Raw genomic sequence first — 57671 nt, 5'->3', positions numbered from 1 at the left:
CGGCCATCTTCTCGAAGCTGTCGGTGTCGAAACCATTGCCGATGCGGTTGAGAGAAGCCTGCGAGGCGCCGACCATGCCGTTGAGGAAATGCAAGTCGGCGTGGGGTTCGGCTGCTGCCGGTTCCTTGTTGTCGCGCGTGCGTCCTTCCGGCCAGGAGCCTTTCAAATGGTCCTTGAACAGGCCCTGGAAGTCGGAAAAGCCGGCATAGCCGAAGATCTGCGCGAAGCGTACCAGCGTCGAGGGCTGCACGCCTGCCTGCGCCGCCACCTGAGCGATGGTGCCGAGCGCAACGTCGCTCGGATGCTGCCATAGGAAGATGGCGACCTGGCGCATCCTTTTCGGGAAATGCACGGTGCCGGAAGAGAGCACCGCGCGCAGCTCCTCATAGGTTTGTGGTTTCGTGTAGCCAAGTGCCGCCAGCGAACGGCCGCGTTTACGGGGAACGCTCTCGCCGGGTGAGGTTCGTGCGCCGCTCATAAGATGGGCCGGATTTGAGCTGTTGTACGTGAGGCGACCCGAACTTGCGGTGAAGATCGCGAGTCGCCGACGGTTGGAAAAAGGGGAGAATTCAAAACCTGAAGCGATTGTCTTGCTTCCATGGCCTCGACAAGCCGGCAGGTAGCCATGCGACGCTTCACCATTCGAACTCTCCTCCACCAGTCTCGCATAAGGCTAGTGCGGCACGATCGTTTTACAAAACAAAATTTGGAAAGGCTGTTCGAAATTGGCGAGGCGCCTCCTATAGTCCCTGTGCTGGACGGCATTCGGGAGGACCCGAACCATGGTCTACGCGCAACCGCTGACGGAACCTTCCGCAGGCGCCTGACGGTCGGCATGGTCGGCCGCGGTCGCAACGCCTTCATCGGCGCGGTTCATCGGTTGGCCATGCGGCTCGACGACCAGATCGCGCTGGTGGCGGGTGCGCTGTCCTCGGATGCCGAGAACGCCGCGGCATCGGCCGCTGAGATCGGCATCGCGCCGGAGCGCAGCTATGACGACTACCATGCGATGGCAAAGGCCGAAGCGGCGCGGACGGACGGCATCGAGGCGGTGGTCATCGTCACGCCCAACCATCTGCATGCGCCGATCGCCACTGCTTTCCTAGAAGCCGGCATCGACGTCATCTGCGACAAGCCGCTGTCGACAACGCTTGCCGAGGCTGAGGCGTTGGTGGCGCTGACGAAAGCCAAGAAGCGCCGCTTCCTCGTCACATTGAACAACACCGGTTACGCCATGGCGCGGCAGGCGCGCGAAATGGTGGCAGCGGGCGAACTCGGCCGCATCCTGTCCGTGCACGGTGCCTACATCCAGGACTGGCTGACGCAGCCGATCGACGCGCAAGGCCAGAAGCAGGCCGAATGGCGCACCGACCCTGCGCGCGCCGGGCAATCGGCGGTGCTTGCCGACATCGGCGTGCACGCCTTCAACCTGGCGAGCTTCATCTCCGGCTTCGAGGCTGACGCCGTATCGGCGGACCTTTTCACCGCCGTGCCAGGTCGTCGCCTCGACGACAACGCGCATGTCCTCGTGCGCTGGACCGGCGGGGCGCGCGGCACCATCCTCGCCAGCCAGACTTCGCCCGGCCACTACAACGATCTCTCGGTGCGCATCTATGGCGACCGGGCCGGGCTCGAATGGTCGGGCACGCGGCCGGAGGAACTGCGCTTCGCGCCGTATGGCGAGGAGGCACGCACGCTGGTGCGCGGCGGCCACGGCTCGACGACGGAAGCCCGGCGCGTCTCGCGCATGCCGGCGGCGCATCCCGAGGGCTATATCGAGGCCTTCGCCAATTTCTACCGCGATGCCGCCGACATCATCCGCGCGCATCGAGCGGGCGCTGCGGTCGATGTTGCGCGCGCGGCGCAGGTGCCGGACGTCGTCGACGGCGCTCGTGGTGTGAAGTTCCTGGCGGCGGCAGTGGAGTCGAACGCGGCCGGAGGAGCCTGGACGCCGGCGCGGTTTGAATAGACGCCGGCTTGGTGCTTTGAATCGTTCAATCCGCTTTACAATGCGGGGCGGCGCGACCGGCCGACGTGTGGCCAATCAGCCGAGCGGCCGAGGTCGGCCTCATCGATGATGTCCCGCACCGATATGGCCTCGTGGCCCTGCACCGAGCGCACCCGAGTGCTTGGGAGGCACGTCGTTCTCATCCGGATTGGGAACGGGTTCCTCGTCCGGCAGCCTCTCCGGATCTGGTTCGCGCATCGGTTTTGGGTCGGGAAACGGCGGCGGCGTGGGGACCGGCGTTGGCGTGGGGTCGGGAGTGGGGAGAATAGCCATAAGGTGGTCCCTCGTTGCGCTGGCAGAGCAGTCCGCGAGATGCGGTTTGGGCAACCGGTATCTGCCCGACCAGAACATGATGGGTAGAGCCGCCTCATCCGACGCTTCATCGACACCTGATCACCGGCGGCTGACGCATGGCAGAACGGCCTCGACCGGGGATGGTTCCACAGCGATCCCGCCGCGCTTCGGCGGGGTCGGACACGAATGACGATCAAATGATTTCCCGTCGCCCATTTCGCCCTTGCCGGCGCCATGCAGCGCCTTAGTTCCGTTTGCGGGGCGGGTGATCATCTGCCGACATAGGAGGCGGCCTTGAAGCACCAAACCGTAGACCAACTCAATGCCGTTGCCGACGTTCATGCTGAAGCAGCGGTTCTCATCGCCAGTCGTGGCCAACGCCTCGAACGCTGGGCGCAACTTCTCGAGCAGGATCCCGGCCGGCGCCTTATGGCGCTTGCGGGCACCGAATACGCCACACCCGACGTGCGCGAAAAGATGCGTTCCACCGGATCGCCGATTACTGTCGCCTTCGAAGACCCGATCTTTCGTGCTCAGGGCCTGAAGGACGACACCTACGGCGAAGCAAAGCGCTTCTTCGAACTCAGCGACTGGCAACTGCACGAGGTCGTCTGCCATTGCCATGTCGGCGCCAATCTGCCGGCACGCTGGGCGGCGTCCCGCGTTCGCGCGGCCATCTCTCCAGGCTCGGGCATTCTTGCCTGGCTGAGATCGGTGTTCATGCACTAAGACGACTGCCGCGGTTCGAAGAACCGCGGCAAGTTCAATCCTTATCGGAGACGGAGGGGAGTTGTCCCCAGCCGTCGGTAGCTAGAGCGATTCACCGTTTTGCGAGAACGTCGAACCGCTCTATCTTTTTGCTTTCGCTCATTCTGCTGTTGATGCAATTCCCCGCGGGAAGTTTGGGACTGTGTCTGGAATTTGCTCTTAGGGCTGCCCGCGCCGCACCTCCACTCAGCGATCGATCTCTCCGAACACGATATCCAGCGATCCGATGATGGCCGCGACATCGGCGATCATGTGCCCGCGCGACAGGAAGTCCATCGCCTGAAGGTGGGCGAAAGACGGCGCACGTATCTTGCAGCGGTACGGAACATTGCTGCCGTCAGAGACAAGATAGACGCCGAATTCGCCTTTGGGCGCCTCCACCGCGGCGTAGACCTCGCCCTGCGGCACATGATGGCCTTCGGTGTAGAGCTTGAAATGGTGGATCGTCGCCTCCATGGAACGCTTCATGGTGGCGCGCGGCGGCGGCGTGATCTTCTGGTTCGGTACGGCGACCGGGCCGTGCCCGTCGGGCAAGCGCAGCTTCTCCAGACATTGCCTCATGATCCTAACCGACTGCCGCATCTCCTCCATGCGCACGAGATAGCGGTCGTAGCAGTCGCCGTGCTTGCCGACCGGAATGTCGAAATCCATTTCGGGATAGCATTCATAGGGTTGCGCCTTGCGCAAATCCCAGGCCGCGCCCGAGCCGCGCACCATCGGGCCGGAGAAACCCCAGGCCCAGGCATCGTCCTGTCCGATCACGCCGACGTCGACATTGCGCTGCTTGAAGATACGGTTTTCGGTCAGGAGTTCATCGAGATTGCTCAAAGTTCCCAGGAACGGATCACAGAAATTCCAGATGTCGTCGAGCAACTCTCCCGGCAGATCCTGATGCACGCCGCCGACCCTGAAATAGTTGGCATGCATGCGCGCGCCCGACGCGCGCTCATAAAAGACCATCAGCTTCTCCCGCTCGGCGAAGCCCCAGAGCGGCGGCGTCAGCGCGCCAATATCCATCGCCTGCGTGGTGACGTTGAGCAGGTGCGACAACAGCCGGCCGATCTCGCAAAACAGGACGCGGATAAGCTGTCCGCGCCGGGGAACCGATATTTCGAGCAGCTTCTCGGCGGCGAGGCAGAAGGCATGCTCCTGGTTCATCGGCGCCACATAGTCGAGCCGGTCGAAATAGGGCAGGGCCTGCAGATAGTTCTTGTATTCGATCAGCTTCTCGGTGCCGCGGTGGAGCAGGCCGATATGCGGATCGGCGCGGTCGACGATCTCGCCGTCGAGTTCCAGCACCAGCCTGAGCACACCATGCGCCGACGGGTGCTGCGGTCCGAAGTTGAGCGTGAAGTTGCGAATTGCGGTTTCGGCCATGGCGGCCTCTTCGCGGACTCTCATTTTGTTTGGCCGCTGCAGTCGGGTCAACCGCCCGCGGCGCCGCTGATCATGTCGTGGTCTGGATGATCAGCGTCAGCGTGCCGTCGCCGTCGATGTTGGCCGCGACGACCTGCGAGGAATTCAGCCCGTTCGCATGCAGCACCGATACCGCCTCGGGCGAGGCATCGATCGATTTCTGCAGCTTGGCCAGGTCCGTGGCGGTTGTCCTGGTGACCACGGCTTCGGCCTGGACCTTGATCTCCGCGGGCAGGTCCTCCATCGCCACCACCACGACGTTGGTAACGGTCTGGCCGGAACTTGGCGGATCGGGTTGCACCTGGTCGAGCCGAGGTTGTTCAGCCGGGGGCAGAACCTGGGGCGATTGCGGATCGGCGTGTTGAGCCGAGACCGACTGCGCCAGGGCAAGGGTCGAAAGAGCGAGCATCATCGTCAATGTCCGCATCGTCTTTCCTTCCATGTATCGAAGTCTGACGACACAACCCCTCCGCCCGGCGATGGTTCCGGCCCAAGAGGGCAAGTGACGGTGAATGTTGGCGGGCGACGGCTGGATATCTCACACAGCCAAAACTGACAGCGCAGCAGCCTGCAGGCGTTCGAACGCGGCAAAGCGCCCGTCGTGGCAGGCAGCGAGCGCGGCGTTCGGCGAATAGACCTCGCCCACCTCGGACATCGCCGCCATGGCCGCGCGAAGGCCGGAGTGGCGCCCGGCGGCCACGGCGCCGAGCATCGCTGAGCCGAGCAGCACCGGCTCGGGGGACGTTGGCGCGTAGACCACCTTGCCGGTGGAGTCGGCGATGAGCTGCCGCACGAGCGGGCTCTGCCCTGCGCCGCCGCTGATGGCGATCGCGTCGATCTTGATGCCGCGGCCATGCATGGCCGCCAGGATCTGGCGGGCGCCATAGCCGAGGCCGCAGAGGCCGGCGACATAGAGCGCGACGAGACTGTCGGCCCCGGTCGCCATGTCCAAGCCGGCGATCAGTCCGCGCGCGTCGGGATTGGCCAAGGGGGCACGATTGCCTAGAAATTCGGGAACGACATGCAGGCCGCCGACCAGTCTGTCCGCCTTCGCCGCACCGCCATGCCGCTCCGCCTCCTGCGCCAGCCACTGGCTGAGGTTCTGGCCGCCTCGCGCCGCGATCCCGGCCAGCTCGACGGCGGCGGGGTGCATGCCGACCAGGCGATCGATGGCGGCGCCTGCGGCCGACTGGCCGCCTTCGTTCAGCCACAGCCCCGGCACCATGGCAGAGAAATAGGGCCCCCACACGCCCGGCACGAAAGCCGCCTGCTCGGTCGTCGTCATGGTGCAGGCCGAAGTGCCGAAGACATAGGCCATACGCGTGGTCACATCGCCGGCGCCGCCGCGCGCGCCGACCGAGCCGATGCCGCCGGCATGCGCATCGATCATGCCGGCGGCGACCGGCGTTCCGGGCAAAAGGCCAAGCTCGGCCGCCGCCTCGCTCGTCAAGCCGTTGGGGAGCGCGCTCCCCGGCGCCACGACCTCGGTGCCGATCCGGGCAAATTCCTCATCCGCGAGCGCGCCGAGCCCGACCTTGCGAAAATAGCCATCATCCCAGCGTGCCTCATGCGCGAGATAGGTCCATTTGCAAGTCACCGTGCAGGTCGAGCGCGCCAGGCTGCCGGTGGCGCGCCAGGTGAGGAAATCGGCGAGATCCATGAACTGCCATGCCGCGGCGAAGGTCCGCGGCATGTTCTCGGCGAGCCATAAGAGCTTCGGGGTTTCCATCTCGGGCGAGATGGTGCCGCCGACATAGCGCAGCACGTCCTCGCCGGTGCCGTTGATCCTGCGCGCCTGCTCGGTGGCGCGGTGGTCCATCCAGACGATGATGTTGCGCTCGGGATCCCCTGACGGGCTGACCGTCAGCGGCTCGCCACCCGGCCCTAGAACGACAAGCGAGCAGGTGGCGTCGAAGCCGATGCCATGCACCGACTGCGCCGAGATGCCGGCAAGCGACACCGCCTCGCGGACGGTCGTAGCAACGGCGCGCCAGATGTCTTTACTCGATTGCTCGACGATATGGCCTTCGGCATGCCAGGTGGCGATGTCGGCCTTGGCTGACGCAAGCATGGCGCCCGCTTCGTCGAAGACGCCCGCGCGGGCACTGCCGGTGCCGATGTCGATGCCGATGAAATGACTGCTCATGACTTCAGATCCTTCGCCCGATCCGTTCGGTTGCTATAGGTCATTGCTTTGCGGCAGGATGACAAGGTCGCGGACGGTGATGTCACCTTCGTTCCCTATCGGTGTTGCCGTTTCGGCTAGCGGCGCAGGCAAAGCTTTGCCTTGCCGCGCACGTTTGCCCATGCCAATTCGACGCCGCTGCTTGTCGTGCCGGCTGGCTAGGCCGCTTTCGCAAGGTTGATGTTGTGCAGTGTCAGCCGCCGGAAATGCGAGGGCGTCATGCCCTTTTCGGCGAGAAACTGCCGGTTGAAGTTGGAAAGGGTGTTGTAGCCGACCTCGAAGCAGATGCTGGTGATCGAAGCCTGCTCGTCGCTCATCAGCATCTGGCAGGCCAGGTTGATGCGCAGCCGCTTCACATACTGAACCAGCGTCATACCGGTGTGCTGGCGGAAGGAGCGGGAGAACACACTGGGCGACTGGCCGGCGATGGCGGCTAGGTCCGTCTCGCTGAAGGGCTGGGTCAGGTTCTCGCGCAGATAGGCAAGCGCCTTGTTGATGCCGGCCGACATATACCCCGACGGATCGGGCAGGTAGCTCGCGCTGGCCAGCATGCGCGCGCCTTCGGCGCGGCTGAGCAGACCCATTATCATCAGGAACAGCTCGATGCGGCGCACGCCTTGCGAATTCATGATCTCTTCCATCAGCGGGCCAAGCTGCTTGCTGGTCTGGCGGCTGAACAGCACGCCGCGGCGCGAGGCTTCGAGCACCGGCGTCAGCGCCGCGAGCTCGGGGAAGGTATTGATGGCGCCGTCGATAAAGCCTTCATTGAACTGGATGATGCGGCAGCGCAGCGGCACCGTCGCGTCCTTCGGCACATCGCTCACCCAGTTGTGCGGCAGGTTGGGGCCGGTCAGCACCAGATTGCCCGGCTCGAACTCGCCGATGAAGTCGCCGACGAAATAGCGGCCGCGGGTGGCGACGATGAGATGCAGTTCGTATTCCGGATGGAAATGCCAGCGCACCGTGCGGAACGGGTAACCGTGCGACCAGGCAGTGAAAGACTCGCCCGGCCTGATCTGCACAACTTCAAGATCGGGTTTCATCGCTGCTCCTCCCGTATTGAAGCCAAGGCGCGTCCCCTCTACGACGCGCCGTCCGGTTTCGGCCTCATGTCAGCCAAGCTACCGAGCCGACAAGATCTTCGCCACCATGTTCGCGTCACTCCGTTGGTACTTTTTTGACTATTCTGAGCCTCCACGCCGCTGAGCGGCGCCTCAAACGACGCCGCGTTCCTCGCTCCTTATGCGGAAGGCATCGACGGCGATCGCAAGCAGGATCATCGCGCCGCCGATCATCTGAATGTAATAGGCCGAGACGTTGATGAGCTGCAGGCCGGTCTGGATGACGGTGATGAGCAGCGTGCCGCCGAGCATGCCGATGACGCGGCCGCGGCCGCCGAACAGCGAAACGCCGCCGATGACGGGTGCTGCCACGGCATAGAGCAGCGTCGTGCTGCCGACGGTCACGCTGACGCCGCCGAGATAGGAGGTGTAGAGGAAGCCGGCCACTCCAGCGAGGAAGCCGGAAGCGCTGAAGGCGCCAAGCCTCGCGCGCTTGACGTTGATGCCTGCGGCATTCGCCGCCCGGCGGTTGCCGCCGGTGGCATAGAGGTTGCGACCCCAGGCCGAATAAGCAAGCACGACATGCGCCAGGAGATAGGCGACGAAAAGGGCGATCGGCATTACCGGCCAGCTGCCGATGGTGGCGCTGCCTATGTAGCTGTAGCCTTCATCGGTCACCACCATGGTGCGGGCCTGGGTGGCGCCGAGCACCGCGCCTTGCAGAAAAAGCCCCATGGCCAGCGTCACGATCAGCGAATTCATGCGCAAATAGGCGACGAAGTAGCCGTTGAGCAGACCGACGAGCACCCCGGCAACGATGGTGATGAGCACGGCCAGCGTCCAGTGGACGCCGAACTGCTGCATGGCATAGGCGCCGACCATGCTCGAGAAGACCAGATTGCCGACCACCGAGAGATCGATCTCGCCGATCAGAAGCGTGAAGGAGACCGCCAGCACCAGCACGCCCAGCGTGGTCGCCTGCACCAGCACGTTCTGCAGATTGCCTTCCGAAAGGAAGTAGGGATTGAGCAAGCCGGCGAGGATGCTGAACACGATGATCAGGATCCAGACCACATTGTCGAGAAGGAATTTCTTGCTGGTCATGTCTGATACTACCCCTGTCATCGCGCCGCTCTCGCTTCGGCGATCGCATCGATGGTGATCTCGGCGCCGCGCAGCATTCGCGCGATTCGACCCTTGGAGAAGATCACCACGCGGTCGACGAGGCGCTGCATCTCTTCCGGGTCCTGCGCGAGCAGAAGCACGCTAACGCCCTCCTTCGTCGCATCGTCGATCAGGCGGTGGATCTGCTCCTTGGCGGCGACATCGACGCCGACGGTCGGTTCGTCGAGCAGAAGCAATCTCGGCTTGCGTTCCAGCAGCCGGCCAAGCAGCACCTTCTGCTGGTTGCCGCCAGACAACTCGCCGATCTCCTGGGCGCTGCTGCCCATGACGATCTCCATGGCGCCGCGCGCCTCGCGCATGCGGCGGTTCATGCCGGCGCCGCTCACCAGCCAGCCGAGCGATAGCGGCCAATTGCCGAGGTTGAGGTTCTCGGTCACCGACATCGAGCCGACCAGGCCTTCGCCGATGCGGTCATGGGTGAGGTAGGCAATGCCCGAGCCGAGGCTCTGCCCCGGCGAGCCGAGACGCGCTTCCCGGCCATCGATCAGGACGGCACCGGCCTCGATGGGCAGCAGGCCGCCCAGCGCCCGCATCAATTCCTGCGGCCCTTCGCCGAGCAGGCCGACGAGGCCGACGATCTCGCCGTGGCCGATCGCAAGATCGACCGGGCCGCCGCCGGAAAAGGATAGCCCGCTGAGCTCGATGGCCGCGCCATGATCCTTGCGGGCGCGGTGGAATTCGGCGACGTCGGCGCCGGTGATGACGCGCGCCATGGCCTCGGCCGAAAGCTCCGCCGCTTTGCCGCTGGCGGTCACCTTGCCGTCGCGCAGCACCGTGTATTCCGAACAGAGCTGGCGCACCTCGTCGTTGTGGTGCGAGATGTAGATGAAAGACGTGCCGCGTTGGGTGAGGCTCTCGACCCATTCCAGCAGATGCAGCCGCTCGGCCGCCGCAAGGCCTGCGGTCGGCTCGTCGAGGATGATCAGCGAGGCTTCGGCCGCGACCGCCTTGATGATGGCGAGCCTGCGCCTGTCGCTGGCGCCGAGGTCGCCGGCGCGCCGCCTCGGATCGACCGGCATGCCGTGGCTTTCGAGCTGGCGCACCGCCAGGCGGCGGAGCGCGGACCAGTCGGTCAAGCCGTAGCGTCTCGGCAGATCCGGCAGCAGAAGATTTTCGCCGATCGAGAGGTCTTCGAAGATCTCCGAATGCTGCGACAGAAGGTGGAGCCCGCGCTTCCTGCGCGCCGTCAACGGCAGAGCCGACACGTCCTCCCCATTCAACAGGATGGTGCCACTGTCGAGACGCAACAGCCCGGCGATGATGTTGGACAGCGTCGATTTGCCAGCGCCGTTCTTGCCGAGCAGGCCATGGATCGCGCCCCGCGACACGCTCAGCGAGACGCCGTCCAACACCGCAAGCGGGCCGAAGCGCTTGAAGACATTGTCGACGGTCAGAACAGCGTTGGCACCGCCCTGCGCAAGGCTATCGGGCACGATTGTGCCGTCGGCGTTGACCATTGGGATAACCGGCAATCTCGAAATGAGGTGAGAACGCGATGGGCGCGTTCTCACCCGCCTCGTCGGCTGCGATCTCAGCCGGCGTTCTGCTGCATCTTCCACACCTGGGTCACGACATTGGCCCAGTGGCGCGGGTCGTCGGCATTTTCCTTGGTGAGGAAGTAGGGCGGGATGGTGAGCAGCGGGCCGGACGGGCTGTCGGCGATCGTGCCCTTCTCCCAAAAATACTTCTTGTTTTCGTAAGGTCCGGTCGGAACCGGCTTGCCCTTCAGCGTGTACTCTTCCAACAGGTCGACGACGATCTCGACATAGGCGATCGGGTCCTGTGCGATGTCGGCGTCGATCTCGCCGGCCTTCACCCATTCCAGCGCATTCGGCGAGGCATCGATGCTGGTCAGGATGATGTGCTTCTCATGGCCGACCGGAAACAGCCGTTTCTGCGTTTCGAGTGCCTTGCGGGCATCAACGACGAAGATGTCGGTCGGCATGTGGATGGCGTCGAGGTCCGGCCGCTCGCGCAGCGTCGCCGAGACCACGGCGAGCGCCTGCTCATGCTGGTTGTTCTGCGGCCGCGAGATGATCTCGATGTCGGGATATTTGCTCTTAAGCGTGTCCTCGAAACCGTCTTTGCGATCGCGCAGCGCCACGGCGGTCAGCGAGCCGTAATTGTTGAGCACGCTGCCCTTCGGCGAGCCGTGCTTCTTGGTGAGCAGCTCGGCGGTCTTCTCCGCCGCCATGACGCCCGACTGCTTGTTGTCGAAGGTCACCGAAGCGGCTACTTCTCCGCCGGTAAGCACGGTGTCGACCATGCCGAGCGGCACGCCGAGCGACTTCGCCTTCTTGCTCAGTGGGATGAGCAGCTCCGAATCCAGCGCGTCGGAAATGAGGTAGCGCGGCTTCTGCAAGAGCAGGCTGTTCCAGTCGTTGACCTGCGCGTTGGCATCGCCATTGGCGTCCTTGCCGACGAATTCCAGGCCGAGGCCTTCGACCTTGCGCTTCAGCGCCTCCTGCAGCACGACGAAGAAGAAGAAGCCGAGATAGCCGGTCTCCCAAGCCACAACCTTGGAGGTCGTGCCTTGCGCCGCGGCGCGCTCGCCGCCCGCCAGCAACAGGCCGCCGGCAGTGGCTGCCGCGCCCTGCAAAAGCGCGCGGCGGTTCAATGTTAAGCTCTTGGTCTCGCAACCCATGTCTCGCTCCCTGAAATGGTTGGAATCTTTGCCGGTAGAGCTTTCCACCAAGCCCGCCCGGCGGGGCACTCAGCCCCAAACATCCCCCGGAACGTTTCCTCCCCCGGACGATCTGATCAGGCTAGGCGCGCGCTATCCGGCCAGCCACCACGTTCCGGGTCGGGTGTTAGTACTTTTTTGATTCCGCTAGTGAAAGCCGAGGCCGCGATTACGAATGCGCTACAACATGCTCGACCTCCGGCGCGTTGCATTCGGAGTCAAAAATCTATGTGTCGCGGAAAGCGCAACCGGTAGCTCGGGCCGCAAGCCGCGGTTATCTGTGTTGGCGAGGGCCGCGCGGCGAAACCGAAGGGATGGAGAGAATGAAGCACTGGATCGGAACCTGGAGCGCAAGCCCGATGAACGTCTGGCCGGGAGACGCCGTGCTCTATGGCTTCCACCGGCAGACGGTACGCCAAGTCGTGCGCGTCAGCACCGGCGGTGAGAGGTTGCGATTGAGGCTGTCCAACGAATATGGCGGCTCGCCGATTCGGATCGGCGCCGCGACCGTCGCGCTTGCCGCGAAAGACGGCGCGATCGAGGCCGGCAGCATCCGGCAGGTGACGTTCGGCGGCGAACGGCAGACCCATCTGGCGCCCGGCGCGCCGCTGCTCGGCGATGTTGTGGACCTATCGGTTGCCGATCTCGGGCAGATCGCGATCGCCTCTATTTCCCCGATTTCGCGCCGATCGAGACCTATCACTACGAGGCGCAGCAGACCGCCTACATCTCCGAAATCGGCGACTTCGCCGACGCAGCCGAACTGCCGGTGCAGCAGACCTCGACCAGCCGCTATTTCCTCAGCGCCGTGCTGGTCGAGAGCGGGCCTGACAGTGGCTCTCTGGTTTGTCTCGGCGATTCCATCACCGACGGCTTCGGCTCGACCGTCGACGGCAATGCGCGCTGGCCGGACCGGCTGGCGGAGCGGTTTGCGAAAAGCGGCCGGCTGTCAGGCATCGGCGTCCTCAACCAGGGGATCGGCGGCAACCGCGTGCTTGCCAGCCGCGCCCGCGGCGCCAACGCGCTCGCCCGCTTCGACCGCGACGTTCTGGGTTTTCCCAACGTCCGGTGGGTCTCGGTGCTGGAAGGCATCAACGACATCGGCTGGCCGGAAACCATGCTCGCCGGCCGTCAGGAGGCCGTCGCCGTCGAAAGCCTGATCGCGGCTTACCGGCAATTGATCGCACGCGCCCTCCTCAACGGCATCAAGGTGCTGCTTGGCACGCTGCCGCCCTTCGGTGGCGCCTTCGAAGGCCAGCCGCTCAGAACTTTCTACTCTCCGACCAAGGAGCGCGACCGCGAGGCGGTGAACGCCTGGATCAGGACATCGGGCGAAGCCGATGCCGTCGTCGATTTCGAGCGCGCGCTGGCCGATCCCGCCAACCCGTCGAGGCTGCTCGCCGCCTTCGATTGCGGCGACGGCCTGCATCCGTCCGACGACGGCTATGCCGAGATGGCCAGGCTGTTCGAGGAAGCTTTCGAGAGCTTGCTTCGCGGCCAATAGGATTACCTGGTTCTGCGAGTGGCGGCTGCTGCCCGCGCCGGCGCCTTCTGGATGTTGGCGGCGCCGCCCATGTCACCATTCTTGGTGCGACCCGCCCCGGTCGTGCTCCAATATCGGCGCCCGTCGTCGGGTGCAATTCGGCGAAAACACGGATGGCCAACCTCAGAACAGGACGACGAGCACTTAGCATAATGGAGCCGGCAGAAGAGCTCAGCTGTCCAGGAACAAACTGCAAGTCTTGCCGGTTTGGTGACCGAACCGATTGCGGTCACGAAAATGGTTGGACATGGAAGACATAATAATGAGCAGGTTGCGCAGCTACTGAGGCGCCAGTTTTCCAGTGAGATAATGAGGCGCCATCTGCGTGCACTTCCGCTGTTTCGGACCGAGAGGTGGCTCCCTGACCGGCTTGCCGGGTTGATGGAGGTTTTAAAGCGAAGTGAGGGTCGAGGACGACGGCGGTGATTCTTGCCTCTGGCCTGAAGCGTCGACGTCAGGCTGGACGCAAAGGTCGTCTTTCGATCCCAATGGAGAAGAGACGGTGAGCAATGCGGCCGCTCGATAAGGCGTTGCTTGGGGCTGTGGCAGGCGTCGCGGCGACCATGGCGATGACAGCAACGATGAGGCGCCTGCACGCAGTCCTGCCCGACGACGAGCGCTATCCGCTTCCGCCTCGCGAGATCGTCGACCGCACTTTTCCAGCTGTTGACGAGCGCGAAGCACGTTCAAGAACTCTGCTTGCGCATTTCGGGTTTGGCGGTCTCACCGGTGCTTTGTTTGCCCTGCTGCCCACCACTCGAGGGAGCGGGATCGCCTACGGCTTATGCATCTGGGCGCTGAGCTATCTCGGTTGGATTCCCGCCGCCCGCATTCTGACCCCGGCGCACCGCCACCCCATCAGGAGAAACATGCTGATGATTGCAGCTCATGTCGTTTGGGGCCTGACGCTTTCGAGATCACTGAGAGAGATGGAACGCGCCGCCATCGAGGCGTTCGACCAGCAAGCCGAGAGGAGAAGCCGGTGACCGGGCGGCGCGTTCTGCGGAACGATCCGACCCTTCGGCCCGCCGCGCTGTCTTGTCCGGCGGGACATCGGCAATGAAGGTTCTCGTAACGGGATCGAACGGTCTCATCGGCACAGCGGTGTGCGCGCGTTTGGTCGCGTCAGGGCACGAGGTCGTGCGGGCCTCACGACGCCGATCAAGCCGGGCGGGGGAGGCGGGAACGGTCGCTATCGATATGGCGAAGGCGCTCGCCCCCGAGAACTGGGGCAGTGCTCTTCAAGGCGTTGACGTGGTGGTGAATTGTGCCGGTGTTCTGCAGGACAGCGCCAGCGAAAATACGACAGGGGTTCATGCATTGGGCGCAGCGGCGCTGTTTCGTGCCTGCCAGCAAGCCGGGGTGCGCCGGGTCATCCACTTTTCCGCTATCGGCGTCGATCGTGAGCAACCCTCGGCCTTCTCCGCCAGCAAATATGCCGGCGAGGAGGCCTTGATGACGCTCGACTTGGATTGGGTCGTGCTGAGACCCTCCGTCGTTCTGGGCCGCCCCGTTTTTGGAGCGAGCGCCCTGTTTCGCGGCCTTGCCGCGCTTCCTCTGCTGCCCTTCATGCCCGGCTCCGGCCGTCTGCAGGTGGTTCAACTTGAGGACGTGGTCGAAACGGTGGCGTTTTTCCTCAGCGCTGACAGCCCGTCACGGATCGCTCTCGACCTTGCTGGTCCGGACGCCTTCGCCATGGAGGAGGTAGTCGCGCATTACCGCAGGTGGCTTGGATGGGACGAGGCTCGCGTCCTGGCTCTCCCGAGATGGGCGGCGCGTCTACTTTATCGGCTGGGTGACGCCGTCAGTGTGCTGGGATGGCGCCCTCCCATGCGCACCAACGCCGCCCTTGAGATCAGCCGGGGAGCAACCGGTGATCCCGGACCCTGGAAGGCGCTAACCGGGATCGAGCCGCGAGGTCTCCCGACAGCACTCGCCGCAAACCCAGCCACGGTGCAGGACAGGTGGTTTGCCGGCCTCTACTTCATCAAACCCGCGATCTTCACGGTGCTGCCGTTCTTCTGGATCATGACCGGAATCATATCCTTGACAACCGGATGGCAGAGCGGCGTCCAACTCCTGATCGGTACCGCGGTGAGCGCGCTGGCGGTGCCGTTGGTCATCGCCGGCGCGCTGGCCGACCTGGTCATCGGCCTTCTCATCGCGCTTCGCAAAACCGCGCGCGTTGGGCTCTGGGGAGCGATCGGCGTATGCGTTTTTTATGCATTGGCCGGCACGCTCCTGCGGCCCGATCTGTGGAATGAACCGCTCGGCCCGCTGATGAAGATCCTGCCGATCGTTCTTCTGCACTTCGTCGCATTGGCGATCCTGGAGGAGCGCTGATGCTCTACTTCGGTCTCAAATATCTCCATATCGTGGGCGCGGCGGTCCTGCTGGGGACGGGCGCTGGCATCGCCTTCTTCATGCTGCTTGCACACCGGACCGGCAACCCGGCTACCGTGGCCGCGGTCGCGCGCATTGTCGTGATCGCCGATTTCCTGTTCACGGCAACGGCAGTTGTGGCGCAACCGATCACCGGCGTCGCGCTTGCCTGGCTCGTCGGCTATTCGCTCTGGGACGGCTGGATCGCGCTGTCGATCCTTCTCTACGTCGTGACCGGTGTTTTTTGGCTTCCCGTGGTTTGGATGCAGATGGAGATGCGCGATCTTGCCCTGGCGGCGGCGAAAGCCGGCCAGCTGCTTCCGCCGCGCTATCATCGGCTTTTCCGGCTCTGGTTCATCTTCGGCTTTCCGGCTTTCGGCGCGGTCGCCGCTATCCTATGGCTGATGATCACCCGCCCGGCCATCGAATGGTTCGGGACCGGCTGATGCCGACGGGCCGAGCGAACTCATCTGAGCTACGCCGGGAGGAGAGGCGCCGCCTCTGATTTCCCGTGCATGGACAAGAACGACTACACCAGCGCGATCGGCATGTAGCGGATAACCACCTTCTCCTGTCGAAACCACCGCTCGAGTGCGATCCGGCGTTCACGCCAGTCGATGAGATCGACCTCGTTGGCCATGACTTCGAAGATCACAATCTTGTCGGCGTTGGACTCGGCACCCTTTTTCCACAAACCGTCGGCAGGCGCCTGAAGGTAAGCAGTAACGCCTTCGAAGCGACTCGCCAGTTCTTCCTTCACGCGGTCGAAATCTTCTTGAGCGAAAGGCTGGCCGTTGTTGTCCGAGCAGGGGAGCAGGATCTGAACAAGATGCATCACAATTCACCGGTGAAAACTAGCACTTGGTATCGTCAAGATAGTTATGCATGTCGGTGGCTGCGATCGAGGCGTGGCCGAATGCGACAGCAATCTGATTGATTTCGTTGACCACATCGCCAGCGGCATACAGGCCTGGCACGACCGTGCGCTGATGCGCATCCACGACAAGATTTCCAAGCTCGTCGCATGTCGCCCCGAGATCTAGGCCAAGTTGCGACCTTATCGTGCATCCCATGGCTGGATAGACGGTATCGAATGAGGATGCTGTTCCGTTGGAGAGTTGAATGGTGGCCTGCTCTCCCGAGGGTCGTAGCGAATGAGGGATGCAGGGCTCGAGCTGGATTCCAGCTTCGTGGATCAGTCGGCCGGCATCTGCATCAATTTCACTCGAAGCATCGGTCGTCAGTACGGTGACGTCGCGAGTGTAGGTCCGCATGAACAATGCCTTCTTCACCGCCTCTTCCGCCGGGCCCAGGACTGCGACCCGCTTATCGATCACCTCATAGCCGTCACAGATCGGACAGAGGCGCAAGGTGCCGGCTCTGATCATATCGTCTGCCGAAGGCGTCTCTGGAAGCTTATCCACAATCCCAGTAGCCAGGAGCGCCGCGCGGGAACGAATGGCTGTCGAACCGATCGCAATAAAATTTGTTCCGTCGCGGCCAATCTCGTGGATTATATCGTGCCTAAGATCGGCTCCGCTCTGCAAAGCCTGCTGCCGCAGCCGATTCAGCAGTTCGGCGCCGGCTATGCCGTCGGGGAAGCCGGGACAGTTGCGGGTAATCGGAATGAGCTTCGCGCGGCTTTGACCGCAATCGACAACGACGACCCGGCGGCGAAAGCGCCCGAGATACGTCGCTGCTGCTAAGCCGGCCGGACCGCCACCGATAACCAAGCAGTCAATTCGTTCCCACTGACAGACGCTATCGTCTTCGATCACCAAAGAACTCCCGGGAGGTGATGCAGAGCTATTGCAAGCGGCTCGTGCCCGGCAAACGAACTTGTCTGTTGGTGACTAAGACCAAGGGCGTGCGCGACTGCTTCCCGGTTCTCATAAGAATGAGGCCGACACAGATGTCGCTCGTGAGGATGGCCTCGTTTCCTTCCGAACAGACAGAAACGAGGGCGCAAAATCCGGCCTCGACCGCGTGCACCGGTAAGCGCGGGATCAGTTGTTTCGTTATAGGCGACCATCTGCCCCAACCGCGCCCTTGCCTATTGGTTCCGCCGTGCATTCGCGTTGCTCGCCGATCCGTTGTCTCGCCAGACGCTGACGACGTTCGGCTGCCTTCACGTGCCGCAGGCCGCCGTTCTCGCCACGCGGCGGACCGGACGGTGCAAAAGTTCGCTTTTGTGGATCAAAGTAGCCCGGCCTGCCGGGCGGGGTTGGGGGCTTGACATACAGGCCGGGCCCTTACCCCGCGCAGCGGGGCAGAGTTCCATTATGCGCCGCGCTTGCGGCGACCGACATTAACATTTTCTAAGACTTGAAAAGCCCGTCGCAGCTAATGAGCGTAAGCGACGGGCTTTGTGCTGCCGAGACGGCTACGTCCCAACGGTAAACGACCGCTCCCATAACAAGTCATGGCCGCGCAATCAGTTCCAATCTTGGACAGCCCGCCCGAGGAACGTCACGACACCAGCGACGTTCCGGTAAATGGCAATCGACGATGATATCGAAATGGCCAGGCGGCTTGTTCACGAAGGCGAGCGGCACCTTCGCCGCCAGCACGAGTTGGTTGCCGACCTCAGCGATCAGGGATTGCCGACCGATGACGCCCTGCGCTTCCTCCAGCTGCTTGAAGACATGCAGGCGATGCATCGGCAGCACTTGTCGCGGCTGCTGCGCAGAGCCGAAAATGGCTAGGAGGATTCCTGCCTTGTCGGGCCGGACCATGGGTGTCTGCACTGGGATTTGGTGACAGGTCATGATCTGCCACGAGTGCGCCGGCCGAGACGATCGGAATCTGCAATTCAGCAAAACACTGTAACGCCGACAAGCGCAGGGACTGGACGCCCTGCCTCCAAATGCTCCGACTATTGCTCGTCCTTTGGGGCAACCTGCACCAGCTGCAAAAGCCCTAGCACGATCAGCGCCAAGACTGTGCCAAGAATTGCGATCTGCCAGAACCCGAGACCCACTGCCAATCCAATGGCACCGGCCAGCCACATTCCCGCGCCGGTCGTCAGCCCCTGAACCTCCCCTTTGGAGAAGAATATTAGCCCCGCAGCCAGGAATGCGACGCCGGCAGTTGTGGCTTCAATCAGGCGGATGGGGTCAATGGCTATCTCCTGGCCATCGAAGACGGGGAGATGGGTGATTTCGATGGCCAGGATGGCGATCAAGGCGGTTGCTAGACAGATCAGGATATGCGTCCTCAGCCCGGCCGGCCGGTTACGCCATTCGCGCTCCATGCCGACGAGTGAGCCAAGAACCGCAGCCAGCAAAAGCCTGGCTGAAATTACGGAAAATGGCAGCCAGGTTTGCTGCCCGAAACGTTCAACAAGCTCATCCATGAGCGCCAGAACGTATCTGTGGGCTGCCCGGTTCCTTCCGCAGGACGCCGGGATGTCCCTGCAATGCATATCGCCGGCAAAGCGCCGGAACATTCGAGCTCAGCCCACGTTGGGTTCTGTTCGACTGACAGGGACACACCTCAATGGAACCCAAATCATCGCGCGATCTGCCGGGTCCTAAGCCCCGCAAGGACAAGGAACGGGAAAACCAAAAAGCTGCCGCGAAAACGCCTGACAAGACCAACGATTGGGACCGGAACCAGGTGCATGGCGAGGGCGAGAGCATCGGGATCGAGACGAACCATAGGCCGATCCACACCCCAGAGCGCGCAATCTGAGCCGCCCACGATGCGGCTTGCCGCCACCCCGACCGCTAGAGTGCTGGCGAAGAGAGCGTCTTTCGAGTTCGCATCTAAATAAGTTGCGCTGTTTGCTTCACGGTTGCCTTGGATGGCGACCGGCAAGCCTACCTGTCTGAGGTACAGACACGTCTCCATCCCAGTTTCTTATAAATTCGATCAGAATGCCCAACCCAGACCCGGAATGGCTGCTACGCACCCCCCACAGCGGACGAAGAAGATGCTGCGGTATCGGCCTGGCATCGCAGATTGATCACAAGGGCTCTGACCCCGTTGTCGACCTCAGCCCGGACAAGTGCCAATTGCAGGGTCTTCAGGAAGGAAGAAGCTTCGCCGCTCGCAAGCGGTGAGTTCGCGAGGGACGGTGCGCCGGGCGAAGTCAATGAGGTCCCGGGACGTTTGGAAGACGCGAAGGATGCGGACATCTTTTTCGCCCGAAACAATTGCAACGCGGGTGCCGTCGGAACTGAAAGCTGCGCGTGTAAAGCCCAGTAGAATGGTTGCTTCGTCGTGGCTGCCAAGGACGGCAATCTGGCGTCCCGATTGCGTCGCCCAGAGCCGGACCGTGCGATCCTTCGAGGACGCGGTCACGACATACAAACCGTTGGGACTGAACTGGGCGCTGTCCACCGCGCCGCTGTGGCCCCTTAGAACGGCCCTTTCCAGTCCGCCAGCGACGCTCCAGATCCGGATGGTTCCATCGCGCGAGCCGGTCAGCAGCAACTGACCGTCGGGGCTCAAGGCGACGACCGTTACCGCGCCTGTGTGTCCCACTAGCGTTCTGACGTTTGCTCCGTCCGTGGTCGACCAAATGCGAGCCGTGTGGTCGAGTGAGCCCGTGGCGACGAGTTGACCGTCCGGGCTGAAGGCCGCTGCCGTGATGCGATCGTGATGCCCCACAAGAACCCTGAGCTCGGCTCCGCCCGTCGTCAAGAGGTGGCCCGCATTGTCTTCCCTGGCCGAGAGGATCAGATTTCCGTCAGGGCTAAGAATGGCCTGCGGTAGGTTGCTGCTCGTGTTAATGGCGGCTAGCTCGGTGCCGGTCGCCGCGTCCCACAGCTGCGCGGTGCCGTTCATCGATGCGCAGAGAAGCGATTTGCCGTCGCGACCAAACTGGATCTGGATCAGGCCGCGATGTGATCGGAACTGGGCGGTCTCGTGTCCCGTGGCCACATCCCAAACACGGACCTGCCCCCCAAGAGATGCCGTCGCGACCCGCCTTCCATCTGGGCTGAACGTCGCGCTTTGAACGATCTCATGTGTATCGAGCCGGATTGTCTCGCGCCCGCTCACGATATCCCACAGGTGCGCCGCGCTGTCGCCGCCGCCGGTCAGAAGGTGGACATTGTCGGGACTGAAGACCGCGAAAGTCGGCCGATATTCATGTGAGAGCGAAGTCGTCAGCGCGCCGTCGACATCCCACAGCCGAGCGGTGCCATCGTGTGAAGCAGTGAGAAGAATGTTGCTGTCGACCGGGCTGAATTCCATATGCTCGACCAAGGATTCATGACCGGCGATCGTCGTCACCAACGAGGCGCGTTCAGCGTCCCAGATGCGGATCGGCCCATTGACCGAGGCGGTCGCCAGGAAGCGGTCGTCCGGGGTGAAAGCACCGTTCATCTCCACATCGCGTTCATCCGTATCGATGTCTGCCTTCAACCCCGAAACCTCTTGGCCTAGCACATGATCCAGCGTTCCCAACGCTCCATCCCAAATTCGGGCAGTGCCATCGATGGATACCGTGGCGATTCGCTGACCCCCATGACTGAAAATGACGCCGTTCAATTGCGTGTCGCTCTTGCTGCCGGCCAGCTTTGCGATCTCCGTTCCTTTCGACAAATCGAAAAGGCTGGAAGTGTCGCGGTGTGAATGCCAACCCCACGGGCCGGCCAGCATCCGGCTTCCGTCCGGGCTGAACGCCAGGCTGTAGGGCCAGGAGGTCACTCGCATTGACCGCGTCAGCGCGCCGTCTGCGCTATTCCAGATCGAAACAAAATGCTTGCCTGCCGTCGCGAAGCTGCGGCCGTCTGAACTGAAAACAGCACGCGTATATGCGTCGCTTTTTACACCTAGAACTTTCTTTCCGGTCCGAGCATCCCAGAGCGTTGCATCGCTGTTCTCCCCCGCCGTCAGCACCCGGGTGCCATCCGGGCTGAAGATTGCCGTCGGATAATTGCCTACCGGGCGCATGATAAAGAGCTGCTCTCCCGAGACAGCGTCCCAGAGACGTGCAGTGCCATCCCTCGCCGCCGTCAGGATACGGCTCCCGTCCGGGCTGAATTCAGCCCTCTCCAAGGCCGCTTCATGACCCATTAGAACTGCAGTTTCGGCACCGCTGGAGATGTCCCAGACGGCTGCAGTCTTGTCGTAGGATGCGGTGACGATGCGATCGCCGCTCGGATTGAATGCCGTATCCGTCACGCCGGCGCCATGCCGGAAGATTTTGATCTGGTGGTGCGCCAGCAGAGCCTTGTAGAGGGCTGCCTCCGCCTCGAACAGATATTGCCGCTCGGATTGGTCTTTTGAGGGCAGTGCTTCAAGCGCCAAGAGGATCGCAGCCTCGGTGCTGCCTGCCGCGGTGGACTGCTCCGAAAGGAACGAGAGCGAAAGGAACTGATTGCGCATCGCCTGGTCGCGTTGCGACCTCGCTTCCTCCTGCGCCCTGAAGGCGACCAGCGCGCCTGCGCCCGCGATGAGAGCGAGCATTATCGCCACAATCGCTGCGTTGCGGGTACGTCGGGAAAGCCGGTTTGCTGCGGCCGCCGCCAGGCTCCGGCGCTCGGCTTCGCGCTCCAGGCGCTCGTGTTTTGCCTCTTCGGCGGCCTCGATCAGCGCTAGCGCTGCGTGCCGGTCCTTCTCCTCTTTCTGCCGATGGGCACGCAAAGACTCCTCGATGTACTCAAGGACATAATCGTCGATCTCCTCCCGTCTCGACAACATTAGTTCTTCGCCCTCCGCCAGACGTTTGCCGGACGGAAGGAGAAGCTCTCGATTCCTGCTTTCCAGGTGCCATCGGTGGGCATCAGCCCTGAGGCGTTCGCGCGTCTCGAGATAATTCCGGTTTGCATTCACAATGTCACTTGCGCGCGGCCAGCGCCTCAACAGTGCTTCATGTGCAACGCGCACGAAGACACGCCCTGCGGCGTTCTCGTCGCTGACGAGGAGCCGCGCGTCGATCAAGGCCCTGACCAGCGCCGATCGCGCGGGAGTACCTGCAACTTCGGTGAGCAGGGCTGGACGTGCCGTCACGGTGTCATCGCTCAGACTTGCAGTTGTGAGGGCGCCCAGTACCGTCGGTAAGGCCTCCTGGATCTCGGGCGCCAGTAAATCCACGACTTCATCGGCGCGGCGCGCGATTGCGCCTTCGAGCCCGCCGAGCGCGCGATAATCCGCAAAGGTGAGAACGCGGCGCTGGCGGCCGGCCTGGTACAACGCGTCGAGCACAAACTCCAGAAGCGGCAATGATCCGGGATCGGCAGCTGCTGCCTCCTGCAGCACGTCATCGAGTCGCCCCAACTCGGCATTCTCCTCAAAGCGGAGTCCGGCAACGCCCGCCGGCTCACGGATGATCTGACCGATCTCCGGGCCAGTCGGCGGCAGGAGTTCGTAGCTGGAGAGGCCATCCTTGAGCGCCGAGAACCCCGGGACCTCGCCGCAACGGTGAAAAAAATCTGAACGGATCGCCGCGATCACCCAGGCCAGTCCGCTCGCGGCGAGCAGCGTCATGAGCCGCACGAGAGCCTCGCGCGTCGCCGGCTGCTTCTCCGTCGTGAACAGCTCCTCCAGCTGATCGATGGCGACAACCAATCTGATCTGCGAGCGGGCCGACCCAGCGGCTTTGCCAAGTGCCTGGCGAACCATCGCCAGCGCCCGATCCGGCGCGCTTCTGCAAAGCCGAGCGAGCTCCGCGGCTGTTACTTCGCAGGCCAGTTCCGGCACAGCAGCTTCGCTAAGCAGCGCCGCAGCCAGCACAGCGAATGCATCCGGTCCTTCGGAGAGGCGGATCAGGCAGCGGCGCCACAACGATATGCCCGCCACGGTTCCGGGCCGGATCAATGACGGCAGCAGGCCAGCGCGCAGGAGGGAAGACTTGCCGCAACCGCTCATGCCGTAGATTAGCAGGAATGCGGTGCCGCTTGCTGCCTGCTGCTCCAGTCTTGAAGTGCAGGCAGCAATCGCCCGCGCTCTGCCGAAGAAGAGATCGGCATCTTCGAATTCGAAGGCATCGAGACCGCGAAATGGCGACCTGACCGGTTCCTCTGAAGCAAGAGGTACGCGGTAGATGCGCAGGGCACGTGCGACGTCCTTCAGCTTCTGCTCGCCAAGCTCGATGAATTCCAGCGGGAGCCGGTCTCGAGCCTGGGCATGAACCGCTTCCGTGATGCAAATCCCGCCCGGTCGTGACAATGATTGAACATGGGCTGCGACCTCGACCGCCTCGCCCCCGAGGTGGTCGCCCTCGTCGACGACATAACCGAGGTGAAGCCCGATGCGGAAGCGCAGGCGCTTTGTCTTGGGAACTTGGCAATTCCGTCTGTCGACCTCATGCTGGATGTCGCTCGCACACCGCAAGGCCTCGACAGGGCCTGCGAATTCGGCGACCACGCTCTCTTCGGCGCTCGAGAACACGCGACCGGCATGTTGCACCAGCAGCCGATCGACGATCTGCCTGTACGGCCCGATTGGTACAGCAGCGCCCCGCTCAGCCTCACCTGGCGGCCGACCGTCAGCAGCCAGTTCGGCTGCCAGGATAGTGGCCATTCTTGGGCCGGCGCTTGAAGGACGGACCAGCCTGTAACCGCGCCGAGGCACCGTCTCCACAACAGCCTGCCGACCGTCATTGAGCGCCGCACGGATCTCGTGAATGCATTGCACAAGGCTGTCGTCGGTGACCGCGATCCCGTTCCAGACCGCCCTCATCAGCTCGTCCTTGGTGACGACGCGATCAGCGTTCTCCAGAAGGTGACGAAGCACCGCGAAGGTTTGGTGACGAAGTGCGATTGTGCTGTTGGATTTGTCGCGCAAGGTCTCGCTGCTCACGTCGACGGTAACGCCGTTGAGCACGAACATCGTGGGCGGCGAGCTACTCAAGCCGTTTCCCTCAAGCACGAAGCCGCAGTCCAATGTTTCGATCCTAGCACGGTTTCGCGCTTGCCATCATCATTCACATCGGGCGGGGAGCGCCGATTTCGGCAAATGATCGGAAGCCGTTCGTGACCTCGAGACGCCTCGGACCGACAATCGCAGCGTCAGCGAGAGGCTCACCATGGACGACGAAGTGCAGATTGCTCGAAGTGTGGGCGCAAGGCCGGTGCTCCGGCTCACAGGCGTGTGCCTGATGAGCCTGTTCTTGGCAATGGCGCCCCAGGCTCACTCAACCGACCGTTCCCAGGACGGCCTGGTCGACGTCGATCTGCAATTGATCCTGGCAGTGGACGTTTCGCCGTCGATGAGCAAAGTTGAGCAAAGAGTGCAGCGCGACGGCTACGTCGATGCTTTCCGGCACGCGGACATTGCGGGGGCAGTCAAGTCGGGAGAGCGTGGAAGAATTGCAGTGCTCTATCTGGAGTGGGCAGGGCCAAATCAGCAAACCGTCATCGTGCCGTGGACAATCGTCCAAAGTCGCGAGGACGCTCTCAATTTGGCAGACAGGCTCGCGGCTTTGTCGTTGACTGAAGGCCGCGGAACGTCGATTTCCGGCGCATTGTCTGCCGCGAATGATCTGTTCGCGAATAGTGGCTTGCGCAGCCCGCGCAGGGTTGTTGATATATCCGGCGACGGACCCAATAATGCGGGAGCACTCCTTGACCCCATCCGGCAGGTTCTTCTCGCGGAAGGCGTGACGATCAACGGGCTGCCTATCGCACTGCCCCGGATTGGCGGGGCCGACGGGTTCGCGAGGTATGGCCGTTCCAACCTGCAATCCTATTTCGAGCGCTGCGTCATTGGCGGACCAGACGCGTTTGCAATCGGTGTCACAGAGCCCGCCATGTTCGCCACCGCAGTCCGTCGAAAGCTGGTGCGTGAAATCGCCATGAACACGGATTTGGTGATCTACGCCACCTACACGGCGCGTTCAGACAGCACGACCGATTGCAACGTGATCGGTCAGCTGCCAGGGCGGTAACCGATCGGCGATAGCGCGACGGTTTCTGGGGCGGGCCGCACGAAACGTCTTTCCGGCCACCTGCCTAACAGCCAATTGCGGACGGCTTTGAGGTGTCTTCCCTCTTCGCTAACAGCTTGAAAACATCATAGTATTGGGAAAATTGATGGCGGAGAGAGCGGCAGCCATATTGCTGTCTCATGTCGTCTCAATCAATGAAAATCATAAAGAAATATCAATGCATTAATCTGAATGACTGTCTCGCGCCGTTGCAACTCGCGTCATCCAATGCCATTATTTTTGGCGGGTAAGATGATGGGTTTAGAAATGCCGAAGATCGCGAAGGAACTTTCAGCACTAGCCGTCAAGAACTTGAAACACCCCGGATCGGCCACACCGGGCAACGCTGTGTTTGCCGTTGGCGGTGTTGCCGGGCTCACACTTCAAATCACGCCGGGCGGCGGCCGATCATGGCTATTGCGCACAACAAACGTCAATGGCCGGCGTTGCGAAATGGGTCTTGGCGGGCATGACGTATCATTGGGCGAAGCTCGCGAGCGGGCGAGGGTAACCAAAGACAAAATCCGCAACGGCATCGATCCGCTACAAGAGAAGCGCGACCGTCGCAAAGCCGCAATTGAAGCCGCAAAGCGCCATCTCACATTCCGCGATGCCGTTGACAAATTCCTTGCCGACACGCTGGCGGAATTCAGAAACGAAAAGCATCGGAAGCAATGGCAATCCACGCTGGACACGTATGCAATGCCCGTCATTGGGAATCTTGCCGTTTCCGAAGTCACCAAACATCACATGGTTGAAATCCTTAAGCCGATCTGGACGACCAAGACAGAGACGGCCACGCGTTTGCGGCAACGTTGCGAACGCGTGCTTGATTGGGCAAAGGCACACGGACACCGCGAGGGCGACAATCCGGCAGTGTGGAAGGGCAATCTCAATGCCATGTTGTCCAAGCCAAGCAAGGTTGCGACAGTCGATAATCAGCCTGCCGTTCAGTTGAAAGACGCGCCCACGTGGTTCGCAGCATTGTGCAAACGCGAAGGCACGGGTGCGCGGGCATTGGAATTCGCGACATTGACCGCTGCGCGATCTGGCGAAGTGCGCGGCATGGAATGGCCGGAAATCGATTGGAACGCCAAATTGTGGACAGTGCCGGCATCGCGAATGAAAATGAAGCGCCCGCACGTTGTGGCGCTATCCGATGCGGCAATGACAATCCTAATTGCGATGAAAGAGGCCGCGACCGCCGACACAGAATATGCGTTTCCAGCGATCCGTGGCGGCATGCTGTCCGACATGACGTTGAGCGCCACCATGAGACGGATGCACGAAAGCGAGATCGAGGCGGGCCGCACGGGCTGGCTCGACAAGAACTCGAAGCGTCCAGCCGTGCCCCATGGGCTGCGGTCAACGTTTTCTGATTGGGCAGGGGAGTTGTCCGACTATCCCCGAGACATGCGGGAGTTTGCGCTCGCCCACGCCATCAGCAGCGATGTTGAGGCCGCATATCGGCGCGAAACCATGATTGAGAAGCGCCGCGCCATGATGAGCGATTGGGCTGCATTTTTGCAGGGCGGGAAAACACCAAGCTCTATGACGTGAGCTTCGGCAACGCCATCCGCAAAGCCGTAATCGGCGACGCAGCCGAATTGGTTGATTTGCTGCATTCGGATCGGCAACTAGGCCAAGGCGAACGTGCGCTGTTAGGCGATCTAGTTGAAGAACTCGCATCACGTCCCACAGGTCAAGAAAGTGATCCTACGTACTTTCGAAACGCCGTGACAAGCGCACACCGACACCACCGCCAAAGTTGCCTTGCTTGAGCAACCCATTTTGATGGGCGCGAGCCCGACTGTCGTTTCCGGTTTGCCGTCTTCGCTTGCCCAGGCGGCGACCGCGCGTCTCGATCAACCCAGCTTCCCGTGGCCGTGTGCATCACCCTCATCAGAACTTGTCGCCCTGGTCTTGCGGACGCCACGAAACGGGATTGGTGATCCAGCGACTGATGTCGGATTCATGCCAGCCTGAACCGTGGACACTGATTTGGATCTGGCGCGGGAAGGTGCCTTCGGCGATCTTGCGATAGATTGTAGATCGGGACAGACCGGTCCGGGAAAGGACGGTTTTCAGGCGAATGATACGGTCTGGTTCGGGCATGGTCGTGCTGCCTCCTGCTGGCTGTTTCTGGCTGCTCCTGATCCAGAAAGGACGGACAGTTACGGGCGCGCAAGAGGGTTTTGCGCGTCGTCGTAGCCCGACGTAGAGACGGCCGTTAATCGGACGGGTCTACAGTCCGATGCCCCGGCCTCTTCCGATGTCGATGCCGTGGTTGAAGGCGAGTTCCAGGCCGAGACGACGACCTGATTCGAAGGCGATGCCGAGGTCCCCCTTGCGGTTGGCGAGGATGGGTTCAAGCTGCGGATCGCGTTCGAGGTTTTTGGCCATGTCGCCCATCGCCGATCGCGTGGCCTTGTAACCGGGCATGTCGCCCGCCCGATACTGATGCTGGCTGGTCCGATCGAGTTCGTGCCAGCGTTCCACGAAGCGGTCGGCACGGCGGCTCGGATCGGTGCGGATTTCGGTTTCAAGCTGGAGAGCACGGATGACGCGGTTGATCCGTCCGTCAGCGGCCTCGCCGACACGCTCCGAGTCTTGACATAAGCCGCCTCAGCATCGCGCCAGCCATGGGGCCGCACCTCGTCGAAGGCTTTTCGGGCGTCGGCCAGTTCGCGCGACAGCATCGGGCTGGCCTCTTTACCGGCACCCTCGTCGTTGAATATCGCGTCCACGGCGCGGGCATGACGCACGAGCGCATCGGTTCGGGCTTTCCGCAACGCCGCTTGCCCGTCCTCGGCGGTCTCTCTCGCTGGCGCGGCGGATTCGAGGCGCACTTCTCTTTCCGGCCTGCGCGTGGCGTCGGAGTCGGGCGCGCCATCTGCCGAAGGGCGCCGGCCATCGAACATATTGCGTAGCCGTTCAGGCACGACCTTGCGCACGATGTCGGCAACACGCTCGCGGAACGTGATTCCCCGCCGCTCGGCATAGCGCTGCGCCGAACCGGCGCGCTCATAATCTGACGCATGTCCTTGGCCCGGTCGCGCGACAGGTGCGGGTGAGCCGGTCCCGATCGGTGAAATCGTCGCGGCCATAATGCAGGTCCGTGCCGTCACGGTGCCGCGACAGGGCGACGTAGCTGCCATGGGCGTCCATGCCCGGCGTCGCCAGCACATGTGTGCGGTCCACGGTCATGCCTGTGCCTTGTGGATGGTTGTGGCATAGCCGTGATCGATGCGGTCATAATCCTTGAGGTCGAGCGAGACGCTACGCTCGTCATCGGTGCGCACGATCATGGATTGCGCGCTGACCTGCTCCATCGTCCCGAGCGTGCCGTTGTTGACGTCAAGGCCGCGCTTGTTGCGTAGGAACATAACGCGGTCCCCGCTGGCGAAGTTGCGCTCGCCGCGCTCGACCGTCAGGCGCACATCGTCACCCAGATCGCCGGCTTCAAGTAACCCCGCGAGCCGCCTCGTTGAGGGCGCGAACCTCGGAAATGGAGGTGGGCGCGGCCACCGGCGCTGCCTGCAATCCTTCCTCGTGAGCCGATGCTATTGTTCGACTTTCGCAGACCGGGTGGCTATATCGGCTAAGATAGCACGGAGAAGCGTTCCAATTTCCTGTTCAGCGAGCCCCGGTGCAATTCCTAGTTGGGACAGTTGGACGAGAATTGTCTTCACGGTGCTGCGCCAGAAGGCATTGGCGTCCTCCCCGTTCTTGGATTCCAGAACCCGGGCGATACCTTCGACCAATTTCCGCCGACGATGCAGCGGAAACGCGCTTATGCTTGAGTCACCCATTGATCAGGTCACGCCTCCAGTCTCGCGATTAAGCATTGGAGGGTTAAAAAATTTCGTTAACGGCGCCTTTTTTTGGACAGAGGCCAGCAGTGGAATAAGGGGCACGCTATTTCCCGATCCGGCGTTGATCCATCAGTCCCGTGCCGCGTCGGCAGGTCGCTCGCAAGGCCTGGGCCCGCGCCAGATCTACGAAGCTTTTCGCGAGCAGATCCTGGCCGGGGTCTATGAACGAGGCAGTCAACTACCGTCCTCCCGCGACCTGGCGAATGAGCTCGGCGTTTCGGGAACCACGGTAAGGTCGCGTACGACCAGTTGGGCCGCGGAAGGTTTCATCGAGGTCATTCAAGGCGCAAGGACTCGCGTTTGCGTCGTCGCTGGTCCATAGCAAGGCCAGCAGCGCGGTGCCAAAACGGATCGGCCCATTGCACTTCTGCGGCTACGGCGACCGAGCTCCGGGACCGAGATCATCGGTGCTCTGGAGCAGCTTCTTTGAGTTGCGTGCAAGCCGTCAAGTACTATCGGACACACGAGGAAATAGCTTTTGCATGCTGCCATGTTTTGGGATATCGACCTCCTCGTCGATGCCCGAGATGGCATAGCCTACCTGCTCACAGGCTTTATAGAAAACGGTCTGTTCAGGGTGTGAGTAGCCAGCAGGCTTGCTCGTGCCGTCGGATGCATATAGCTCGGGCGACAGCAGAAGGGCCAGACGTTCATTCGTGTCTGCCGCGACTTCCGCGCAATTCGTATCCAACAAGGAAGAAACTATGAGGCGGCAGACCCGACCGTTCACGGTGGAGATCAGACAGAAGCGCAGTTCTCAAAAACGGGGTCGTTCCATCTGGGGCGATGTCGATCTCTCCGCAGCAATGACCGAGACAACAAGGGAACTCAAGGAGATGGAGTTGCCAAATGGTCGCCTTATTGACTCTAGTGCCGTAGCACTTGATGCTGAACACATGCACAAACCGCGAGCGGAGCATCTCATGGCAAATCTCTTGGACGCTGAAACTGCAACGGAACCGGCAGCCAAAGTGGAGACGCCTGAAAAGAAGAAAGCACCACGGTCGCGGAAGGCGAAGGCTGAGCCTAGGCAGCCTGCTCGGAAGAATGCCGCCAATACGGCGCCTCAGGCGAAGGAAGCACCAGCAGCGGCCGTGCGGACCGGACGGAAGATTTACTCTGAAAAGGAGCGTGCCCAGATGCTCGCCCAGATCGAGAAGTCTATCAGTGGCGGCGCCACTCACAAGGGTGCCGTAAAGCAGGCCGGCATCTCGGAACAGACCTACTATAAATGGAAGAAGGCTGCGCCGCCTGCATCGGATGGTGACAATCTGAAGGAACTCGTCGCGCTTGAGGAAGAAAACAAGCGACTGAAGAGCCTGCTCGCGGAACGCTTGCGCAAGGAGAACGCGGAACTGAATAGGAAACTGGGGCTGTAATAACGCTGAATCCCAGACCGGAGCGGATACGTATTCGTCGCCGACCATGTCCGAGCGCTCATCATCTGCTCCAATGCCGAGGGCGCCACTCTTTTGTAGAAGGCGGTATAGAGGTGAAGGCGTTGTGAGGGCCGCCGATCTCGGCCACCGCGCGGTTTTAACTCGGCGGCGGGGTGATTGGCCGTCGCTGGGTCGTCAGGGTACCCTTGCTCACATGTAGATCGCAGCTCCCGTGATAGGACTCCAAAACCAGCGATAGACGCGGTTCTGGAATTTCCGGAGCGAAGCAGGCTTCGCTTGACTTTTGGGCCATTCCGAGCGCCAGCGCGGGAGATGCTTCCGGCGACAGGCGATCATGGTGGGCCTTGCGAGTCGCTTTGCGATTGGAGCGGGCTTTTGCGATTTTCGCTTTTGCTGCTCCTGAAATCTCGGATATGAAGCGGACTGGCTTATGGCCTGCCCACATCGACATGGTTACAAAGGAATACGATTATGGCGACCGGAACGGTAAAGTGGTTCAACAGCACCAAGGGATTTGGATTTATCCAGCCCGACAATGGTGGTCAGGATGTTTTCGTCCACATTTCGGCTGTCGAACGAGCGGGCCTTTCGACCCTTAATGAGGGCCAGAAGATCAACTACGAGATCGAACAGGACCGCCGTACCGGCAAGTCCTCCGCTGGCAGTCTCAGCAAAGCTAGCTGAACTTTTCTGCGTCTGCTCGGCAAGAGCCGGGCAGACGTGCCACCGACCGCCGCTGAGCGGACAAGAACATGGATCCCATCGCCGACCGGGGCAGCAGATTGTGGGAAGCTGCTAGTTCCTACTGAAACAAGATGTTTGCGAGTGAAGAGGGGCAGGTCCCCGGCTCTCATGTTCTGCAGTGAACCTCTCCATTGTGACTGTTCCTGGAATGTGGGTCCGACGCTCTCTCGATCCAGTGTGGCCGAAAATGAACGAGCAATTCAAGCGGCCTCCATTGATTGACACCTCCGGGATCAAGAGGGCCGGGTACATTGGCCCCGAGGGTACTTGGACACATCAAGCCACGCTGGACATCTTTGGTGACCAAGTTGAACTCGTTCCGTTCAGCGATGGATTGTTCGAAACATATGAAAGGGGCTGCGTCGACGTTGCATGCGCCCCAGCTACGACCTCTCTGGTCGGAACCACTCCTTACCTCGATCAAATCCTGAGCTTGAGGTCTCCCAGGATCATCGCCGAGTATCCGAAGATCCTAAGCTATAGCCTGATTGCAACCGAGGATGCGAGTTTCTCGACGATCACCAAGGTAATGGGCCATCCCGTAGCCTTGCAGGAGGTGGCCGCGTGGCTCGACGAGAACATGCCGAACGTTGAGCGAGAGAGCCGCATGGGAGCGACATCTTTCGTGGCTGAGCAAAAGTCTCCCTCGATAGCGGCATTTGGTCCTGCACTTGGAGCCAAGCTGTACAATCTGCAAATCTTGCGAACAGGAATCGAAGAAGGGCTACATAACGTAACCCGGTGGTGGGTGCTTGGGCGCAAGACTCCTGCGCCGACTGGATTCGACCGGACGACACTTCATCTCCGCGTTTCAGAGCAAAACCTCAATTATCTCCTGAAGATGTTCTCGGAGGAAGATTTAGTCGTTCTCAACATCTATGAGCGTCCGACATGCGAGCGGCTGGACACCCATCAGTATGTCATCGATGTCGCTGGACATGTTTCGACGAACCCGGCGCTGGCTGCGTTGGCGGCGATCGATGGCATTAGAATTCTGGGATCGTACCCACGTCTTTACTAGCTATGGCTAGACGTCAGTTCCGAGGCGGAGAACGGTGGCTCGCCCTTTCGTGCGCATCTTTCCCAATCCGCAGAGCTGTATGCGGCTGGTGCGGGCGCTGGTGGTTGAGATCCATGAGACCTGGCTCGAGGCGACCCGCTACCTCAACATGGAGCATCTCTCGCGAGCACAAGAAGGAGAGCCTGAGGGCATTGGCCGCCTGAGCGCGGCCCGGTGCGCCCGCCGCTCCACTACATGGGGGCTGCTCGGCGGACGCATCACGTCACCGCCAGCCATTTTGCAGAACTTGACGCACAAGTCGATCGCAACTCGTCGTCCAGGCACGATTCCCCTCGATCCGCTGATCTAGCGCAGGGCGTTCGCGGGCCGCATGTGGACAATGGTTTCCGTGCACATCCTAAGGAATCCATTTATGAAATTTCTATTCACTGCGATGGCTGTTGCGCTGGTGGCAGCCACAGCTTTTGCTGCGCAGTCCATTCCGCCAGACCTCAGAGAAACGGCACTGGCCATCTTCAAGCCCTTGCCATCCGTACCGGAGGTCACCAACACCCCGAGCACGCCGGAGAAGATTGCCCTCGGCAAGGCGCTGTTTTTCGATCCACGCCTCTCGTCCTCAGGCGTTTTCTCTTGCAACTCATGCCACAACCTGGCCACCGGAGGTGACGACAATCGTGAAACTTCGATTGGCCATGGTTTGCAGAAGGGGCAGCGCAACGCGCCGACGGTGTTTAACTCTGTTTTCAACAAATCGCAGTTTTGGGACGGTCGCGCCGAAGACCTGAAAGCTCAGGCCAAAGGGCCGATACAGGGCGGTGCCGAGATGGCCAACACATCGCACCAAGTGGTCGAGACGCTCAAATCGATGCCGCAATATGTGGAGTGGTTCCATTCAGCTTTCCCGGGGGAGGCCGAACCCATCACCTTCAATAATCTAGCCAATGCACTCGCAGATTACGAGGCGACACTGGTCACGCCGGCGCGCTTCGACGCCTTCCTCAATGGCGATGACACCGCCATCGGTCCGGAAGAGAAACAGGGCCTGGCCCTTTTTACAGAAAAGGGCTGCTCGTCCTGCCATTCCGGCGTCAATCTTGGAGGGGAAGGCTACTATCCGTTCGGAGTCGTTGAGAAGCCTAGCGCCGACGTTCTGCCGGAGAACGACAAGGGACGATTTGCCATCACCAATGTACCAGAGGATTCGTATGTTTTCCGCGTGCCGTCGCTGCGCAACGTAGCAATCACCGCGCCATACTTTCATTCGGGCAAGGTCTGGAACCTGAAAGAGGCCGTCGGTATCATGGGCACCACCCAGCTCGGCGAAGAGCTAACGCAAATCGAAATCGATCGGATCGTTGCCTTCCTCAATTCGCTGACCGGAAAGCGACCGGAGATCACATATCCCATCTTACCGCCTGAAACACCCACAACAGCTCGACCTCGGTCGTAGGCGTTGGGAAAGCACCATCGCGTGGCGTCTGTGAGCATTACTTGACCGATCTAGGGGAATTCCCACAAGCGCCCTCAGCCGATTGGGCCGCGATACGTCGCCGAAGCTGATGGGAGAGCGCAGGTGGCGGGAGCATAACTTTGCACCATGCTGGGTCAAGGCGACCGGAGAGCTGCTCGCCGAAATGCTGTATTGTGAGTGTTTCCCTGTCCTTCATCCCGACCGCTGTGATCCGTCAGTACACGGCCAACATCGGGTTTCACGGCCGAACCGCAGAGCTTTGGCCGAAGCCGAGCTGCGCCGCGCCGTCGGAAACGCCTAGTTACATTTGTCAGGTGCGTGTTGGAAACGGTGATTCCGTGACACATTATCGCCGCGAGGTCGACCCAATCCTCCACGAGATAGCCGGCGTTGCCCTAGACGGTTCGGTCCGGCACCGGCTCAACCCAGCCCGCTGGGCGAGGGTCAGTGCCGGATCGAATCACCCTGCAGCTCTTGCTTGGAGGAATCAGGTGCGACGCCCGATCTGCAAATGGCGCGCTTCAAAAGCAAGCTGATCCGCTTCATTGAAAGATACTGGTTCCCAAATTTCACAGCCCGCCAAAGACCTGCACAGCCACAGTGGTTTGGGGCGGCATCGGCCGCCAGGGGAGACGCATCTCGGGCCGGCATCAGGCGAGAGGGGGAATCAGGAGGGCGACGCACGCTCGCATCGGGCGAGCCGGTCACGCTGGTGCTCAACCGCGCCGCTCGGGATACGGCCCCGTCGTTCCGATCAGCGGTTCAAGCCGGGCAAGGAGGCTGCCCTCAAATACGGAGTGCAGAACGGCTTCGAAGGCTTCAGCTACGGCTTGCGCGCCATCCCGCTCCCGCCAACAGGCCTGTTAGACCAGCATGGCCGGTCGATGGGTCTCGGCCGAATGAGAAACTGACCCCTGACGACGCGAAGAACTGACCCCTCTCTTTGAGAGGCGAGATTTCTGTGCGTCCTGCACCGTCGAGGGGCGATGCAGGGTAAGCGGATGCTGCAAGCAGAGGAAGTGATGTCGATGGTGCGCCTGCATCGATGTGGCTGAGGCGCAAAACGGATTGCAAAGGAATTCGGTTGCGCGCGCAATACGGCTCGCCGCTACCTTCGTGAGAGCGGGTCATCGCGTGTTGAGGCCGCCCGCGCCGGTCGGCCCTCGACGGGTTTCCTCAATGGCGTCAAAGCCTGCATAGGCAGGAACGTCTGCAGGTTTTTGTGCATGAAGTAGCGGGCGAAGATGTAGCGCGTGTGGACCCAGCATGAGCGAGAACAGCCGGACGATGCGCATTACCCCGGCCCGTCGGTGAACTCGGTCACGAAGCGCGCGAAGTCGATCTGTGTCTTGATGTCCGGCCCGAGCCTCGAACTGCACCTCGAATGGACGCACCTGCTCCTGCAGTCGGACCGCGGCCACGAAGCGCTTCACGGCGGGTGTAGGCGTCGTCATAGCCGCGCACACGAATCTCGGGCGTCAGGCGCACGGCGCTCAGATCGGGAAAGGTTGAGACCGTTCGTAGATAGTCGACAAAGGGCGCGATCTTGTTTGGACGCCCGTCCCTGGCCACAGGCTGGGAGTTGGAGCCCGCGCTCGACGTATTTGCAGACCATCTTGGGTCGCGGCACATTCGCCGTGCGATCACGGTCACGGACAGGCCCTGACCGTGTAGATCCAATATGATCAGAAATTCTCCTTGGACTGCCAGCGCCGCTCCGATTCCGATCAAATCGGAGCGGACTATCGAGGCCGGAGCAAAAGCCGCCAGTCCGGGACGCGTCGCGGGCGGCAGCGCGCCAACTAGGGAGATTTTCGATGCCCACAATCAGGGGATATTCCTCGCCCGATGACAGTGCGCGGTGGCTATGAGCATTCTTGTTTCGGGGGTGTGCCAGCTTGTGTTGCCGACGTCCGCGCGCGGTGCCATCAGATCGTAGAGGAAGTAGCTTCCGGCTAGGTCGGGAAGCCTGTTGCGATGACGACGGTGTGGTTCAGTACCGGAACCGGCGCCCACAGCAAAGGGACATGATTTCCGTTGACGCGCGCCGGGGTAGCGCGATCTGCCTTCGGCAGAGTGCTTGGCGCATCGAGTGGCGAGGTAAGCGCCGAAATCGCGATCGGCCAAGGCGGCAAGACTTGCCTCCCTGTAGTGACCGGCATCGGCTGAGGTTGCTTTGGCTTCCCGCCGAGATGTCCTTCATACCATCGAGAAACGGGACGAGTTTGCCTGGAAGGGCGACTGTCGGCCGGCTAAAGGCGATCAACTGCGTCACCGCGGGCAGACCTATCCGATGACGCAGCACGGCTTCGCGCGCGACAAGGCCGGCGCATTCTTGCCGTTGGGGAGGTTGCCGACTGTTGCGTCACTGTAAGGTTTTGCCCTCTGTCAAAGCGTCGAGCCAAAGGTGCGTGCGAGCGATCCATTGCCTGGATGTATGGCATTCAAACAATCGATTATACGAATTAGCGGGCATGCTCCATTAGAAAGACAACAATAACGGAACGCAAGTATCGCCGACACCTGCAGCCGGCAACCTTCTTAGTTATGTTATGGGCGAGTGCCGGCAGATCCGCCGAAATCGATCCAGCGGATGATTGTACAAGGGCACATTGAATTTCATCAGGTCTTCTATGCCGCGAGACTCTCGAGCCGATGTCCAGGCCTTGCGGGGTCTATCTGTCCTGCTGGTTGTCCTTTATCATACCCAAATCGCGCCGTTTGGTTATCTCGGCGTGGATATTTTCTTCGTAATTTCGGGCTTTCTGATCACCGGCCTCATCGCCACCCAGCTTGGGCAGTCACGGTTCAGCTTTTGGGAATTCTATTATCGTCGTGCGAAGCGCCTGTTGCCCACGGCCTATGTGGTCATTGCGCTCACGACGATCGCTGCACCCTTCTTCCTATCAGATGTGGGTCTGGGAGACTTCCGAAGTCAAGTCCTCGGGGCGCTCACATTCACCGGCAATATCGTTCTCTGGAATCAGGCGGACTATTTCGGCGAATCCGCCGAAACGAAGCCTCTCCTGCATTTCTGGTCGCTCGCTGTCGAAGAACAGTATTATCTGCTACTTCCCGCTTTCTTGGCCTTGGCTCCCAAGAGATGGCGGCTCACAGCGGTTAGTTTGCTCCTAGTTGCCAGCCTCGCACTGTGTCTCTACGTGGCCATTCGTCACCCATACGCTGCATTTTATCTTATGCCGACCCGCTTTTGGGAAATAGCGATTGGTTCGCTCGGGGCATTGCTTCCCGCCAGCGCTCGCGTGGCGGCCAAGTTTGCGACGCTGCGCCTCCCGGCACTCGTGCTTATCCTCCTTATTCCCATTGGACTTGGCTCGCAGAACCCGATCGTGGATGCCGCTTTGGTTTGCTTGGCAACCCTGATCCTCCTGCTGTCGCCCAGCAGGGATAATGTGGCGGTTCGAAGCATGGCGAGGATTGGGGATATTTCGTACTCGCTCTATCTGGTCCATTGGCCGGTGCTTGTATATGTGCGGGCTGCTTGGCTGGCAGAGCCTCCCGCGCTTGCGATCTATGCGGCGGTTGCCTTCTCAGTTGTAGCAAGCTTAGTTCTTCACCGTTTCGTGGAAAAGCCGTTCCGGCAGGGATTCTTCGCATCTCGTGGACGGATGGCCTCAGGACTCCTTGCCGCAACGGTTCTTCTCGGCTTCGCATCGTCAGTCGGCATTGGCGCAGCCGAAAGTGGGGTTGGCTTTTCCGAGAGCCGACGGATCAATTACGGCCTGGCAAGGGCATGTGATTTCACATCTGGATCGCCTCCCCAGGCCATTCCGGAGGCCTGCCAGACGACGGACAGGCCCGAATTGCTGGTCTGGGGCGATTCATTTGCCATGGCGATGGTTCCCGGCTTGGCCAAGACGATCGGAGAGGCCGGCCTGGCTCAACTCACGATGAGCGGGTGCTTCCCCGCCATCGGCGTTGCTGCGTTCAAGCGCGTAACGTCTCCCTCCTTCGCCGAGGACTGTATTCGCTTCAATGACAGTGTTTTGGGTATCCTGAAAAATCGGCCGGGGATAAAGACCGTTGTCATTTCGAGCCCATTTGACGCCCCTGACTCCAAAGACTTCATGCTGCTTAAGAGGCGTGACCGGACATTCACGGAAGTTGACACTTCGGTAGATGGAGCCGTTGAGGGTATCAAGTCTCTCATCGAGGCCGTTCGCGCTTTGGGCAGGCGAGTGGTCGTAGTTGCTCCCCCGCCAGTCGCAGGCTTCGATATCGGCGATTGCCTTGAGCGAAAGGTGAGAGGAAATCTTATGCTCGGGCGGCACAGTGATTGCCAAATCTATGTCACCGATTATCGCCGGATGCGATCCCGCACTCTTGAGCTCTTGAACCAAGTGGCTGTAAAAGCGGACGTAGAGGTTGTCTCTTACCACGACTTTCTCTGCGACGACACAAAATGCAGAACCGAGATTGACGGCAAATCCCTCTACCGAGACAGCGGCCACCTTTCCTATGAAGGATCAGAGATCATCGCTCAAAAGACAAGACTTGCTGAGAGGCTGGTCAGGGCTGCTCGTTAGCTGTCACGGTGGCCGCCTTCTTCTGCAGCTTCTCGAAAACAAACAGCTTGCCTTCGCGCACACTATCTTCAAGCGGCTTCGCCTTCGCCAGATGCGCCGCCACCGCGCTGGCCAGCATGCACCCTGTTCCCCGCATCGATGCGACAAGGCGCGGTGCATCGAAACGGATTGGCTCGTGATCGGAGCGCAACAGGATGTCGGTTGATCGCGGTCCGGAAGCGTGGCCCCCCTTGATCAGCACGGCCTGGGGCCTGGCGGCCAGCAGTCTTTGTCCTTGTTCCAGCACGCCGTCCTCGCCCGCTGCCGGTTCGGTGCCGACAAGCAGCGCCAGCTCGATGAGATTGGGGGTGACCAGGCGGCAAAGCGGCATCAGATCACGCTCCATGACGCTGATGGCATCGGCGTCCAGCAGGGCCCGGCCCGAGGTCGAGGCCAGCACCGGGTCGAGCACCGCCGGCACGTGATGATTCTCGCGCAGCACGGCGGCTACGGCAGCCACAGTCCCGCCCGTCGCCAGCATGCCGATCTTGACGGCCGCCACGTGGTTGGCCTGCAGCGCGGCGCGCATCTGGCCGGCCACCAGGCTTGGCGACGAACAGTGTATTTCCGCAACGCCCTCGTGCGTCTGCACCGTCAGCGCGGTGACGGCCAGGCAGGTGCGCACGCCAATGGAAGAGATCGTCTCGATATCCCGGGCAAGTCCGGCACCCCCGCTTGGGTCCGATCCAGCAACGACAAGGACGTGCGGTTCCCGTCTCAGCGCCATCGCTCCGTCCTTGCGATCCATTCCCGTGTCCGCGTCTCGGGATCGGAATTCAACGTTATGTCGGTGACCACCGCGGCGCTGTCGGCGCCGGCTGCAAAAACACCGTCGAGCCGGTCAGGATTGAGGCCGCCGATGGCGATCAGGGGGATCGGCGCGACCCGGTGCTTCCACTCGCCGATCCGTTCAAGTCCTTGCGGCGCCCATTTCATTGCCTTCAGGATGGTGGGGTAGACGGGGCCCAGCGCAACACAGTCGGGCCCGGCGGCCATCGCCGTTTCCAGTTCGGCATGATCATGCGTGCTGAGCCCGAGCCTGATACCGGCTGCGCGTATCCGCGCGAGGTCGGCGCTCTGCAGGTCCTCCTGACCGAGATGGACGAAGTCGCAGCCTTCCTCGATGGCCAGCTGCCAATGGTCGTTGACGATGAGCCGGCATTGGTGCTCGGCGCATAAGGCTTTCGCCTTGCGGATTTCCGCGCGCAACCCGACCTCGCCCATAGCCTTGATGCGCAACTGAACCAGCTTGACGCCGAACGGCACCAGCCGCTCGATCCACGCGGCGCTGTCGACGATCAGGTAGAAGGGATCGAGCTTCATGAGAAAGCGGCCTTGCCGAATGTCGGCGTCGACGGTATTGCGACCTCGCGCGGCTCGAGCATTCCCGAGCGAAAGGCTTCGCGACCGGCTTCGACCGCCTTGCCGAATGCGCGCGCCATGCCGATGGGGTCGGCCGCCTTGGCGACCGCCGTGTTCAGGAGCACGGCGTCAAAGCCGAGTTCCATGACTGTTACCGCATGCGATGGCCGTCCGAGGCCTGCATCGACAATCAGTGGGACGTCAGGGAAATGCGCCCGCATCGAGCGCAGCGCCATCATGTTGATCGGTCCGAGGGCGGAACCGATCGGCGCGCACCACGGGCACCCTGCAGCCCGCCTCTAGGAGCCGCTCGGCGACGACGAGGTCGTCGGTGGTGTAGGGGAACACCGAAAAGCCGTCCTCGCACAGGATGCGCGCCGCTTCGACCAGGCCGAAAACGTCCGGCTGCAGCGTGTCGTGGTTGCCGATCACTTCGAGCTTGATCCAGGTCGTGCCGAACACTTCGCGCGCCATCTTCGCGGTCGTGACCGCTTCCTTGACGGAGTGGCAGCCGGCGGTATTGGGCAGGACCCTCATGCCCAACGAGCGGATCAGCGACCAGAAGTTTTCCCCGGCCCTGCCGCCTGCCATCTCACGGCGCAGCGAGACGGTCACCACCGACGTGCTGGATGCCTTCACCGCGTCGGCAAGGATCGCCGGCGATGGATATTGCGCTGTGCCGAGGAACAGCCGCGAGGGAAGCCTCGCTCCGAGAAGATCGAACATGCTAACCCCCCTGCATCGGCGAAAGGACTTCGATCCGGTCGCCGTCGCTCAGCTGAAATGCCGCCCGATGAGCTTTGTGCACGAGGTCGCTGTTGACGGCCGTTGCCAGCCAATCGCCCTCGTAGTCGAGCGCGGCAAGCAGTTCCGCCAGCGTGGTGGCGGCAACCTCATGCGCTTCGCCGTTGACGATCAGTTTCATGGGTAGACTCCACGGGTTCGTCATGACTGAAGAGAAATTCGGCTGCTTGCCGCGCCATGGCGGGCGCAAGGAGAAAGCCATGGCGATAAAGCCCGTTGATCGCGACGGTATCTCCGCTCGTTTCGACGCGCGGCAGATTGTCGGGAAAAGCCGGACGGACCCCGACACCGGTTTCAAGGATCTCGGCCTCGCCGAACGCCGGATGGAGCGCGCAGGCCGCGCCCAGCAACTCCATCGTCGAACGGACCGTGATCGGTCCCCCGGACTGGCTTTCGATCATCGTCGCGCCAACCATGAAATGGTGGTCGGCGCGCGGCACGACGTAGAGCGGAAAGCGCGGATGAAGCAGCCGGACCGGGCGCGACAACGAGACATCGGGCGTGCGCAGGATCAGCATCTCGCCGCGCACGCCGCGCAATCTGCCGTCGGCCGCCGCGCTTCCCGCGCAGTCGATCTGATGGTCGAAACCGGGAACAGCCTGAGCGTCGGTGCCGAAACGGAATTCGACCCCCATGGCTATGAGCTTCTCATGAAGAGCCGCCATGGCCTGGCGGGGGTCGAGATGGGCCTCGTCCGCGAAGACCAGTCCACGGCGGAAACGGCCGGCGAGGTCGGGCTCGAGGCGCGCGACTTGGTCTTCATCGATACGCCGGTGACCCGTAGTGCGGTTGGCGAAGCGGTCGAGCTCGCCCGCATCGCGCGGCGCGGCCACGACCAGCGTTCCGGCCCGCGTCACCTGGCCGGGCGTCGCCGCATCCCACCAGTCGGCGGCGTGGCGTCCGAGATCCAGCACCGGCTGCTCCGCGCTTTCGCGCTCGCACCAGGGCGCCAGCATGCCGCCGGCGAACCACGACGCATTGCCGCCAAGGCCGTGCCTTGTCTCCGCAACCGTCACCGTCGCGCCGCGCGTGGCGAGCTCGAAGGCGGCGGTGAGGCCGGCGACGCCGGCCCCATTGACCAGCACCTTCATCACGGCTGAGCCGCCTTTGACATCAGCGGCGCGCCGGTCTCGTCCGCCGGCACGTAGAGATCGCCGCCCTCACGGTATTTCGCCGCCATCGCCGCCATGCCTTCTTTCTGTGCCTCGGCCCGGATGTCGTGGGAAATGCGCATGGAGCAGAATTTCGGCCCGCACATCGAGCAGAAATGCGCCAGCTTGTGCGCCTCCTTGGGCAAGGTCTCGTCGTGGAACGAGCGCGCCGTTTCGGGGTCGAGCGACAGGTTGAACTGGTCTTCCCAGCGGAACTCGAACCGCGCGCGGGAAAGGGCATCATCCCTGACCTTCGCCGCCGGATGGCCCTTCGCCAGGTCGGCGGCATGAGCCGCGATCTTGTAGGTGATCACGCCGATCTTGACGTCGTTGCGGTCGGGCAGGCCGAGATGCTCCTTCGGCGTGACGTAGCAGAGCATTGCCGTGCCGAACCAGCCGATCATGGCAGCGCCTATGCCGGAGGTGATGTGATCGTAGCCCGGCGCGATGTCAGTCGTCAGTGGCCCCAGCGTATAGAACGGCGCCTCGCCGCAGACGGCGAGCTGCTTGTCCATGTTCTGCTTGATCTTGTGCATCGGCACATGACCGGGCCCCTCGATCATGACTTGGCAGTCCTTCTCCCAGGCGACCTTGGTCAACTCGCCGAGCGTTTCCAGTTCGGCGAATTGTGCAACGTCGTTGGCGTCGGCGATCGAGCCGGGACGAAGGCCGTCACCGAGCGAGAAGGACACGTCATAGGCACGGCAGATGTCGCAGATCTCGGCGAAATGCTCGTAGAGGAAGCTCTCCCGGTGATGGTGCAGACACCATTTGGCCATGATCGAGCCGCCGCGCGAGACGATCCCGGTCACCCGGTCGACGGTCAGCGGGATGTAGTGCAGCCGCACGCCGGCGTGGATGGTGAAGTAATCGACGCCCTGTTCGGCCTGCTCGATCAGCGTGTCTCGATAGACCCCCCAGGTCAGGTCCTCGGCTATCCCGCCGACCTTTTCCAGCGCCTGGTAAAGCGGCACCGTGCCGATCGGCACCGGTGCATTGCGCACGATCCATTCGCGGGTGTTGTGGATGTTGCGGCCCGTCGACAGATCCATCACCGTGTCGGCGCCCCAGCGGATCGCCCACACCATCTTCTCCACCTCTTCGGCCATCGACGAGGTGACCGCCGAATTGCCGATATTGGCGTTGATCTTCACCAGGAAATTGCGGCCGATGATCATCGGCTCGCTCTCGGGATGATTGATATTGGCGGGAATGATGGCCCGTCCGCGCGCCACCTCGTCACGCACGAATTCCGGAGTGACGAAGTCGGGGATCGCAGCGCCGAAGGCTTCGCCGTCGCGCTCGAGTTTGCCGCGCAGCATCTCGCGAATGCATCGCAAAGGCTAAGGCCGAAGGGAAGTACGTTGACCCCCCAGCCTGCGACTCGTCGTCAAGCCAGCGAGGTGCTGCGCCTCAAGGCGGAGGGCAAGTCCGCAGGCGACATCGCGGCGGCCTTGGGCATCAGCAGGGCGAGTGTTTTTCGGATACTAGCGGAGAACGAGGGAGCTTAGCGGCTCGGCTCAAGTTTGGGCGGCAAGCTTTGCGACTGCGGGGAGGCATAAGGCGAGGCGCTAGGCACTCCCACGAGCAAGCCACCAGCACCGCAAAACAATGCGAGAGCCACCAATGCGAAAACAGTCAACAGCGTCCCGATCACCGCGAGGGTACCGTTGGCCTTGACCTTGGCGAACCAAATTGACACTTCCAAATCGCTCATGTCTGGTGTGCTCCTTTGGGGAGGCAACGTATCATCGATAGCGTAGGTGTTACGTTTTAAGCCTGTCTTACGCAACCATCGGCAGCGAGTGCTATCGCGCGATACTGCCGCAGGCGAATCGATCGCACCCTGAAGAAGATTGATCTCAGCAGCGCAACTACAGTGGCGGAAATCGCCGCCGAGTATACTGCAAAGACTGCAGCCCTGGATGTAGCCGCGATTGGGGCAGAAGCTTCTGCCCGTATCAACGCCGCTGTCGTAGAGCAGGATATGGAAGGGCTGGCAAAGCACTACGACAATAAGGGATTAATGGCCCTCGTGGCTCGACATCTCAAGAACACTACACCGGGCGAGTTCGAAATGTGGATAACGCGGGTGTTACGCAACAACCTCGTTCCCGAACTCACACATGCCCTGCGCCGGGTTCTTCCTGAAAAACCCACGATAGGATCCTTCGACTCGGTCTTTCGGCTCATCGCAAGCGTCGGAGGCGTCAAGCTCTCAGCCGCAAACGAGCCCGACCAGGCCTAATCATAACAACAACTGTTCGCGTGCAAACCTGCTGTATGAACCGGAGAGGACGGACGCGATGGACACACTTGAAATTGCAGCCCTGTGACGTTGGTATCCGAGGCGTAGGCCCCGGCGGGAGTGCGGAAGCCCTTGTCGCCCTCGTTTTGATCCTCGCCTATGTGACCTACAAAGTCTGCGACGGGACAGGCGATGAGAGGATGGACGCGACGACCCGCTGTCAATAATGGACGGAATAGCTGGAGGGGGAAGAATGGCAGGTTTCGTAAAGCTCTCAGTGTTCATTGGCGTGTTGGCGAATTTCATCGGCTCAATCATGCTCTTGCGGGATTTCCGCGACATCGCTCAGATTCCGTTCTTTCGGTGGCGATCAAAGTATCTGAAGACCAGAGCGCTGGCGCTTGTCGAGAAACACGCCCCGCCTGGGCTGCCGGTGCTAACCCCACTGTCTGGAGACATTGGGAGAATGGGCACCAAGATTTCCTACAGCTTCTTGGCAATTCTCCGTGCGAGGCCGGCGTTCAGGGAAATTATGGTGCTTGTGAACAACCACAACAGCTTGCGAGCCGGTTTGCATCTCGCGCCGTATCGAATTAGCGACCACGAAACGTTGAATAGAGGCGCGGTAGTGAGGACTTTTGCAGAGATCGACAAAACATTGGAGGATTGGCAACGCGAGCATGATCCTGAAGAAAGGACCGATAGGAGCCGCGCGCTTTGGCTTTTTATTGTAGGTTTCGCTCTGCTTGTGCTCGCGTCGCTCGTGGATTTGATCACCTACATGATTGACTGGTGACTTGGGAAACGAAACAGCAAAATCAGCCGTGAGCCGCCATTGAAAAGAATGGGGCATCTTTCTTCGCTCGGGGGAATTTTCATGGTCACGTTCAGAAGTCTGGTCTTTACCGCTTCCGTTGCCCTTGCGTCGGCAGCAGTTGCTCAAGAAGCCTATGAGTTGAACGACATTAAACTGGCTGCGATCCAGCGCGCCGTGAGCCTCCAACTGAAAGACCCCGACAGCGCGAAGTTCGGGCCGGTCAAAGCGGTTCCATTTCCCGGTGTCCAAGAGGGCGTCATTCTGGTTTGTGGCTTGGTCAATGCTAAGAACGGCTTTGGCGGCTATGCTGGCGAAGCGCCCTTTGTGGGTGTCTTGGCGACATACAGGCAATCGGGACAGGCAGAATTTATCGTCAGAGAAATCGGCGGAGCGGAAACCGACAGCGCCTCCATTATCTCCTATTGCAAGAGCCAAGGCATTCGGTGAAGGGGCTTGGGAGGGGGACGGTGAAGTCAATCTTGTTGCAGCAGCAGCAGCAGTTCTCCTGTGTAGTGCGGGAAGTGCCGCCGAACTCAATAAATCGGATAGGCCACAATTGGCCGTGTAACGAACGCGATCATCCGCGATGGGCAGAATAAGGAACTCACCAATATCAAAGCATTCTGCGCAGATCAGTGGGCCGATGACTATGTGATGCGCAAGCATTGCATGGCTGAGCAGCACTCCTCCATGTTCAAGGTAACATCCTTCGACACAACCGGTTCATCGCGGAACATGCAGATTTTTCTCCACTGCGGCGAGGAATGGGGAGACGACAAACGCCGCACAGACTGGTCTATGATGAGCCACTGCATCGATGAGCAGGTAGATGCGGCTGAGAGCTTGGGCGAGTAGAACGCGAGTCACGCACCTCAGGCAAGAGCCTACCGCAGCGCCCTTGTCGCCTGCTCAAGCCTCGCCTCATGTCCCCCTTAAACCGCACTGTCGGCACCCGACGAGTGGCCAAGGATCATATTTTGCACTGCCTCGGGCACGTCGGCCCTGACCAGCTTGTCCTTGAGCGTGTACCGCAGCGAATGCATGTGCGGTTCGCCATTTCAGTCATGACCGAACAACCGTGAGCAAAACGGTGACAGATTGCGCTCGGCACCTCGTTTGATGATCGGGACTGGTCGCGCAATCGCCACCGAGAGATTTTCATCCATTAGAATGAGCGTTGGAAACTGAGGATGCCGCCGAGGCTGTCTTTTTTGTCAGCCTTCGTCCAATTCACGTTCGAAGGGTCGACCATGCCGATGCCGAAATTGTCGTAGTGGTCGTAGTCGATTTCGGCCGTCGCCGTGAAACCGGCAACGAGCGTGTAGACGACGTTTGCGGCCACACCATAGTTCTTGAACTGACCGCCCGAGACCTGAAGGTTGAATGAAGTTTTCTCATCGAGTGTGTAAGTGGAGCCGGCCCAGAAAGCCCAGTTGCCGCTCCAAGTTTTGTAGAAGCCGCGACCGTGAGCAGCGATTGCATTGGTTGGGTCATCGTTGAGAATGCCAATGGAGCCATAGCCGAACATTCCGAATAGCGACAGGTCCTCTGTGACATTGACATCGACACGGACCTTGCCGGCCAAAGCATCGTAGTTGCTGTCACGAGCGATTACGCCGGTGATCGCGCCCCAGCCCTGCGTCTGTTTTACGCCGAAGACGACGTGCGGAACATGGCTGTCGATAGTACCGACTACACCCGCCCCTTGTTCAAGTGAAACCAGTGCCGAAAAGCCATTACCGGCATCGAAGTAATACTGGGCCACGTTGGTATCGAAGTCGCCGTATGGAACGAGTACGTTATTGAGGACGTTCCCGGCGTAGCCTGTAAACGTGTCGAAGGCCGACCCGTCCTTACCAACTCGGAGGCCACCAAGCTGGATCCAGGCGGAAGTCAACTTGACGCCGCTGTTGAAGCCATAGTTCTGAGGACTGTCCGGACCCGAATAGGCGTTGCGGTTGCCGAAATTCACGCGGTTTTCAGTATAGGTCTTCAGTGCGCCGAGTTCGGTCTCCTGGCGCGTCCAAGTTTTGAACGTGAAACGCGTGTTGTTTCGCCAGGTGCCCTGAGCCTCGCCAGTGCTCACATCGGTGGTCCTTGCCCCGTCATACGATCGGACATCGCCGAGGCCGGCGTCATAACGGATGTAGCCGCCGATGCGCAGGCAGGTCTCGGTGCCGGGGATATGGAAGTAGCCCGAACCGTAGACGTCGCAGATCTTGACGTATTCGGTCGGGTCCGGTGCAGAGACTTCGTCCGCCGCGCGAGCGACGGAAACGGAGATCAGGGCCGCAACTGAGCGAAGAAGGCTGCTTACGTTCATTCGGGATCATCTCCATTCAAAGCTTAAAGGCGGAATCGTCAAGATGAGTTCCCGTGTAGGCGTTGAAACCCCTCAAGTGATAGTTTCCAACGTTTCTATGGTGTAAAGACGAATTTGCTCAACGGTTGGAGAATTACGGAAGAAACAACTATGCTTTGTCATTCACTTTCTGTATAAGGTGAGCCTAATCGACCTGTGTCAGGCTCGGGAGGGAGGCAAAACGCCTATTGCCCGCTGCGCTCCACACAGCTGTTCAGCAAACTCATTCATTTAGGATTCAGCACTTCTGAACGAATTGCCATTATTTATCTCTGCTATTTGTGGGTTGCGCGTCGGCGTTCGATGCAGAGCAGCAAGCGACGTGCCATACAGAGAGGTAGCTCGCGCGGACACTTAAATGCCCGGCGCAACTTCGTCGCGCTCTCTTCTTTTTTGTTTTTGGGGGTCAGGCAGAGCACGAAAAGCAGACGTTTCGGACCGCTTCGTATGTTCGATATGTGACACTTTGGTTCGATACCGTCAGCATTTGTTCGCTGTGAAGCCTCGGGTCGAGATACCATTCAGCGCCGCCGCTCGGTATGTCAGGCGGGAGCCCCGGTGCCGCATACATCTGGGTAGTGCCAAGCACGGCCCGTTCCGTCTTGCAGCGGCACAGACGAATTCTCGGCGCAATTGTTCACACCCCGTGCGACTCACTTGGCGCCACTACGGAGTCGCATTAGCCTCGGCTACTGGCGATGCGGCCTTCGCGCTGCTCGAAGTCGACCGGCGCGGCAAGTCCCAATGCACGATGCGATTGCCTTCGTGATCACGTCACCTCGGAGGACGAGAAACGATTGTTGAGGCATGGGTACGAGCTGCCTCGGTCGTTCGTTCAATCGAAAGCACTGTGAGCGGAGGACGCTCTCCATCATGCAGCGCCAGGAGACGCTGGCCGACTTCCTTATCCGCTGCCGTCAGCCGATGATTCAGGCGAAGAAAGTCCATCCAGGTTGGCGTGCGGAATGTCTCTGTCCAAATCGAAGGCGTTTGAAGATTGCGCTGGAGTGTCCAGTTTCGCGCACCGGCACGGCTCTGAACATGGCGCCTGGCGCGCATGTAGCCCAGAAAGGTCTCGATATTCTCTTCGGATATAAGGTACTCGACCTTGACCACTATGGGGCCACTCCTGGGCTTCAACTCGAGTGCCACCTCCGGCGGGTGAAAATCCGAACTCTCCTGATCCGTTTCTTCCCATGGACGGACCGGCAACAGTATTCCCGCCGCTGCAACGAGCAACAGAGCGCCCGCGGCACCCTCCAAAGCCCAGCCTAAGGAGTAGTTCTGTGCGACAGTACCCCAGATCCAGCTGCCGGCCGCCATCCCGCCTGCGCTCAAGGCGTAGTAGATCGACAGTGTGCGGCCAACGACCCACCTTGGGCTTGCCAGCTGCACCGAAACGTCAATGCCCGTCCAGGTTATAAGCCAACCCGCGCCACCGAGTGCCAGCGAAATGGCCGCCACAGCGACTGACGATGTGAGGGCAAGGGAAAGGCAACATGCTGCACAAGCAACAGAGGCGAACGACACCAGCCTGTCTTGAGACGTGATCCGCCTAAGAAAGCTATTGCTCATGCCGGCGATGAAAGCACCCATGCCGAAACCGGCCAGCAAGATGCCGTAGATGATTGGGCCGCTTTTCAGCTGATCCCGGACGACTAGCGGGAGCAGCGCAAGGATGGAGATGCTTGCCAACCCGAAAAGGGTTGCCCGGGCAATCGCTGCCCTGATTTCCAAGGACATGACGGTGAAGCGCACTCCGTCATGAATTGCCATCGTCATTCGCTTGAGGGAGAGGTGACGTGCGAACATTCCATCTAGTGCGCCATATTGCGGTTAGCGGCGCCAGATCGCTCAGCGCTGCCAACGCGAAAGCGGCCAGCGGTCCAAAAAATGCCAAGACCACGCCCCCCAAAGCCGGACCAACGCTGCGCACAATGTTGTATCCGACAGACATAAGCGTCACCGCAGCCGGGATGTCGCGCTTGTGAAGGATATCGCCAACAGAAGCGTGCCAGGCCGGATCATTCAAGGCAAAGCCGCAGCCGGCCAGGAAACCTAATCCGAGAATTAGCCAGGGACCGGCAAATCCCAGACCCACGGAAATCATCAGCGTCGTTGACGCCAATGCTATCAGGCAGTGCCCCGCAAACATCACCCATCGGCGGCTGAAGTTGTCGGCGATGGCTCCGGCCAAGATCGAGAGGAAGAACACCGGCAAGGTCGATGCGGCCTGCACGAGTGCAACCATCAGATCCGAAGCGGAAATCGTGGCCATCAGCCAACTGATGGCGACCGATTGCACGAGCCACCCGAGGCTGGATATTTGTGTGGCCGTCCAGATCGAGCGAAACACCTGGTTTCGAAATGGGGCGAGCGTTGTTGAGACAGGCAGATGAGCATTTTTTTCGGACTGCATGACGATTTACGCCTTCGAGGGGCCGCTTATTCAATTCACGGCTGCCACTACTGCCGTTACGATGTTGATCAATGGATCAGAATGGCCGACATATCGATTAGGATGACTTCATCGCAATGAGGAGGGCACGCATGAGCTCGGATACTCCGCTCTCCTGGACTGACGCCCACCCACTCCTCGCCCAGCAAGGTAGCCTCGCCGATCGTCCCTGCTCGACAAGAATCGGCTGCAGGGTGATCGCTCTCGTTCACTGAGCCGGCGCCCATGTAACTTGCCGGCGAGTAATTTTTCGCATTGGGCCGGTGTTGCTGGTGTGATCCTGTTCATTGCCGTCCTACCGCTAAATTCCGAGGATGAGGGCGCCTCCGGTGAGGCCGGCACCCGCCGCCGCAAGGAGAATCTTTTCGCGCGCCCGAAACGGCTGCGTCCGATGGGCGAGCGACAGCGAGAGCGGGATGGTCGCGGCGGAAGAGTTGCCGTACTCGGCGATCGTCTTGACGATTGCCTGATCCGCTATTCCGAGATTCCTCCCGACCACATCGAAAATGCGGGCGTTGGCCTGATGTGGCACGAACCAATCGATGTCCTGCGGCCGCATTCGGGCAGCAGTGAGTGCGTCCTGCGAGCATGCGGTCATCATCTCCACCGCCTTGGCGAACACTTCACGGCCGTCGGTGATCGTCATCCGTATCTGCTCGAGATCGAGGTCGCCATGGAACGGCGTGTTGCTTCCGCCGGCGGGAATCTGGATCAGCCCGTAGCCCGAACCGTCGGAATTCACCAAGGCGCCAAGAATGCCCTGGTCCGTGTCCTCGCAAGGACCGATCACCACGGCGCCGGCGGCATCGGCAAACAGCACGGCGCTGGCGCGCTCGGCAGGATTGATGCGGCGGCTGAGGATGTTGGCGGCGATGACAAGGCTCGCTTTGCCGTGCAGGCGGGTGAAGCCGTCCGCGAACATCAGCGCATAGATGAAGCCGGCGCAGGCGCCGGTCAGGTCGATCGCGCCGGCTCGGCTGAGCCCCAGCCGATGTGCGACCAGCGGCGCGCTTGGTGGCAGGAGGTGGTCGGGTGTCGAGGTGGCGAGCAACAGCAGGCCGATGTCGCTGCGGTCGAGGCCGGCATTCGCCAACGCCATGTCACCGGCAGAGGCGGCAAGGCCCGACAGCGTGTCTTCGTCCGCTGCCCAGAACCGCGACCGTATCCCGGTGCGCCGCTCGATCCAGCCGGGTTCAAGCCCGAGACGGTCTTCGATTTCCGAATTCTTCACCTTGCGCGCGGGCGCATGGTGACCGAACCCGAGAAGGCACGACGATCGGCTCATAGCCTCGCCCCGAAACGTTCGCCGGCCTCCTCGATGGCGTCATAGAGCCCGTCCAGCTCGTTGCCGGTGATGCAATAGGGCGGCAGCAGGTAGAGGACATTGCCGAGCGGGCGCACGAGCATGCCGCGCTTGAGGAAGAATGCACGCAGTTTTGGCCCGATCTCGGCCAGATAGCCGGCAGAGCCGGTGCGCAGGTCGAGGGCCGCGATCGTGCCGGTCACTCGGCAGTCGGTGAAATATGGATTTTTCCGGAAGCGTTGCAGCCCAGCGGCCTGCTTCACCCTCAAGGCCGCGATCCGTTGGTCCACCGGCTCGTCACGCCAGATCTCGACATTGGCAAGTGCTGCCGCGCAGGCGATCGGATTGGCGGTGTAGGAGCTCGAGTGAAAGAAGGTCTTCTTCCGGTCCGTCGAATAGTGAGCCTGGAAGATGGCGTCGGTGGCGAGCGTGGCGGCCAGCGGGATGACACCACCCGTCAAGCCCTTCGAGGTGCACAGGATATCAGGAGAGATGGACGCCTGCTCGCAGGCGAACATGGTTCCGGTGCGCCCCCAGCCGGTCATCACCTCATCGGCGATCAAGAGTGTGCCTGAGGCTTCGGCGATCCTCTTCAATTCGGCCAAAACCCAGGCCGGATACATCAGCATGCCGCCGGCCCCGAGCACCAGCGGCTCCACGATCAGGGCGGCGGTGGGCCGGTCGCGGCTCACAGCCTCGAACCGATCCAGCGTTTCCTGCTCGCGACCCGCGGTCGGGAAGGGAATGGCGTCGACCTCGAACAGCAAGGGCTCGTAGGCGGCGTTGAATACACCGCGGGCGCCGACGCTCATCGTGCCGATCGTGTCGCCATGATAGCTGTGCTCCATGACGACGATGCGCGAGCGCGGCGCGCCGAGGTTGCGGAAATAGCCGAGCGCCATCTTCAACGCGACTTCGACGGCGGTCGAGCCGCTGTCGGAATAGAACACCCGGTCGAGTCCGGGCGGAGCGAGGCCGACAAGCGCCTCGGCCAGTCGTTCGGCCGGCTCGTGGGTGAAGCCCGCGAAGATGATCTGGTCGAGGCTCGCCGCAGTCGTCTCGATGGCCCTCATGATGCGGGGATGACGGTGGCCATGGGTCACGACCCACCAAGAGGAAATGGCATCCAGGATGCGCGCGCCGTCGGCCTTGTGGAGATAGGCGCCTTCCGTCAGCACGATTTCGGGGATCGCGGGCTCGAGCGCGTGCTGGGTGAACGGATGCCAGACTCGAGACTGGGGCATCATTGGCCTCCGGCGATCAGGGCAAGGTCGAAGCCGGCAACCGTCGCGTCTCTCAGCGTTTCACCCGTCAGTGGATCGAGGTCTGGCAGCCTGCCGAGCTGTTGCACGCCGCCCAACTCCACGATTGTCCTTTGGGTATCGGCCACCTCTTCGCCGATGAAGGCGATGCCGAGGAGCGGGATGGAACGGGCCCGCAGCGCTTCTATCGAGAGTAAGGTGTGGTTGATCGTGCCGAGCGCGGTGCCGGCGCACAGTATGACCGGCAGCCGCCACTGTGCGAATACATCAATGAACAATGTCTGTCGATTGAGCGGCACCATCAGCCCGCCGGCGCCTTCGATTACGAGCGGTGTCGGTAAAACCGGAAAGGCAAGATCCGCCGCCTCGATGGCAACACCATCGATCTCGGCCGAGCGATGCGGCGAGAGCGGGCTTTTCAGGCGATAGGCCTCCGGCAGGACGCGCCCCGACGGCAAGCCGGCAAGCCGGGCAACGACCTCGCTGTCAGTCTCCTCGTCGAGGCCCGATTGCACCGGCTTCCAGTAGTAGCCATCGAGCAAGCCGGCGATTCCCGCCGAAAACACCGTCTTGCCTATTCCGGTGCCTGTTCCGGTGACGACGAGGCGCTTGGTCATACCGTCGCCAACACCTCGACGAGGGCCTCGACCATGGCCGAAATTTCGGCCTCGCCGACATTGAGCGTCAGTGAAATGCGCAGGCGCGATGTTCCCTCGGCCACGGTCGGCGGACGAATGCCGCGGATGTCGAAACCGCGCCCCTGCAAGGCTGCCGCCACCGCCATCGTGCGTGCGACGTCGCCGATGACAAACGGCTGGATCTGCGAGCCGCTGGGCGTCACGCCGCAGCGCTCGGCCAATTGCCCGCCGGCGAAAGCAACGCGTTCCTGCAACTGAGCGCGGCGCATCGGCTCCTCGGATACGATCACCAGCGCTTCGCGCGCCGCGACCGCCATCAGCGGCGATGGCGCGGTGGCATAGATGAATGGCCGACAACGATTGACGAGATAATCGCACAGCACTCCGGGCCCGGTGACGAGCGCGCCGGAGGCGCCAAGCGCCTTACCGCAAGTGTGGAGCGCGACGATGTTGTCGCGGCCCTCGAAAGCGGCAGCCAGCCCCCGACCATCCGGTCCCCAGACGCCGGTGGCATGCGCCTCGTCGACGACGATAAATGCCTCGTGCCGATCGGCAAGCGCGTCGAGGCTTTCCATCGGCGCGCAATCGCCATCCATGCTGTAGAGGCTTTCGACCGCGATCCAGACGCGCCCCACGCCGCCTTCGGCGCGCCAGCGTGTGATCGCGTCCTCGACAGCACCAACGTCGTTGTGCGCAGCCAGCTTGAACTCGGCGCGTCCGGCCTGTGCCCCCTCATGCATGCTGGCATGGGCGAGTTCGTCGAGGACCAGCAGGTCGCCCTTCTGCGGCAACGCCGTCAGCAGGGCGAAGTTGGCAATGTACCCGCTGCCGAAGAACAGTGCGCGTTCGGCGCCGAAGAATGCTGCCGCGTCCGCCTCCAGTGCCTCGTGTTCCGGTGCATTGCCGCGCAACAGCCGCGACCCGGTGGCGCCAACCGGCGTGCCCCGTCCGATCGCCCCTGCGACTGCATCGCCAAGTCTCTTGGAGGCGGCAAGTCCGAGATAGTCGTTCGACGAGAAGTCGAGCCCGGCGCGCGGTGCAAGCGTCCGCAGCCGGTCCTTGCGCGCCAGTCCACGCAAGGATGCGTCATACCGGGCAAGAAGTGCCTCGTTCATTGCGTGCCGAGTTCCATCGGCTCGATACCAAGACGCTGAAATAGAAGCCTGTCCTTGTCCTCGCCGGGATTGTCCGCGGTCAACAGCGTGTCCCCGACGAAGATCGAGTTGGCGCCGGCAAAAAAGCACAGCGCCTGCGTCTGGTCGGTCATGCCGGTGCGACCGGCGGAGAGCCTTACATAGGACTTCGGCATCAAGATGCGGGCCAGCGCAATGGTACGGACGAACTCGATCGGATCGATGGGTTCGGACTGGCCGAGCGGCGTGCCATCGATCGGGATCAGCATGTTGATCGGCACGCTTTCGGGCGGCTCAGGCAGATTTGCGAGCGTGATCAGCATGTCGATGCGGTCGGCCTTTTCCTCTCCCATCCCGACAATGCCTCCACAGCAGACCTTCATGCCGGCCTCGCGCACATGCTCAAGCGTTTCCAGCCGGTCGGCGAAGGTCCTGGTCGAGACGACCCCACCGTAATGGCGCTCGGAGGTGTCGATGTTGTGGTTGTAGTAGTCGAGGCCTGCCTGTTTTAGGCGAGTGGCCTGCTCAAGATCGAGCATGCCGAGAGTCATGCAGGTCTCCATGCCGAGCGCCTTGACCCCCTCGACCATCGCCACGACCGCGTCCATGTCGCGCGCCTTGGGGTTTCGCCAGGCAGCGCCCATGCAGTAGCGCGTGGCGCCGGCCTCACGCGCCTTGGCCGCCTCGGCGATGACACGCTCGACCTCCATCAGCTTCGACGCTCTCAGGCCAGTTCCGTGATGCGCAGACTGGCTGCAATAGCCGCAATCCTCCGGACAGCCGCCGGTCTTGATGCTCAGCAGCCGGCTGAGCTGCACACGGTTTCGATCGAAGTTCTGCCGATGGATGGTCTGGGCCAGGAAGAGCAGGTCGTTGAATGGCATGCCGTAGATAGCCTCGGCCTCTTTGCGGTTCCATCGCGCCAGCACTCCGTCCATCGGTTCCAGGGCTTTGTTCATCCCCACTTCTTTCCAATCATCATCGTCAAAAATTCTTTTTTTCTGGTCCACGAACGCATGCCGCAGTCTGTCGGCCGGCGAGCCTGTTCCCACATGAGCCATCGATCAGCGCAATGCGCGCGGGCCCAACGGGGTGCAGGCTCTTGCAGCACCTTGTCTGCGCCTGCAGCTCCGAGGCTGCTAGCTCTTCCTTTTTCGTTTCCATCAGTTCAGGTTGCAGCCGTGCCCGTGGGCCGGCATATCGAGGCCGATGTCGAGAATCGGCGCGCTGTGTGTCAGCCATCCGACGGAGATGAGATCTACTCCGGTCGCCGCGATTGCCGGGGCCGTGATCGGTGTCACCCGACCGGAAGCCTCGGTGATGACGCGGCCATCGACCGTCGCCACGGCGCGCGCAAGATCTTCGACCGACATATTGTCGAGCAGCACTGCGTCGATTCCCAGCGCGAGCGCTATATCGAGCTGCTCCAGCGTATCGACCTCGACCTCGATTTTCACCATATGGCCCGCGGCGGCGCGCGCTCGCTCTATTGCCGTGCGAATGTCGCCGGCGATGGCGATGTGGTTGTCCTTGATCAGCACGGCGTCATCGAGCCCGAAACGGTGATTGGCGCCGCCGCCGACACGTACGGCGTATTTCTCAAGGGCGCGCAAACCGGGCGTCGTTTTTCTTGTGCATACGATCTTTGCCTTATGGCCACGCACAGCCTCGACCATCGCGGCTGTGGCCGTGGCTATGCCGCTCAGGCGGCAAAGGAAGTTAAGCGCCGTGCGCTCGGCCGTGAGCAGGCCACGCGCCGGTCCGCACAGCTTGGCGATGATCTCGCCGGCCGCGACATCGCTGCCGTCCGGGCGCCAGATTTGCATTTGGATCGCAGGCTCGACGAGCAGCAGGGCGAACGCAACCAGATCGAGGCCGGCGACGATTCCCGTCTCACGCGACTTGAGCATCAAAGTGGCCGTGCAATCATGCGGGATCACCGCATCGCTGGTCAGGTCGCCGCATCTGCCCAGGTCTTCCAGGAGGGCACCGCGCACGATCGGTTCAATCACGGTCGAGGGAAGGGGTGCGAATGGTTTCATGTCAGGTGCTCCGTGTCCGTGCCTGCCACCCAAGTGCGAGCGCGCCCTGCATTGCGCCGCGCAGTGTCAGCCGGGCGGGGCACGCCTCTGCATCGCGCCAGGGGAAATCAGTGCGGAAGTGCGAACCACGGCTCTCTTGGCGCCCCACCGCCGCCATGGCGATCATAAGCGCGACCAACGCCGGATCGGATGCGGCCTCGTTGCCAGCCGCGATCGGCAGCAGGTTCGCTACCGCCTCGCGCAGCGAGTCGCCGTCCCGAATGATGCCCAGTGCGGTGGAGACGATCGGGCGGATGCAGGAAGGATCTGGCCGCGTAGGCACAAACGTGGAACATACGCGCCGCCGTTTGGCGTGAGATGTGCCGGCAACGCTTTCAGCAACCCAGCTCGCGGTGACCACCGCTTCGGTGAGCGAATTGCTGGCGAGGCGGTTAGCGCCGTGCAGGCCGGTGCATGCGACCTCGCCGCATGCCCACAATCCCTCGACGGAGCTGCGGCCGGCCGCGTCAACAGCAACGCCGCCCATGTGATAATGGGCTGCCGGGCGTACTGGGATCGGGTCGACGGAGGGATCGACGTCTGCCTCGCGGCACAAACGGGCTATGGCCGGAAAGCGATTGCCAAATCTCGGGCCGAGGCATTGCCGGGCGTCCAGGAACACGCGGTGCCCGCCAGTTATCTGTTGCCACACCGCACGCGCGACCACGTCGCGAGGTGCAAGCTCGCCGCCCGGCGTTTCAGCCAGGAAGCGTTCTCCTGCTTCGTCGATGAGCACTGCGCCTTCGCCGCGAACCGCCTCGCTCACCAGCGGCATCGGTCGGCGCGGACCGTCGAGCGCGGTCGGGTGGAACTGCACGAATTCCAAGTCGGCGAACTCCGCCCCGGCCCAGGCGGCGAGCGCCAGCCCGTGCCCGCATGAGCCAGGCGGATTCGTGGTATCGCAAAACAGGCCGCCGACGCCGCCGGTTGCCAGCACCGCCCGGCGTGTGGGCAAGACGATCGTGCCGGTGCGCGAAATTGCGAGCACGGCGATGATTGCCCCGTCTTCCACGACGAGCCGGCGAGCCTCCATATTTTCCAGGACGGTGATCGAGGCTGTGCACCGCACCGCGGCGATGAGCGCGCGGACCAGCTCGCGACCCGTGGCGTCGCCGTCAGCATGAACGATCCGCCGATGAGAGTGCGCCGCCTCGAGCCCGAGCCGCAACTGCCCGTCAGAGTGGCGGTCGAAGGCGACGCCGAAGTCTTCGAGGGCCTTGATCGCTTTGGGCGCAGCTCGGACAACTCGCCGCACCGTCGCCTCGTCGCAGAGCCCATCACCGGCTCCAAGTGTGTCGCAAAGATGAAATTCAGGGCCGTCATCGCCGCCGAGACTTGCCGCTAGACCGCCTTGGGCGAGCGCACTGCAGGCTCCGGTTCCGAGCGGCGCATTGGACAAAAGCACGACCGGCTCCGGCGCCAAGTGAAGCGCCGTCATCAGGCCTGCCACGCCAGCGCCTATGATGATCGGTGCCCCGCCGATGTCGTGAATGTCGCAGCTCATATCGAAAGCATGCGCTCGACCGCCAGAGCCGACCATTCGACTGGCG

The 57671-nt window shown here is 61.7% G+C and carries 47 protein-coding genes and 6 pseudogenes (1 of these 53 only partly in view); 21 read left to right on the top strand and 32 right to left on the bottom strand.

Annotation, left to right across the window (positions count from 1 at the left end; all coding sequences use genetic code 11):
* Positions 1 to 478, bottom strand: partial view of a MurR/RpiR family transcriptional regulator gene (locus tag A9K66_RS00515; protein ID WP_067318792.1) — the 5' portion only. It extends 410 nt beyond the left edge of the window; 478 of the gene's 888 nt are visible here — the first part of the coding sequence; its start codon is at positions 476 to 478; its stop codon lies off the left edge, out of view.
* A gap of 357 nt (positions 479 to 835) precedes the next feature.
* Here A9K66_RS00515 and A9K66_RS00510 point away from each other — a divergent pair, with 357 nt between their 5' ends.
* Together A9K66_RS00510 and A9K66_RS00505 are read left to right on the top strand one after the other, a co-directional pair.
* The gene (locus A9K66_RS00510; protein ID WP_067319609.1) at positions 836 to 1969 is read left to right on the top strand and encodes a Gfo/Idh/MocA family oxidoreductase; all 1134 of its coding nucleotides are present in this window, start codon (positions 836 to 838) and stop codon (positions 1967 to 1969) included.
* A gap of 627 nt (positions 1970 to 2596) precedes the next feature.
* Positions 2597 to 3031: a hypothetical protein gene (locus tag A9K66_RS00505; protein ID WP_067003930.1), complete on the top strand. Its 435-nt coding sequence runs from the start codon at positions 2597 to 2599 to the stop codon at positions 3029 to 3031.
* A gap of 225 nt (positions 3032 to 3256) precedes the next feature.
* Here A9K66_RS00505 and A9K66_RS00500 read toward each other — a convergent pair whose 3' ends face one another.
* From A9K66_RS00500 to A9K66_RS00470, 7 genes are all read right to left on the bottom strand, one after another.
* Positions 3257 to 4447, bottom strand: coding sequence for an NADH-quinone oxidoreductase subunit D (locus A9K66_RS00500; protein ID WP_067004196.1), 1191 nt, complete (start codon positions 4445 to 4447; stop codon positions 3257 to 3259).
* A 70-nt stretch (positions 4448 to 4517) separates the two neighbouring features.
* Positions 4518 to 4913 (bottom strand): hypothetical protein, encoded by a 396-nt coding sequence (locus A9K66_RS00495; RefSeq protein ID WP_067319606.1) that lies wholly within the window; start codon positions 4911 to 4913, stop codon positions 4518 to 4520.
* A gap of 111 nt (positions 4914 to 5024) precedes the next feature.
* Positions 5025 to 6632, bottom strand: coding sequence for an FGGY-family carbohydrate kinase (locus tag A9K66_RS00490; protein ID WP_067318790.1), 1608 nt, complete (start codon positions 6630 to 6632; stop codon positions 5025 to 5027).
* Between the two features lie 197 nt (positions 6633 to 6829).
* The gene (locus tag A9K66_RS00485; RefSeq protein WP_067318788.1) at positions 6830 to 7714 is read right to left on the bottom strand and encodes an AraC family transcriptional regulator; all 885 of its coding nucleotides are present in this window, start codon (positions 7712 to 7714) and stop codon (positions 6830 to 6832) included.
* Between the two features lie 171 nt (positions 7715 to 7885).
* Positions 7886 to 8836: an ABC transporter permease gene (locus A9K66_RS00480; protein ID WP_197507427.1), complete on the bottom strand. Its 951-nt coding sequence runs from the start codon at positions 8834 to 8836 to the stop codon at positions 7886 to 7888.
* Between the two features lie 17 nt (positions 8837 to 8853).
* The gene (locus tag A9K66_RS00475) at positions 8854 to 10374 is read right to left on the bottom strand and encodes a sugar ABC transporter ATP-binding protein (protein ID WP_067318784.1); all 1521 of its coding nucleotides are present in this window, start codon (positions 10372 to 10374) and stop codon (positions 8854 to 8856) included.
* Between the two features lie 74 nt (positions 10375 to 10448).
* Positions 10449 to 11561 carry a sugar ABC transporter substrate-binding protein gene (locus A9K66_RS00470; protein ID WP_067318782.1) on the bottom strand — a complete coding sequence of 371 codons (1113 nt, stop codon included), beginning with the start codon at positions 11559 to 11561 and terminating at the stop codon, positions 10449 to 10451.
* A gap of 808 nt (positions 11562 to 12369) precedes the next feature.
* On the opposite strand from A9K66_RS00470, the gene A9K66_RS00460 reads away from it, so the two are divergent.
* From A9K66_RS00460 to A9K66_RS00445, 4 genes are all read left to right on the top strand, one after another.
* The gene (locus A9K66_RS00460) at positions 12370 to 13104 is read left to right on the top strand and encodes an SGNH/GDSL hydrolase family protein (RefSeq protein ID WP_067318778.1); all 735 of its coding nucleotides are present in this window, start codon (positions 12370 to 12372) and stop codon (positions 13102 to 13104) included.
* A gap of 548 nt (positions 13105 to 13652) precedes the next feature.
* Positions 13653 to 14129, top strand: a complete 477-nt coding sequence (locus A9K66_RS00455) for a hypothetical protein (protein ID WP_067318776.1) — start codon at positions 13653 to 13655, stop codon at positions 14127 to 14129.
* Positions 14130 to 14202: 73 nt separating this feature from the next.
* Positions 14203 to 15486, top strand: coding sequence for an SDR family oxidoreductase (locus tag A9K66_RS00450; RefSeq protein WP_067318774.1), 1284 nt, complete (start codon positions 14203 to 14205; stop codon positions 15484 to 15486).
* Entirely contained in the window at positions 15486 to 15971 is a 486-nt protein-coding gene (locus A9K66_RS00445; RefSeq protein ID WP_067318772.1) for a DUF2269 family protein, read from the top strand. The genes A9K66_RS00450 and A9K66_RS00445 overlap by 1 nt, the downstream gene beginning before the upstream one ends.
* Before the next feature lie 83 nt (positions 15972 to 16054).
* Here the strand turns inward: A9K66_RS00445 and A9K66_RS00440 are convergent, their stop codons facing one another.
* From A9K66_RS00440 to A9K66_RS00425, 4 genes are all read right to left on the bottom strand, one after another.
* Entirely contained in the window at positions 16055 to 16360 is a 306-nt protein-coding gene (locus tag A9K66_RS00440) for a hypothetical protein (protein WP_067318770.1), read from the bottom strand.
* Between the two features lie 19 nt (positions 16361 to 16379).
* Complete coding sequence (locus tag A9K66_RS00435; RefSeq protein WP_245307338.1) at positions 16380 to 17303, bottom strand: NAD(P)/FAD-dependent oxidoreductase; 924 nt, start codon at positions 17301 to 17303, stop codon at positions 16380 to 16382.
* A gap of 642 nt (positions 17304 to 17945) precedes the next feature.
* Entirely contained in the window at positions 17946 to 18260 is a 315-nt protein-coding gene (locus A9K66_RS30000) for a hypothetical protein (protein ID WP_156750990.1), read from the bottom strand.
* 140 nt (positions 18261 to 18400) lie between these two features.
* Positions 18401 to 18880 (bottom strand): MgtC/SapB family protein, encoded by a 480-nt coding sequence (locus tag A9K66_RS00425; protein ID WP_067319603.1) that lies wholly within the window; start codon positions 18878 to 18880, stop codon positions 18401 to 18403.
* A gap of 143 nt (positions 18881 to 19023) precedes the next feature.
* Here A9K66_RS00425 and A9K66_RS29995 point away from each other — a divergent pair, with 143 nt between their 5' ends.
* Positions 19024 to 19218, top strand: a complete 195-nt coding sequence (locus A9K66_RS29995; protein ID WP_156750989.1) for a hypothetical protein — start codon at positions 19024 to 19026, stop codon at positions 19216 to 19218.
* 303 nt (positions 19219 to 19521) lie between these two features.
* Here the strand turns inward: A9K66_RS29995 and A9K66_RS00415 are convergent, their stop codons facing one another.
* Positions 19522 to 24363 carry a winged helix-turn-helix domain-containing protein gene (locus tag A9K66_RS00415; RefSeq protein WP_156750988.1) on the bottom strand — a complete coding sequence of 1614 codons (4842 nt, stop codon included), beginning with the start codon at positions 24361 to 24363 and terminating at the stop codon, positions 19522 to 19524.
* A gap of 142 nt (positions 24364 to 24505) precedes the next feature.
* Here A9K66_RS00415 and A9K66_RS00410 point away from each other — a divergent pair, with 142 nt between their 5' ends.
* Entirely contained in the window at positions 24506 to 25366 is an 861-nt protein-coding gene (locus tag A9K66_RS00410) for a DUF1194 domain-containing protein (RefSeq protein ID WP_082953619.1), read from the top strand.
* A gap of 231 nt (positions 25367 to 25597) precedes the next feature.
* On the top strand, positions 25598 to 26965 hold the full coding sequence (locus A9K66_RS00405) for an integrase arm-type DNA-binding domain-containing protein (RefSeq protein WP_245307335.1): 1368 nt from the start codon (positions 25598 to 25600) through the stop codon (positions 26963 to 26965).
* Between the two features lie 342 nt (positions 26966 to 27307).
* Here A9K66_RS00405 and A9K66_RS28985 read toward each other — a convergent pair whose 3' ends face one another.
* The 3 genes and pseudogenes from A9K66_RS28985 to A9K66_RS30960 all read right to left on the bottom strand — a co-directional run bounded on the left by A9K66_RS28985 (position 27308) and on the right by A9K66_RS30960 (position 29217).
* Positions 27308 to 27520 (bottom strand): AlpA family transcriptional regulator, encoded by a 213-nt coding sequence (locus tag A9K66_RS28985; RefSeq protein ID WP_082953618.1) that lies wholly within the window; start codon positions 27518 to 27520, stop codon positions 27308 to 27310.
* Positions 27521 to 27649: 129 nt separating this feature from the next.
* Positions 27650 to 28909 (bottom strand): annotated as a pseudogene (locus A9K66_RS00400) (Ti-type conjugative transfer relaxase TraA); the annotation flags it as partial.
* A gap of 59 nt (positions 28910 to 28968) precedes the next feature.
* A complete protein-coding gene (locus tag A9K66_RS30960; protein WP_067003870.1) occupies positions 28969 to 29217 on the bottom strand; it encodes a DUF6074 family protein in 249 nt (82 codons plus the stop codon).
* Here A9K66_RS30960 and A9K66_RS28980 point away from each other — a divergent pair.
* The 8 genes and pseudogenes from A9K66_RS28980 (at position 29201) to A9K66_RS00365 (ending at position 38463) form a co-directional block, all read left to right on the top strand.
* Positions 29201 to 29602 (top strand): winged helix-turn-helix domain-containing protein, encoded by a 402-nt coding sequence (locus A9K66_RS28980; protein WP_245307333.1) that lies wholly within the window; start codon positions 29201 to 29203, stop codon positions 29600 to 29602. The genes A9K66_RS30960 and A9K66_RS28980 overlap by 17 nt on opposite strands.
* A gap of 382 nt (positions 29603 to 29984) precedes the next feature.
* On the top strand, positions 29985 to 30659 hold the full coding sequence (locus tag A9K66_RS00390; RefSeq protein WP_245307332.1) for a transposase: 675 nt from the start codon (positions 29985 to 29987) through the stop codon (positions 30657 to 30659).
* 492 nt (positions 30660 to 31151) lie between these two features.
* Positions 31152 to 31364 carry a cold-shock protein gene (locus A9K66_RS00385; RefSeq protein WP_067318763.1) on the top strand — a complete coding sequence of 71 codons (213 nt, stop codon included), beginning with the start codon at positions 31152 to 31154 and terminating at the stop codon, positions 31362 to 31364.
* 247 nt (positions 31365 to 31611) lie between these two features.
* Positions 31612 to 32445 carry a prephenate dehydratase domain-containing protein gene (locus A9K66_RS00380; protein WP_067318761.1) on the top strand — a complete coding sequence of 278 codons (834 nt, stop codon included), beginning with the start codon at positions 31612 to 31614 and terminating at the stop codon, positions 32443 to 32445.
* 49 nt (positions 32446 to 32494) lie between these two features.
* Positions 32495 to 32648: pseudogene (locus tag A9K66_RS28970) on the top strand (transposase); the annotation flags it as partial.
* A gap of 209 nt (positions 32649 to 32857) precedes the next feature.
* Positions 32858 to 33895, top strand: a complete 1038-nt coding sequence (locus A9K66_RS00370) for a cytochrome-c peroxidase (protein WP_156315230.1) — start codon at positions 32858 to 32860, stop codon at positions 33893 to 33895.
* 1022 nt (positions 33896 to 34917) lie between these two features.
* Positions 34918 to 35034: pseudogene (locus tag A9K66_RS30955) on the top strand (helix-turn-helix domain-containing protein); the annotation flags it as partial.
* A 1494-nt stretch (positions 35035 to 36528) separates the two neighbouring features.
* Positions 36529 to 38463 carry an acyltransferase family protein gene (locus tag A9K66_RS00365; RefSeq protein ID WP_280944301.1) on the top strand — a complete coding sequence of 645 codons (1935 nt, stop codon included), beginning with the start codon at positions 36529 to 36531 and terminating at the stop codon, positions 38461 to 38463.
* Here A9K66_RS00365 and A9K66_RS00360 read toward each other — a convergent pair.
* The 6 genes and pseudogenes from A9K66_RS00360 to thiC form a co-directional block, all read right to left on the bottom strand.
* On the bottom strand, positions 38447 to 39229 hold the full coding sequence (locus A9K66_RS00360) for a hydroxymethylpyrimidine/phosphomethylpyrimidine kinase (RefSeq protein ID WP_067319595.1): 783 nt from the start codon (positions 39227 to 39229) through the stop codon (positions 38447 to 38449). The genes A9K66_RS00365 and A9K66_RS00360 overlap by 17 nt on opposite strands.
* Entirely contained in the window at positions 39220 to 39825 is a 606-nt protein-coding gene (locus A9K66_RS00355) for a thiamine phosphate synthase (RefSeq protein WP_067318752.1), read from the bottom strand. Before A9K66_RS00355 ends, A9K66_RS00360 begins: the two co-directional genes overlap by 10 nt.
* Positions 39822 to 40590 (bottom strand): annotated as a pseudogene (locus A9K66_RS00350) (thiazole synthase). Before A9K66_RS00350 ends, A9K66_RS00355 begins: the two are co-directional and overlap by 4 nt.
* Position 40591: 1 nt before the next feature.
* The gene (thiS, locus tag A9K66_RS00345) at positions 40592 to 40789 is read right to left on the bottom strand and encodes a sulfur carrier protein ThiS (protein ID WP_067318750.1); all 198 of its coding nucleotides are present in this window, start codon (positions 40787 to 40789) and stop codon (positions 40592 to 40594) included.
* Positions 40758 to 41759 (bottom strand): glycine oxidase ThiO, encoded by a 1002-nt coding sequence (gene thiO / locus A9K66_RS00340; protein ID WP_067318748.1) that lies wholly within the window; start codon positions 41757 to 41759, stop codon positions 40758 to 40760. Before thiO ends, thiS begins: the two co-directional genes overlap by 32 nt.
* A pseudogene (gene thiC / locus A9K66_RS00335) lies at positions 41759 to 43120 on the bottom strand (phosphomethylpyrimidine synthase ThiC); the annotation flags it as partial. The gene thiO and the pseudogene thiC, both read right to left, overlap by 1 nt.
* Here thiC and A9K66_RS30950 point away from each other — a divergent pair.
* Positions 43013 to 43330, top strand: coding sequence for a helix-turn-helix domain-containing protein (locus A9K66_RS30950; RefSeq protein WP_245307331.1), 318 nt, complete (start codon positions 43013 to 43015; stop codon positions 43328 to 43330). The pseudogene thiC and the gene A9K66_RS30950 sit on opposite strands and share 108 nt — an antisense overlap.
* Here the strand turns inward: A9K66_RS30950 and A9K66_RS00330 are convergent.
* Positions 43327 to 43536, bottom strand: coding sequence for a hypothetical protein (locus A9K66_RS00330; protein ID WP_067318746.1), 210 nt, complete (start codon positions 43534 to 43536; stop codon positions 43327 to 43329). The genes A9K66_RS30950 and A9K66_RS00330 overlap by 4 nt on opposite strands.
* A 162-nt stretch (positions 43537 to 43698) precedes the next feature.
* On the opposite strand from A9K66_RS00330, the gene A9K66_RS00325 reads away from it, so the two are divergent.
* From A9K66_RS00325 to A9K66_RS00315, 3 genes are all read left to right on the top strand, one after another.
* The gene (locus tag A9K66_RS00325; RefSeq protein ID WP_067318744.1) at positions 43699 to 44067 is read left to right on the top strand and encodes a hypothetical protein; all 369 of its coding nucleotides are present in this window, start codon (positions 43699 to 43701) and stop codon (positions 44065 to 44067) included.
* Positions 44068 to 44320: 253 nt separating this feature from the next.
* Positions 44321 to 44863, top strand: coding sequence for a hypothetical protein (locus tag A9K66_RS00320; RefSeq protein ID WP_067318742.1), 543 nt, complete (start codon positions 44321 to 44323; stop codon positions 44861 to 44863).
* A gap of 81 nt (positions 44864 to 44944) precedes the next feature.
* On the top strand, positions 44945 to 45331 hold the full coding sequence (locus tag A9K66_RS00315; protein ID WP_067318741.1) for a hypothetical protein: 387 nt from the start codon (positions 44945 to 44947) through the stop codon (positions 45329 to 45331).
* Between the two features lie 718 nt (positions 45332 to 46049).
* On the opposite strand, the gene A9K66_RS00305 is transcribed toward A9K66_RS00315, so the two are convergent.
* The 9 genes and pseudogenes from A9K66_RS00305 to A9K66_RS00265 form a co-directional block, all read right to left on the bottom strand.
* Positions 46050 to 47207, bottom strand: a complete 1158-nt coding sequence (locus tag A9K66_RS00305; protein WP_067318737.1) for a porin — start codon at positions 47205 to 47207, stop codon at positions 46050 to 46052.
* An 813-nt stretch (positions 47208 to 48020) separates the two neighbouring features.
* A pseudogene (locus A9K66_RS00300) lies at positions 48021 to 49665 on the bottom strand (MFS transporter).
* Positions 49666 to 50005: 340 nt separating this feature from the next.
* Positions 50006 to 50989 carry a beta-ketoacyl-ACP synthase III gene (locus tag A9K66_RS00295; RefSeq protein WP_067318735.1) on the bottom strand — a complete coding sequence of 328 codons (984 nt, stop codon included), beginning with the start codon at positions 50987 to 50989 and terminating at the stop codon, positions 50006 to 50008.
* Positions 50986 to 52251 (bottom strand): adenosylmethionine--8-amino-7-oxononanoate transaminase, encoded by a 1266-nt coding sequence (locus tag A9K66_RS00290; RefSeq protein ID WP_067319594.1) that lies wholly within the window; start codon positions 52249 to 52251, stop codon positions 50986 to 50988. Before A9K66_RS00290 ends, A9K66_RS00295 begins: the two co-directional genes overlap by 4 nt.
* A complete protein-coding gene (bioD, locus tag A9K66_RS00285; RefSeq protein WP_067318732.1) occupies positions 52251 to 52886 on the bottom strand; it encodes a dethiobiotin synthase in 636 nt (211 codons plus the stop codon). Before bioD ends, A9K66_RS00290 begins: the two co-directional genes overlap by 1 nt.
* The gene (locus tag A9K66_RS00280; protein WP_067318730.1) at positions 52883 to 54022 is read right to left on the bottom strand and encodes an 8-amino-7-oxononanoate synthase; all 1140 of its coding nucleotides are present in this window, start codon (positions 54020 to 54022) and stop codon (positions 52883 to 52885) included. The genes bioD and A9K66_RS00280 overlap by 4 nt, the downstream gene beginning before the upstream one ends.
* Positions 54019 to 54999, bottom strand: a complete 981-nt coding sequence (gene bioB / locus A9K66_RS00275) for a biotin synthase BioB (RefSeq protein ID WP_067318728.1) — start codon at positions 54997 to 54999, stop codon at positions 54019 to 54021. The genes A9K66_RS00280 and bioB overlap by 4 nt, the downstream gene beginning before the upstream one ends.
* A gap of 204 nt (positions 55000 to 55203) precedes the next feature.
* Positions 55204 to 56082 (bottom strand): carboxylating nicotinate-nucleotide diphosphorylase, encoded by an 879-nt coding sequence (gene nadC, locus A9K66_RS00270; RefSeq protein ID WP_067318726.1) that lies wholly within the window; start codon positions 56080 to 56082, stop codon positions 55204 to 55206.
* A 1-nt stretch (position 56083) separates the two neighbouring features.
* On the bottom strand, positions 56084 to 57625 hold the full coding sequence (locus tag A9K66_RS00265) for an L-aspartate oxidase (protein WP_067318724.1): 1542 nt from the start codon (positions 57623 to 57625) through the stop codon (positions 56084 to 56086).
* Positions 57626 to 57671 lie beyond the last annotated feature (46 nt).

The sequence above is a fragment of the Mesorhizobium sp. AA23 genome (assembly GCF_001672435.1).
GTDB lineage: Bacteria > Pseudomonadota > Alphaproteobacteria > Rhizobiales > Rhizobiaceae > Mesorhizobium.
This window is presented reverse-complemented; position numbering and strand designations above follow the sequence as displayed.

Excerpts from the sequence above, each read along its gene's own strand:
- A9K66_RS00510 (WP_067319609.1), top strand. The coding sequence starts at position 836 with ATGGTCGGCCGCGGTCGCAACGCCTTCATCGGCGCGGTTCATCGGTTG.
- A9K66_RS00500 (WP_067004196.1), bottom strand. The coding sequence starts at position 4,447 with ATGGCCGAAACCGCAATTCGCAACTTCACGCTCAACTTCGGACCGCAG.
- A9K66_RS00495 (WP_067319606.1), bottom strand. The coding sequence starts at position 4,913 with ATGCGGACATTGACGATGATGCTCGCTCTTTCGACCCTTGCCCTGGCG.
- A9K66_RS00490 (WP_067318790.1), bottom strand. The coding sequence starts at position 6,632 with ATGAGCAGTCATTTCATCGGCATCGACATCGGCACCGGCAGTGCCCGC.
- A9K66_RS00485 (WP_067318788.1), bottom strand. The coding sequence starts at position 7,714 with ATGAAACCCGATCTTGAAGTTGTGCAGATCAGGCCGGGCGAGTCTTTC.
- A9K66_RS00480 (WP_197507427.1), bottom strand. The coding sequence starts at position 8,836 with ATGACCAGCAAGAAATTCCTTCTCGACAATGTGGTCTGGATCCTGATC.
- A9K66_RS00475 (WP_067318784.1), bottom strand. The coding sequence starts at position 10,374 with ATGGTCAACGCCGACGGCACAATCGTGCCCGATAGCCTTGCGCAGGGC.
- A9K66_RS00470 (WP_067318782.1), bottom strand. The coding sequence starts at position 11,561 with ATGGGTTGCGAGACCAAGAGCTTAACATTGAACCGCCGCGCGCTTTTG.
- A9K66_RS00455 (WP_067318776.1), top strand. The coding sequence starts at position 13,653 with ATGCGGCCGCTCGATAAGGCGTTGCTTGGGGCTGTGGCAGGCGTCGCG.
- A9K66_RS00450 (WP_067318774.1), top strand. The coding sequence starts at position 14,203 with ATGAAGGTTCTCGTAACGGGATCGAACGGTCTCATCGGCACAGCGGTG.
- A9K66_RS00445 (WP_067318772.1), top strand. The coding sequence starts at position 15,486 with ATGCTCTACTTCGGTCTCAAATATCTCCATATCGTGGGCGCGGCGGTC.
- A9K66_RS00440 (WP_067318770.1), bottom strand. The coding sequence starts at position 16,360 with ATGCATCTTGTTCAGATCCTGCTCCCCTGCTCGGACAACAACGGCCAG.
- A9K66_RS30000 (WP_156750990.1), bottom strand. The coding sequence starts at position 18,260 with ATGGTCCGGCCCGACAAGGCAGGAATCCTCCTAGCCATTTTCGGCTCT.
- A9K66_RS00425 (WP_067319603.1), bottom strand. The coding sequence starts at position 18,880 with ATGGATGAGCTTGTTGAACGTTTCGGGCAGCAAACCTGGCTGCCATTT.
- A9K66_RS29995 (WP_156750989.1), top strand. The coding sequence starts at position 19,024 with ATGGAACCCAAATCATCGCGCGATCTGCCGGGTCCTAAGCCCCGCAAG.
- A9K66_RS00410 (WP_082953619.1), top strand. The coding sequence starts at position 24,506 with ATGGACGACGAAGTGCAGATTGCTCGAAGTGTGGGCGCAAGGCCGGTG.
- A9K66_RS00405 (WP_245307335.1), top strand. The coding sequence starts at position 25,598 with ATGACTGTCTCGCGCCGTTGCAACTCGCGTCATCCAATGCCATTATTT.
- A9K66_RS28985 (WP_082953618.1), bottom strand. The coding sequence starts at position 27,520 with ATGCCCGAACCAGACCGTATCATTCGCCTGAAAACCGTCCTTTCCCGG.
- A9K66_RS28980 (WP_245307333.1), top strand. The coding sequence starts at position 29,201 with ATGCTTGAGTCACCCATTGATCAGGTCACGCCTCCAGTCTCGCGATTA.
- A9K66_RS30960 (WP_067003870.1), bottom strand. The coding sequence starts at position 29,217 with ATGGGTGACTCAAGCATAAGCGCGTTTCCGCTGCATCGTCGGCGGAAA.
- A9K66_RS00390 (WP_245307332.1), top strand. The coding sequence starts at position 29,985 with ATGAGGCGGCAGACCCGACCGTTCACGGTGGAGATCAGACAGAAGCGC.
- A9K66_RS00385 (WP_067318763.1), top strand. The coding sequence starts at position 31,152 with ATGGCGACCGGAACGGTAAAGTGGTTCAACAGCACCAAGGGATTTGGA.
- A9K66_RS00380 (WP_067318761.1), top strand. The coding sequence starts at position 31,612 with ATGAACGAGCAATTCAAGCGGCCTCCATTGATTGACACCTCCGGGATC.
- A9K66_RS00370 (WP_156315230.1), top strand. The coding sequence starts at position 32,858 with ATGAAATTTCTATTCACTGCGATGGCTGTTGCGCTGGTGGCAGCCACA.
- A9K66_RS00360 (WP_067319595.1), bottom strand. The coding sequence starts at position 39,229 with ATGGCGCTGAGACGGGAACCGCACGTCCTTGTCGTTGCTGGATCGGAC.
- A9K66_RS00355 (WP_067318752.1), bottom strand. The coding sequence starts at position 39,825 with ATGAAGCTCGATCCCTTCTACCTGATCGTCGACAGCGCCGCGTGGATC.
- thiS (WP_067318750.1), bottom strand. The coding sequence starts at position 40,789 with ATGAAACTGATCGTCAACGGCGAAGCGCATGAGGTTGCCGCCACCACG.
- thiO (WP_067318748.1), bottom strand. The coding sequence starts at position 41,759 with ATGAAGGTGCTGGTCAATGGGGCCGGCGTCGCCGGCCTCACCGCCGCC.
- A9K66_RS30950 (WP_245307331.1), top strand. The coding sequence starts at position 43,013 with ATGATTGATATTGGCGGGAATGATGGCCCGTCCGCGCGCCACCTCGTC.
- A9K66_RS00330 (WP_067318746.1), bottom strand. The coding sequence starts at position 43,536 with ATGAGCGATTTGGAAGTGTCAATTTGGTTCGCCAAGGTCAAGGCCAAC.
- A9K66_RS00320 (WP_067318742.1), top strand. The coding sequence starts at position 44,321 with ATGGCAGGTTTCGTAAAGCTCTCAGTGTTCATTGGCGTGTTGGCGAAT.
- A9K66_RS00315 (WP_067318741.1), top strand. The coding sequence starts at position 44,945 with ATGGTCACGTTCAGAAGTCTGGTCTTTACCGCTTCCGTTGCCCTTGCG.
- A9K66_RS00305 (WP_067318737.1), bottom strand. The coding sequence starts at position 47,207 with ATGAACGTAAGCAGCCTTCTTCGCTCAGTTGCGGCCCTGATCTCCGTT.
- A9K66_RS00295 (WP_067318735.1), bottom strand. The coding sequence starts at position 50,989 with ATGAGCCGATCGTCGTGCCTTCTCGGGTTCGGTCACCATGCGCCCGCG.
- A9K66_RS00290 (WP_067319594.1), bottom strand. The coding sequence starts at position 52,251 with ATGCCCCAGTCTCGAGTCTGGCATCCGTTCACCCAGCACGCGCTCGAG.
- bioD (WP_067318732.1), bottom strand. The coding sequence starts at position 52,886 with ATGACCAAGCGCCTCGTCGTCACCGGAACAGGCACCGGAATAGGCAAG.
- A9K66_RS00280 (WP_067318730.1), bottom strand. The coding sequence starts at position 54,022 with ATGAACGAGGCACTTCTTGCCCGGTATGACGCATCCTTGCGTGGACTG.
- bioB (WP_067318728.1), bottom strand. The coding sequence starts at position 54,999 with ATGAACAAAGCCCTGGAACCGATGGACGGAGTGCTGGCGCGATGGAAC.
- nadC (WP_067318726.1), bottom strand. The coding sequence starts at position 56,082 with ATGAAACCATTCGCACCCCTTCCCTCGACCGTGATTGAACCGATCGTG.
- A9K66_RS00265 (WP_067318724.1), bottom strand. The coding sequence starts at position 57,625 with ATGAGCTGCGACATTCACGACATCGGCGGGGCACCGATCATCATAGGC.